Source organism: Rosistilla carotiformis (assembly GCF_007753095.1).
Classification (GTDB): domain Bacteria; phylum Planctomycetota; class Planctomycetia; order Pirellulales; family Pirellulaceae; genus Rosistilla; species Rosistilla carotiformis.
Genome location: NZ_CP036348.1, coordinates 6,184,538 through 6,242,208, shown reverse-complemented (window position 1 = coordinate 6,242,208; position 57,671 = coordinate 6,184,538). Strand labels below are relative to the sequence as shown.

Here is a 57,671-nt window from a genome sequence, read left to right as displayed (position 1 = left end):
AAGCCGAACTTGCCAACGGAGAGAGTATCGATGTCACGCGGATTGCCGATCTGACGTTGTCCGATCCCGTGGCGACGGTTTCCCCAGGCGGCCTGCTGCGTGGCAGCACAGCGGGCGAAGCCGAATTGATCGTGCGGTTGCAGGATCAAGAGCTGAAAATTCCAGTGATGGTTGCCGATTTGGACTCCACCGCGCCGATCGATTTCATTCGCGATGTCGGCCCCGTGATGTCGCGACTGGGCTGCAATCAGGGAACGTGTCACGGAGCCCAAGACGGCAAGAACGGCTTTAAGCTGTCATTGCGTGGTTACGACCCGCTGTTCGATATCCGTGCGTTGACCGACGACCTGGCCGCGCGGCGAGTTAACATCGCTTCGCCCGAGAGCAGTTTGATGCTGTTGAAGACGCTTGGTCTGGCGCCGCACGAAGGAGGCGTCTTGGTCAACGAAGGGGAACCGTATCACGAGATCATGCGGCGCTGGATCGCCGAAGGGGCGCGGTTGAATCTCGAATCGCCGCGCGTCGCGAAGATCGACATCCTGCCGCAAAACCCCGTCGTGCAACAGATTGGTTCGCGACAACAGATTCGCGTCGTGGCAACCTACACCGACGGTGCGACTCGCGATGTCACGCAAGAAGCATTTATCGAAAGCAGCAATACGGAAGTTGCCACCCGCGACATCACCGGCTTGATGACATCGGTTCGTCGCGGCGAAGCGGCGATCCTGGCTCGCTTCGAAGGAGCGTATGCCGCGACGACGTTGACCGTGATGGGCAACCGCGACGCCTTCGTTTGGGAACAGCCTGAAACCTGGGGCCGCATCGATGAACTTGTCGCTGAGAAATGGCAGCGAATGAAGATCGAGCCCTCCGGTCTTTGCAGCGACGAAGAATTTGTCCGCCGCATCCATCTCGATCTGACCGGGCTGCCACCGACCGCCGATCAGGTGTTGGCCTTCATCGGGGCGGAGTTGCCATCGCGCGAGAAGCGTCAACAACTTGTCGATCGATTGATCGGCAACGATGACTTTGTCGAGTATTGGTCGAACAAATGGGCCGATCTGTTGCAGGTCAATCGGAAGTTCCTGGGAGCCGAGGGAGCGAAGTTGTTCCGCGATTGGATCCAGCAACGCGTTCGCGACAACATGCCATACGATCAATTTGTCCGCGAGATCGTCGCCTCCAGCGGTTCGAATAAAGAAAATCCTGCTGCATCGTATTACAAGATTCTGCGGACTCCCGAAGACACGATGGAGAATACGACGCACCTCTTCTTGGGAGTTCGGTTCAACTGCAACAAGTGTCACGACCATCCGTTTGAACGCTGGACGCAGGACCAGTACTACCAAACGAGTGCCTACTTCGCACGCTTCGCGCTCAAAGCCGATCCGACGGCGGGAGACAAGAAAATCGGCGGCACCGCGGTCGAAGGGGCCAAGCCGTTATACGAGGTGGTCTATGAGAAGGAGGATGGCGAGATCAAGCACGAGCGAACCGGAGCGATCGCGCCACCGGTCTTCCCGTATGCCTGTGAGCATCCGATGCCCGAACAGGCGAACCGCCGCGAACAATTGGCCGCCTGGATCACCGCTCCCGACAACCAATACTTCGCCCGCAGTTATGTGAATCGGATCTGGGGCTATCTGACCGGCGTCGGAATCATCGAACCGATCGACGACATCCGAGCTGGCAATCCGCCGAGCAATCCCGAACTGCTCGACTTCTTGACCGAGGAGTTTGTTGTCAGCGGTTTTGATACTCGGCATCTGATGCGGTTGATCGCCAACAGTCGGACCTATCAATTGAGCGTGGAAACGAACAACTGGAACGAAGACGATTCGTTGAACTACTCTCACGCAACGGCGAAACGTTTGCCTGCGGAAGTGTTGTACGACGCGGTTCATCGCGTGACGGGCGCTGAATCGCATATTCCGGGCGTTCCGGCAGGCACCCGCGCCGCGGCAATTCCCGACTCGGGGATCAAGTTGACCGACGGCTTCTTGGCAAACTTTGGCCGTCCGTCGCGGGAAAGTTCTTGCGAGTGCGAACGTTCCAGCGACCTGCAGCTAGGGCCGGTGATGGCTTTGGTTAGCGGGCCGACCGTCGGCGCCGCGATCTCCGACCCTAAAAACGCGTTGGCGGAGATCGCCAAACAAAACGAAACGCCCCAAGCTTTGGTCGACGCGATCTTCCTCCGCGTTCTCAACCGCCACGCCAAGCCTGGCGAAGTTGAAGCGTTTGAAACGATCCTGGGCGAGATCGGTGCCGACCACGAAGCGTTAACCAACGCGTTGGCCGACCGCGAAGCCTGGTGGCAAGAACAGCGTGCCGAGTTGGAGCAAAAGCGGATGGAGCAACTCGCCTCGGTCGAAAAAGAACGCACCGACCGGATCGCTGCGATGAAAGAAGAACGTGATCAATTGGAGGCGGAGAGAAACGAACGGATCGCCGCCGCGACAGCGACACAAAAAGCATACGCCGACAAATTGGAAGAGCACGCGACGGCCTGGGCTCAACAACACGCGGATGCCACGCCGGAATGGTTCCTGCTGGAACCCAACGGCCTGTCGGCCTCCAACGGAGCGACGTTGGCTCGCCAAGAAGATCGTTCGATCGTTGCCAGCGGCAAAGCGGAAAAAGGCAAGTACGTGATCACGGTGAAGACCAATTTGCAGGGGATCACCGGATTCCGGCTCGAAGCGTTGCCGCAGGCGGGCGTCGCCGGTGGCGGGCCTGGCCTGCCCGCGAACGGCAACTTTGTCGTCACTGAATTCACTGTCCAAGCGGCTGCCGCGGACAAACCGAAAGAGATGGCGAAGCTGAAGTTGAAGGATGCCAAAGCCGACTTCACGCAATCCGGCTTCGATCCCGCTCAAGCGATCGACGGTAACCCGGGAGATCAAAAAGGCTGGGCGATTTCGCCCGCTGGTGGCACCGTTCACTGGGCGACTTTCGCAACCGAAGCTCCCGTCGGACATCCACAAGGGACGATCCTCACGTTCACGTTGGATCAAGTTCACAATGCGGCGGATCATCGCTTGGCCAGGTTCCGTTTGAGTGCGACGACCGATACCGACGTGCAACTGGGCTTGCCCGAACCGCTGTTGGCGATCCAGTCGGTCGCGTCGGAGCAGCGCTCCGACGAACAAAAGAAACGGTTGCGCGACTACTTTGCCAAGGTCGACGCGAAACTGGGTGAACTGAACAAGGCGATCGCGGCGGCCAAGGCTCCTGTTCCCGCCGATCCGGTCGTCGTGTCATTGGACAAACGGATCGCTGCTTTGAAACAGCCGACGCCGGACGATCCCAAGATGCTGCAGCTGCGGCTCGATCTGCAACAGAGTCAAGAACAGTTGGCGAACGAGCGTTTGACGGCGACCGAAGATCTGACCTGGGCGCTGATCAACAGTCCGGCGTTTTTGTTTAATCGGTAAGCGGCGACCGACGTTATAATGTCGGCTTCGCATCGTCACCAACGCCGTTCAACGCTCGAGGGCTTCCGGCCATGTTCCACATCTCACGTTTGCTGATCATCGCCTTGTTCACTCAGATCGCGGTTGCCGCGACCTGGGGGCAAAACCAATTGATTAGTGTCGAAGGGCAATTCGTCGGCGTGCGCGGCCAATTGGTGCAGGTCAAAGGAAGCGACGCTCAAATGTACTTGGTCCTGCTGCCGAAGGAGCCGAACAAGATCCAGTACAGCGGGACGGCGGCAGCCGGTTGGCTCCGGCCAGGCGTCTTCGTTCGATTCAGCGGGATGTTTGATGACCGAGGCATTGGGCAGGAACCGATCTTGGCAATGGAAGCCTTCACTCCCGATCCGCGACGTCCACCGCGACCCGATCAACTAGCCGACGTCACGCCGGGAATCTATCCAACCGAAGCCGGTGGCGGAGGTGCTGCGTTGTTCGGCGGCGAAGCGGGCGTGCAACCCAAGCAGGTTGGCCCCCGTGAATATCGAATCATCGGCCGCGTCGCTGGTCTCGGCCGAAAAGGCGAACTCGGCGTGATGACCGGTCCGCGGCAGATCGTTCAGGTGCAATTGACCGAAGAGACGCGGATCAAGCTGGAAATGGAGGGCGCTCAATTTGCGATGCCCGGCGATCGCGTCGTCGTCGAAGGCTATGCCAATCCGCCGACGCTAACCAACGTGACGGCCAACTCGGTGCAGATCGAAGCCGCCGAACTGCTGGGCCAAGTCGCAGCCAAACCGGTTCGCAAAACGGCCAAACAGCGACGCGAAGAAGCGGCCGCGAAAAAGGCCGAAGCGGACAAGCCGGCCGCTGAAATGGAAGCTGGCGAAAACGAAGCGGCTCCCGCGGAAGCGCCCGCCGAAGCGGACGACGCAGAATAACGTTCCCTGTTCGGCCGCGCGAGCGACTTACTGCGGCGTTGGAAACAGCTGCTTGTGCAACTGATACACTCGCCGCAGCTCCGTGATCGGATCGGCGTGGTCGTCGACGCGGATGTCGCGGTAGCGATCGTTCAGACCGGCGTATCCCCAACCTTCGCGAGCGATGTATAACGCCGCCGATTGCATTCCCCGCTTCTCGCCGCCAGCTGCTTGGCCGGCTTGGAGTGCGTCGATCAATCGCGTCGCCAATTCGCCTTGCGATTGTTCAAAGCCCGCTGCGATCGCATCGACCACTTCTTCGGAAACCAAGATGTTTCCTTGGACTGCATAGTGTCGGCCCGTTTTGCCGCCGGCCCACGCCATGCAACCTTCGCCAGTAAACGTGGCGGCGTTGCCAGTGGCATCGACGATTCCAATCTGGCGTCGCCCGCGACCGGAATCGCCGTTCGTCAAGATCTCGATCGCCTCGGCAGCCGTCTTCCCCTCGGCCAACAGCGACAAACCGTCGGGGCCGTACTGAGTGTTCGAAAACGATTGCGTCGCGATCGCGCCAACGCCCGCTCTAACCCACGGCACGATCGCGCCGACCGCAGGAATTTTCGACTGCACCGCCACCCCCAACTCCTGCGTCTGTGGGTCGAAGGCGACGATCGAATAAGTCGCCACCGGCGGCACGTTTTCCAACGGCGACTGGGCCGCGACGCTTGTAACCGTCGGCGAGCAGAGAGCGATCAGACAGCAACACAGCAGGAGACAGTTTCTCACAGACAGACCTCACTCAATGACCGATATTCCAACAGCGGCTACCAGCCTACCTCAACAAAGAGAAGCCCGCAGCCCGATGCCAAAACTTCGATCGCGGGCAGAATAGCTTTCTACTGATTCACTGGATGGACTGCAGAAATCTTCCAACGGCAATGGGAGACGCCGCTTCAGCTTCCATTACGTGGCTTCGCTTTCGATCGCAAAGACTTCGACGCGTCCAAAATCAGGAAAGCCATCGCCTTTGGGTTTGGAGGGCTGCCCCTGCGTCCCTACGATCACCAAGTGCTTGCCATCGGGAGTGAAAGTCGCTTCGGTGGCGCGGAACCCTAGTTTCAGAATCGCCATGCGATCGCCGGTCTGCATGTCGAACAGGGCGACGTTCCAATCGCCGCCACGCAAGCGGCCTCCCATCGCAAACATGTCGCCCGATGGATGAACCGCCAAGGTTTCCATCAGTCCTTCGCCGGCGTCTCCCTCGTGCGTTTGATCGATCATCTTCGGCTCGGCCGCCTGCCAGTCCCACTTCTGCCACAATTGTTTGCCATTGCCCGCCATCGGATCCCGCATCGGCCCCATTCCCGCCAGCAGCAGATGCTTGCCGTCGCGGCTGAATTGCATCGCAAAGATCCCGCCCAGATAACAATGACTCTTGATGATGCCCCAGCTGGTGAAATCGGATGTCGTCCACTGGGAGACCAATTCGCCATCCGCGATGCGATAGATTCGGACCTCGCCCATCAAATTTCCGGCAGCGACGAATTGATTGTCGGGACTGATCGCAACCGATTGGACCGATGGCACATGAGGCAGGCTGTGGATGATCTGCTTCGATGCGACATCGACCACGCGAATCGAAGGCTCCGATTCTTCCTGCGGTTCGTATTTGTAGCCGCCAGCAAGATACTGACCGGTGACCGAGGCGAGGTGCTTACCATCGGGCGAGGCGGTCATGTCCCAGGACCAGAAGTCGTGCAGCTTGACCGAATCGGTGACCTTCTGTTCCGCAAGATCGAACCAGCGTGCGGTCCCATCGTATCCGGCGGAGACGATCGTATCGCCACCGATCGAAACGACGCTGCTGACGTAATTGTCGTGAGAGTAGAGCAGTTTGGGTTCGCGGGATTTATCGATCGAGGTCAGGTAGACACCATCCATGCACCCCGCCACAAGTCCCACGCCGTCGGGCAATAACGCCATCGACAAGATGCCCATCGGCAGTTTGTGGCGATGCTTTTCTTTGAGTGTGATTGATTTCATGATTGATTCCGTGAGCTAATTCAAGGTCGCCGCGCAATATTGTAAATCGCAAATCGCCTTGCCGATGGTGTATGCTAAACCAACAGTTGTTGAATCGGGGCGACCCCGTCTTCGACACGTAAAAATGTCGGCAGGTCGGGAAGGTCGTACTCCTCGTGCGGATCGATACCCAAGGCTGCGAAGATCGTGGCAAACAGTTGCCGGTTGTCGACTGCATCTTCGGCCACCTCATGTCCCAGCGGATCGGTTGCACCATGCACGACCCCGCCACGAATTCCGCCCCCTGCCATCGCCATGCTCCACGCTTTGGGATAGTGATCGCGCCCGCGGGCTTCGTTCAACCAAGGCGACCGACCAAACTCTCCCATCGCGATCACCAGCGTATCTTCCAACATTCCTCGATCCTCCAGATCGGTCACCAATTGGTACAGGACGTTATCCAGTTCGGGGACCAGCATCTGATGCATCTCGTGCTGGAAGACATGGTTGTCCCAAGGCATTCCGTTGGCGACCATCACAAACGTCGATCCGTTTTCGATCAAGTGCCGCGCCTGCAACGCGTGCTGTGCAAACGCCCCGGCGCCGTAACGCTGGCGATCCGTTTCCGGCAAAGAATTTAGATCGAACAACGGCGCACAACTCATCAACCCTTTGACCCGATCGAAGGCCGCGTTCAGCGAACCCGCGGCTTGGCTGCGGCGATCGTTTTCGTATTTCTTGCTGAAGAAACTTCGCAGCGCCTCGCGATCCTGGTGGTCGATGTCGGAGATCGTGTCAAGCTTGTTCAAATTGGGAATCGAATATTCGCCGCCAGCTCGCACCGGACCATATTGTGCTCCCAACCAACCGGCCCAGTTCCCCGCCTTGAAGCCTTTGAATTCGTTCCCCTCCGGACATGGGTCCAACAGAATGAACTGCGGAACTGGACTGTCCAGATGCCCCAACTGCTCCGCCACCACCGAACCTAGGATCGGACGAATAAACGGCTGCCGCGGCTTGTCGCCTCGTGTCAGCACATCGATCCCTTGAAAGTGTTCGCCCGGTTCGGTGCTCATGCTGCGGATCACCGCCAACTTGTCCATGATCCCCGCGCACTTCGGCATCAACGAACTGATCTGCACTCCGGGCAGATTAGTCGGGATCGCGCCGAAGGGACCACTGAACGGAGTCCCTGGTTTGGGATCCCAGGTCTCGAACTGGCTGGGGGCACCGCACAGCCACAGAAGAATACACTTCTTGCCCTGGCGTTTCGTTTCATCGGCAAGCGCGGGGACCGAGAACAGGCCGTTGAAGCTGGCGACCGACGCTGCGCTGGCCGCCATCGTCCCCTGCAGGAACAAACGACGATGCAACAAGTGCTCGGGACTGCCGCAGGTTTTGTGTGTATGTTTCATCGGAAGCTGCCTCAATGATTGAATTGAAATTCGGCGCTATTGATCATCGACCACAACACCTGTTGTAGAGCGGCGGGAAGGTCATCGTTCCTCGCATTCAGATAGTCGACGACGGCCTCGGTTTCGTCGACGTCGGGAGCCCGCAGGAAAACACTCTGAAACAAACGCTCGGCCCGTTGGCGGTGCGATTCAATGCCGTTCAGTTCCGCCAGCAACCCCGCCTTGTCGCGACTGCTTCGCAGATAGTGATCCAGTCCGGGACCATTGGTCAGAAACAACGTGTCGTCGACGCCAACAACGGTTTCGTCCGGCAGGACGTCGGAGATCTGTTGGCGGAACTGTTTGATCAACTCCGCGTCGTTGGTGAACTTTCCCTCGGCGATCAACTGGATCGAACGGGCGAGCTGTTCTCCGGTGAGTCGCCGCTCGAGGTACCAAGCGAAACTTGCCGGATCGTCGACTCCCACCGGTTGCCGCGAATCGAGTTGATAGGCATCGCTGAGCGCAAGGCTGCGGACCAGGCTGCGAATGTCGTAGTTGCTTTCGGCAAATTCGGCCGCCAACCAGTCGAGCAATTCGGGATGACTGGGAGGATGGACGCTGTCCATCTCGTCAAACGGATGGACGATGCCACGCCCCAACATGATCGCCCACAATCGATTGACCATCGACCTCGCCAACAGTGGGTGATCGCGCAACACGTCTTCGACAAATCGCTGGCGCCGCGAAAACTTGGGGATCCGATTGGCGGGTTCCGCGCTTGTCGCAACGTACAAATCGTCGCTGTCTTCCTGCTTGGCGTCTCCCGCCGGGCGTGGCTCGTCGACCGTCGAAGCTCCGAGAAAGGTCAACAGGTTGGGAGTGCTGTCCCCTTCGAGGTTGGCGAAGTCGGAGAAACCACCGATGGCCGATTCGGCAACGCGCAGCCCCTCCTTGGTCTTGGCATTTTTGCTGCGATTAAAAAATGCGACCAATCCCCAGTAGTGCGCCTGCTCGATTTCGTTGACGACCATGTGATCGTGACACTGGGCGCATTCGATCCGAATTCCGAAGAAGGCGGGAGCGACCGCTTCGGCAATCGCTTGATGCTGGTCGTTGCGTTCATACAGAAACCACACAGATCCCCGCTTCGCTTTGTCTTCGGGGCGGGCCAACAGCACTTCCGCAGCGACTTCGTCCCAGGGACGGTTGTTACGAAAGACATCTTCCAGATACTTCCGCCAGCCCGAGTTAGCCCGCTGTTTGTATTTGCCTTCGTTGGTTCGCCCCATCAACAGCGCATCGAACAGATCGGCGAAGTGCTGCGGATAATCTTCGCTCGCCAACAACCGATCGACCAACGCAGCCCGCTTGTCCGTCTGGGGGTCGTTCGCAAACGCATCGGCTTCTTCGATCGTGGGAACGCGACCAGCCAAGTCCAAATAGACGCGGCGGACGAACTGGCGATCATCACAACGCGCGGCAGGTTGCACGCCACGCTCCTCCCAAGCTTGGGAAACGAAGTCGTTGATTTTCGCGACGGGGAACAGGTCGCCCGAACCCTCGGAGGGTTCCGCGGCACGACTTGCGTGCATCATCAGCACGCTGGCCGTAAGAAACGTACCTATGAAATAGCGGCAAGGTAGGAACATGCGGGAAGCTATTGGTGGGGATGGGTATGGGAGACGACGGGCAGAACCTCATTCTAATCAAATCAGCCCGCTACGGTCCATTCCGGTGCCTTTGTGCCGTCGGTTTGCGTAGGTATCTTCCACTATCCGCGCGTCCGGTTCGGGGGCAAAGAGTTTCGACGGGCCTTCCGTCGACTGTCGCATGGCAGTTGGGGGATGGTTTGCCGCAGAGTCGCGGAGTCGCAGAGTTTGCTCCAATATGAAGGCAACATCGCAGAGGTTTACTCCATGCCCGGTCTGATGTTCTCGCGAGCGATGATCCTTTAGGCTGGTTGAACGTACTTGCGTCACACCTATCTACACGCCCCGAGGAGCTATCGATGCACCGGATGCCTTTTCACATGCGACTCATGTCGATTGCGTTGCTCGCGCTGGCGGGCTGTTCTTCCAAAAAGGTGCCAGTCGAAGAGATCTCCGGTCGCGTCGATCAAGACGATACCGCCGCCGCGCCGATCGTCGTATCGGAAGCGGATTGGAACAGCTGGCGCGGCCCCAGTGGCAATGGGATCGCCGCCGATCAAGAGGTGCCGATGCGGTGGAGCGAAACCGAAAACGTGATCTGGAAGGCAAAGGTTCCCGGCCGCGGCCATGCGTCCCCCACGGTCGTTGGCGATCAGGTCTTCTTGGCTTCCGCCGACGAACGGGCCGAGACTCAGTTTGTCGTCGCGTTGGATCGATCCAGCGGTCAGCAACGCTGGCAGACGCAAGTCAATCAGGGTGGTTTCACGCGAGAGGTTCATGCCAAGGGGACGCAAGCCAACAGCACGCTAGCGTGTGATGGCGAACACGTTTTTGCAGCCTTCTTGCACCACGATGCGATTCACGTGACCGCACTTTCCATCGACGGCGAAATCGCGTGGCAAACGACGGTCGGCGCCTTCAACTCAAAATTCGGATACGCACCGTCGCCATTGATCTACAAGGCCTCGGTGATCATCGCCGCCGATAATCGCGGCGGAGGCTACATCGCGGCGTTGGATCGATCGACGGGCGAACCGATCTGGCGGAAACGCCGCGGCGCCGTCTCGACCTACTCTTCGCCGATCGTTGGTCATGTCGATGGCAAGGATCAATTGCTGATCACCGGCGGCGATGCCGTGACCAGCTACGACCCGGCCACCGGCGAAGAAAACTGGTCGGTCCCCGGAACCAGCGAAGCGACTTGCGGCACGGTGGTCTGGGACGCAAATCATGTCTACGCCAGCGGCGGCTATCCCGATTCGCACACGCTGTGCATCCGCGTCGATGGAGATGCGACCGAAGTCTGGAGCAACCGAACCAAGCTTTACGAACCTTCGATGCTGGTCAGCGATGGCTTCTTGTATGCCGTCAGCGATCAAGGGATCGGGTTTCGCTGGGACGCTGAAACGGGAGCTCAGATGTGGAAGAAGCGACTGGGAGGCAATTTCAGCAGCGCCCTTGTGCTCGCTGGTGACAAATTATTTGCCACCGCCGACGACGGCACCTGTACCGTTTTTGCAGCCGACAGTTCGGACTATATCGAACTCGCCAAGAATCGACTGGGCACCGACGCCTACGCAACACCCACGATCTGCGGCGGTCGGATCTACTTCCGCGTCGGCCAAGGCGACGGCCCCCAGCGACAAGAAATGCTCTACTGCATCGGCGAGCCCCACGAAAATTGAACGTGTCCGCCGCGCTGGAGTCGAGGCTTCAGCCGCAACGGACAGGGACTCACACGGTTTCGGCTGAAGCCTCGACTCCAGCCGGTGTTGAATGGGAGGCAGTTTAAAGATCCCGCCTTTCTCCTTTCGGAGCCCGTCTGATGAAATTCAACTCGTTTTGGAATCTTGCCGCCAGCAGCGCCTTGCTCTTGTTCCCTTGCCACTGGGCTGCTGCACAACAATCAAACACGGACACTCCGAAGTTGAGCGCATCAAAGGTGTCGGGACGGAATGACACCTTTTTACGCGTCAACCGCTTCCGTCGAAGCCGATTCTACGGAAGTTCGTCAAACGTGTAGAACCTTAGTCCCAGTTCATTGGCTTTGCGGAAGATGCGGGTTAGTGCTTCGGGAGTTACAAAATGGCCTCTGCCCGATTCGCTGATCCGGTGTGCGTATAACACGATGATTTCTCGGTTCTCCGCAGCCCGCTGAAACGCTCCGTCAAGCTGTTCGTACGTGCGGTCCGGTCGCAGCGGAGCATAGTCGATTCCCTGGCCGTACAGGCAACCGTGTTCAGCGATCTTCGCCGCCGGCACAAAAAAGGCGTCGTCTTCACGGAGTGCTGTGCCAGCCGCAATGCCTTTGCCCGTCCGCAGGTGCCGAAACGCTTCCAGCAGCTTCTCGTTGGTTGCGGCGTTGTTGCGGCTCATGGGGTACGCAAACGACACCGGCGCAACGCCCGCCGCCTTGAACGCTTTCATCTGTGGATCGATTTCGCGTTGCATAAATGCTTCCGGCGATTTCGTCTCAAAGTACTCAACCGCTTTCAAGTGATTGACACTGTGAGATCCAATGGCATGTCCATGTTCGGTGAGTTGTTGGATGGCCCGCCGCGCGGGGCCGTCAATCTCTCCACTGATGAAAAACGTCGCTTTGACGCCAAATTCATCGAACAATGGTAACGCCTTCACCCAGTCGTTGAAATTGCGGTCGTCGAAGGTCATCACAATACCGCCTTCGGTTAACGGCGTGGGTGTGCGGACCTGAGGCGTCGTGTCGAGCACGGTTTTGAGTCTCGGGGTATCCAAGGTGCGGGTGAGCCGAAAAACGCCGGCCGGGCCGTTGGGGTGGCCGGCATAGACGAACACGTGTTGCACGCCGCGTTTGACATCGATCACAGCTCCGGCCGGATGAAAGCCGTCAGCGGTTGAATAAAACGTTCCCTCTCTGGCCAGCAGGCGACATTCGCGTCGCCAATTCCCGCTGCCCCAATCGCCTGGCGCCATGCTCCATAGCCATAGTTCCATCCGATGCCGTTCGGATCGAACCATTTCGAATCGCTTCGTGACCGGATTGAAACTGAAGTCGACAGTATCTACCAATCGTGGATCTTTCAGATTGGTATCCAGGATCGTGGGAGGACTGTTCAGTGCCCAGTCCATCTGCTTGTGGGATCGGACCTTTGTTTGGTCGCGAGTAACCGACAGGAAGCGGTTTTCGTGCATCAGGACCGACGGTTCGTACTGGGGAAACCCAACGTCGTGTTCTTCAACCGACCAGTTGGCTCCTCCATCCGCGGACGTCAGCGTCACCAATTTGTTGCTGAGCTTGTGGTAGGTATCTGCTTCTCCGAACCAGTTGCCAAATGCCATCAGCCCACGCTCGGGATGATCCAGAATCCGGGGCCCAAGGTTCACGATCTGATGTGGGAAATTGTCGTCGCGTAACGCTTTTGGAAAGTGTTTCCACGTGCGGCCCCGATCGTCGGACCGGAACACACCATGGTTATTGATCGCCACGACCGCTCCGTCGCGGGTTGTACCGATTGCATGCAGATGAACCTTGTACCCGAGCGTTGACTTGTTGCTCTTGTCAAATTTGGCTCGGTGCGACAACGGCACAACTCCACCCCGCAAACGATCTTCCGAAGTCATGCAATCGCGGAGGTCATACGGAGGCGACCATGACTTTCCACCATCATCACTTCGCAGCACAATGCCATAAGACATTTTCGGATCCGGGCTGCCCGCCCCCTTGGCCTTGTGACCCGGAATTCGGCGATGCATGACCACAATGGTATCGCCGGTCATCGTTGCAATTGGCCAGCCCAGGTGATTGCAGTCACCCGCAGAATCTGTCGGCAGATGCACCGGCGCAATCTCGATCGCCCCCATCTCCTGAGCATGCTGCAATTGGACAGTGGCTTCCGCCGTGAGCGCAAGAAGTTCTTTCGGCGCCAGCGGGCCAACGTCGTCTGCATGGACGGACGACATTAGAACGGTCAGTACTAGAACGCAGGAAAAAACTCGGTGCACAACGCTGTCCTTCGGATTAAGCCGGATGTGGTTCATAAGTGAAATTGGCTGATAGAGCAGGGCGGCACCAAGACCACGCCGCTCTCGGACGATGCACAGCCTGCCATCCTAACGATGAATCGACAGTCCGGAAAATGAGTCTCCGCTCACCGCAAGGTCGGTGGAGGTTGGGAATCATACAGTACGCTTGGTAGCCGCTGTAACCATTTAGGTCTAACTTCTTTGATCGCATTGCCTTCATAAATCGTTTTAGGTTTATGCCCTCATGGACGTCCGCGCAAGCTGCCATCGGAGCGTGACTCCCTCGAAAAAAAGTCCCCCACCTTTTGCCCCAGGCCGAGACGGTCGACGATTGAACTCGCGGTATGGCCATCGAACAGCATCTGAACTGCAGCTTTCTTGAATTGATCGGGGAACGGACGTCGTGCTTTGTTGGTGCCCTGGAGTGGCTTCTTGCTCATTCCGACAATCTCCTTGAACGGCAATTCTAAGTCCTCAGCATGTCCGGGATCAGGGTCACTACCTAAACGCAATACCGTTCAACGAAGGAGCCTCGGACCGTCGCAAGAATTAGCGGCGTGATGTAGTGGACGAGGTTACGAGTCCCAGCGATTTGGTCTGATGCGTGCAAAAGGACTCGTAGCCTCGTCCACTACGCTTCGTTGAACGGTATTGTACCTAAACGAGTCCAGCTCTAGTGCTTTGCGATGCGCGAGCCGCAATGCGTCTACTTGCTTTAGTCGCATCGCGCGATGGGCTATGATTGAGCGCATCTCCGAAAGCCTTTGGAAAAAACGCGGCCAGTGCTGCTAGCTCACGGTTTTCAGTTTAATCCAAAGAGTCCCCCGGACGCCCTCTCGTTTTCGTGCAAGGTCCGTTATGCGAATAAACATTGTGTCGATCCTCGCTGTGTTGATTTCAGCTTGGTTTGCCCAAGCTGATCCCGGTTCAGCCGAACAGTCCGGTTCGGCCGAACAATCGATTGCAGAGACCTGGACGCCCGTTTCCCCACGCGCCGAGATCCGGCCGTTGTTTGCTTCCACCGACGATGGTGGGCGGAGCGGAAAGGGTGAGTTAACGATTACCGCGGATGATCGTCGCGGTTTGGTGGGGCACTGGGAAACGAAAATCAAGATCCAAGGTGGCCAGCACTACCAGTTCTCGGTATGGCGTCAAACCCGGGGAATCGACGTGGTTCGGCGCAGTGGAGTCGCCAGCGTGACGTGGTTGGACAAAGACGGTCGCCGCGCGATGCGAGACCGCGTTAGCATGGTTTCCTACCAACCTGGTTTGAAGCCGCGATCGGAACCTGAATATCCCGCCGAGGGCGAAACCGTTGACGACTGGACTCAGCTTGCGGGTACCTATCGAGCTCCTTCCTCCGCTACCGAGGCGGTCATTGGACTTCATTTTCGCTGGGGGCCAGCGCACTCACGTATCGCTTGGAGCGACGTTTGTTTCGAACCAACCGCCGCAGCGGAGCCGAGGGTCGTTCGCTTGGCGACCATTCACTACCGTCCCGCCGCAGGGAAGACTGCAAAAGAAAAACGAGAGCAATTCGAACCGCTGATTGCCGAAGCGGCCAAGCAGCATGCGGATCTGGTGGTCTTGCCCGAAACATTAACGGGATATCACTCCGGTTCAAGCTCTGCGGAGGTCGCCGAATCGATGCCGGGGCCGACTTCGAACTACTTTGCTGAACTGGCAAAAAAGTATGACCTGTACATCGCTGCGGGACTACACGAGCGAGAGGGGCATTTGGTTTACAACGTCGCAGTGCTGCTTGGGCCCGAAGGCGAGATGGTGGGAAAATACCGCAAAGTTTCTTTGACGCGAAGTGAAATTGCATCTGGAGTTATGCCCGGAGACGAGTACCCCGTTTTTGAAACCCGATTTGGCAAAGTCGGCATGATGGTTTGTTATGACGGATTCTTTCCCGAAGTGGCTCGCGAATTGAGCAACCGAGGGGCGGAGGTGATCGCGTGGCCGGTGTGGGGATGCAATCCGTTGCTCGGTGCCGCCCGCGCCTGTGAAAACCATACCTATGTAATCAGCAGCACGTACACAGACGTAACGTCCAATTGGATGATCTCAGCCATCTACGATCGCGATGGGCAACCGCTTGCTCAAGCGTCTCAGTGGGGCAGCGTCGCGGTAGCCGAAGTCGATTTGAACCAACCGCTGTATTGGTCCAGCCTAGGGGACTTCAAGGCCGAGATTGCTCGACATCGCCCCTGGTTGCCCCACGAGCGAGAGCAAGAAAAGCGAGCGGAGGTAGCGGCCTCCCCAACCGAAACCGAATGAAGCCGGGCTCCACATTCTCAACGCGACGCGTTCGCACCCTCACTCGAAATAGGCGTCCAACACATCGCACCGCTGTGCATCGTGGATGCCAAGCTGCATGGGGTGCGGTTGATAACGAAGCCGGTCTGCAACGGAACGTCGTCTTGGTCGATGACGAGGTCGGCCCGTTCGGTGCGCCGCGGCTGTTCGAACCATTGGACAGCCGGGGGCATCTTGAACCAAAACGACGGGAAGCGCCGCAGCGGTGGTGTTGAGCGCGGGCGGTTGGCGCGAGGAAGGGGACGCGTTTTGTCGGCTGAAGTTTTGACTCCGGCGGGCGTGTACAATGAGGGGCACTTCAAAACTTCCCGCCTCTCTCCTTTCGGAGCCCACCTGATGAATGCCTCTCGACTTTTCATGCGCCTGGCCGGCTGCGCTTTGCTCTCGCTCCCTTGTCACTGGACCGCAGCTCAAGCCCAGTCCGGATCGGCAGCTCGATCCCCAGCAACAGCGACCGCGACGGCTCAATCGCCGGCATCCGCAGCCCCGCCTGCGACGGAAGCGCCAACTCGCTTGCCACAGACCGAGATCTTGGCCTACCGCGCGGCCGATGGAACGATTCAAACCGCTCAGTCGCCCGCCGATTGGGAAGCTCGCCGACTCGAGGTGCTGGCCGGGATGGAAGCGATCATGGGGGCGATGCCCGGCGAAGAGAAGCGGGTGCCGTTGGACGTCCGCATCGATTCGGAAGAGGATTGCGGTAACTATGTTCGCCGTTTGATCACGTATCAATCCGAACCGGGCAGTCGTGTGCCGGCTTACCTTTCGATCCCCAAGACGCTGCTGGCCGACGACGCCAAGCCGGCCGCTGCGGTCCTGTGTTTGCATCCGACTGACAATTCGGTTGGCCACAAAGTTGTGGTGGGCCTTGGTGGCAGAGCGAATCGCCAATACGCCGCCGAATTGGCCGAGCGCGGCTTCGTCACGTTGGCTCCCAGCTATCCGTTGCTGGCCAATTATCAACCCGATCTCGAAGCGTTGGGTTGGACCAGCGGGACGCTGAAGGCGATTTGGGACAACATGCGTGGGATCGATCTGCTGCAGTCGTTGCCCTATGTTCGCAAGGAATCGATTGGTGCGATCGGCCATTCGCTGGGAGGTCACAACGCGGTCTATACCGCTGTTTTTGATCCTCGCATCCGGGCGATCGTCTCCAGCTGTGGACTCGATTCTTTTCTCGACTACTACGGCAGTGTGCCGTCCGTCTGGCAGTTGGGAAGCGGATGGACTTCGACGCGTTACATGCCGCGGCTGGCCGAATACCGTGGCCGACTGGAAGAGATCCCGTTCGATTTTCATGAGCTGATCGCCGCCTTGGCTCCACGCCCGATGCTGATCGTCGCTCCGCTGCACGACAGTAATTTCCAGCACGACAGCGTCGACCGAGTCGCCGACACGGCAAAGAAGGTTTATCAACTGCACGACGCCGCGGATCGCTTGCAGGTCGAACATCCCGATTGCGACCACGACTTCCCCGAAGCGATGCGACTGAAAGCGTACAAGCTGTTCACCGAGACGCTTTGAGCGTCGCCGATGTTACATCGGGACGATCGAACGCCCCGAGTGTTTTCCAGCCAGCATGCTGTCGACAGCGGCTGGCAGGTCGTCGAGCGAAATCTCGTTGGCGAGATCTTCCAGTTCGGTCGGCTTCCAATCGCTGGCCAACCGGTTCCAGATTTCCAATCGCTGAGGCATCGGACACATCGCCGAATCGATTCCCGCCAACGTGATCCCTCGCAACAGGAAGGGATAAACGGTGGTCTGCAGTTCGTGTCCGCCAGCCAATCCGCAGGCGGCGATGCAGCCACGGTAGGCGGTTGTTCGCAACAACGTGTCGAGGGTCGTTCCGCCGACGGTATCGACGGCGCCGGCATAGCGAGCACTCAACAGCGGACGTTTGGATTCGTCGATGAAGTCGTTGCGATCGATCACTTCCGCAGCGCCCCATCGTTTCAGTCGAGAGTGCTGGTCGGGTTTGCCGGAGACCGCGACAACGTCGTAGCCCAACCGCCACAAGATCTGGATTGCGATACTGGCAACGCCTCCGCTGGCTCCGGTCACGACAACCTTTCCCGAATCGGGTTCCACACCGTGGTGCTGCAGCGCTTGCACGCATTGGGCTGCGGTAAAGCCGGCGGTCCCCAAGATGATCGCTTCGCGCGGCGTGAGGCCTTGCGGCAGCGGGACGATCCACGATGCAGGTACACGAATCTGTTGTGACCAGCCGCCGTGGTGGCTTGTCCCCAATTCATGCCCTGTGACGATCACGGTTTGACCGGTGGAAAATTGCGGATCGTCGCTGTCGATCACTTCGCCAATGACATCGATCCCGGGAACGTGCGGGAAATGGCGGACGATGCCAGGATGGCCCGTCGCCGCCAACGCGTCTTTGTAGTTGAGCGATGTCCAACGGACGGCGACGCGAACGCTCGGCGATTCCACGCTTGGCAAGTCGGCGACCGAGCGGTCGATGATCGATTGCTGGACGTCTCCCGCAGCGTCTTTTTCAACCCAGAAGCAACGGTAGGTGTCGGCCACGGGAATTCCTCCGAGAGTCGAGACGGTTTGAGAGGTGGTACCAAAATAAAAGGCGAGCCAGCAGAGTGGCTCGCCTTGTTGGATTTTAGCATTTTAGATTGAGCCAGCGGAGTGGCTCCACCTAGTGACACGCTAGCTCAAGTATTCTTGTTTCTTGACGATTCCTGGCAGCGGGATGGGGTAGCGGCCATCGTCGCCCGCTTGCAATGGCGCCGGCGAATCGAGCGTTAGCTTGTCGATGCCCGGGGCGAATTCATGCTTGTGAGCCATCATCTGGTCAAGCGTGATCTCCTGACCGGTGTGCGCCGCCATGCGTCCCATCGAAGTCACGATGCTCGCCATCGCTCCACGATCGACTTCGTTGTATTCGCTGTCTTCGCGAATCGCGGCGATCAGATCGTCCCATTCCAATTGATAAGGATTCGGTTCGGGCTGACCAAATTCCCAAGCCAAGTTCGCTTTGTCGGCGACCTGGCCACGATAGATCCGCGACTTGGCCGGCGTGTGCGAGGCTGTCGAGATCACCGCCATGCCTTTGGAACCATGGGCGTAACTGGCGAACTCGCTGCGGCAGCCGGGCATCGTCCGTCCACCGATATACATCTTCGTTCCGTCGGCGAAGGTGTATTCCATCGCGTAGCTGTCGAAGTTCTGATCGACATCGTCGCCGCGATAGTGGCGGCCGCCCGAAGCGTGAACCTTGACGGGCCAATCGTTCTTCATCCAACAGGTTTCATCGATGTTGTGGATCAGGAAATCGCTGACCGCACCGCCAGAGAGCCACAGGAAGCCGTGGAAGTTGGCGATCTGATACATCAGTTCGCTGGTCCCTTCAGGCTTCGGTCCACACGCCGCGGTACCCGTGGGGCCCGCCATGCGGTACGCCCGCAACATGTTGATCTCACCGATTTCGCCACCCTGAATCCGTTCGAACAGTTCCTGCCGCGCCTTGCAGTGACGGCACATCAATCCGACGGCGACCTTCAGATTCTTTTCCTTCGCCTTCTTGTTCAGCTCCATGATCCGCACCGTCGTCGGGCCATCGACGGTGACCGGTTTTTCCATGAAGACGTTCAGCCCCTTTTCGATGGCATAGCTGAAGTGAACCCAACGGAATGCTGGCGGCGTTGCCAGGATCACGACGTCGCCCGGACGCAGCACATCCATCGCTTTTTTGTAAGCATCGAAGTCGACGAACTGCCGTTCTTCCGGCACGTCGACTTTGCCTTCTTGATCCTTGAACGCGTTGGAGATGTTCTTCTGGCTGCGTTCCAGATTCTTGGGGAAGACATCGGCCATCGCCACCAATTTGATCGGCCCGTTGTCGACCGACAACGCGTTGACGGCAGCTCCCGTTCCCCGGCCGCCACAACCTACGAGGGCCACTTGAATCGTGTTGTCTTCAGCCGCGTGGACCTGCGGCGCTGCGGTAGCGGCAAACGTGGCCGCTGCAGCAACGGTTCCAGTTGCCTTGATGAAATCGCGGCGGGTATCTTGGCTCTCGGGCGTCTTGGACTGGTTCGACATCGTGGGACTCATTTAGGGTTGGGGGGGAGAGGCCGGAATGAAAACGGTTATTCGCCTTCGGGGGGATCAAGCTGTTCGGGTTGCGTGTTCTCCCAAAACTCAGCCCGCTCCTTTTCGGAGGGAACGGTCAAAGGGCGAACGATGCGGAAGCCGACGCTCAACGCATCGGTATGATACCAGATACTTTGGGGCAATTGGGGATCCTGCTCCTTCCACTCCTCGCTACTGGCAATTCTCGCCCCGCTACGGAGAAGTTCGGGATCGTTGTCCCAGCCGCCGCCACGGACGACGCGTGGGAACAAGACCTTGGGAATCGCCAGCGGATTGAGCTTGGCGGATGTCTTGTAAAAGTCGGGCAGGTATTGATCCAAGACCCATTCGGAGACATTGCCGTGCATGTCGTAGAGTCCCCACGGATTCGGCTTCTTCTGGCCCACCGGTTCGTATTGGTCGTTGGTGTTTTCGCCATACCAAGCGTAGTCGTCGAGCATTTCAGGGTCGTCGCCAAACGAGTAGGCGGTCTTGGTTCCCGCGCGGCAAGCGTATTCCCATTCCGCTTCGGTCGGCAAACGGTAATAGCGTCCGGTCTTTGCCGACAGCCATTGGCAATAGGTCCGCGCTGCGTGCTGTGTCATGCAGATCGCCGGATGGCGCCCGCTGCCCATCCCAAAGGTCATGTCGGTGTAGGGTTCGGTCGGACGCGTGAAGCCGTCGACGACCGCGTCGCGCGGCGTTTCCTTCGACTTCAAAAGGCGGCGACGGATCGTATCGAGTTCGTCACCCCAGATCTCGTACTGCTCCCACGTGATCTCATACTTGCCCATCCAAAAGGGAGAGACTTCCACTTGATGCAGCGGACCTTCCGAGTCCTCGCGGCCCTCTTCGGTGTCGGGAGTTCCCATCGTGAAGACGCCGCCAGGAATCGGCAGCATTTCGATCGTCGCATCGGTGTGTTCGATCACCTCTTCGTACGGCTTCATCTCCGCCGCCGAAGTCGCTTGGCTTTCGGGAAGGTCTAGCGGAGGAACCGGATCGGCAGCGGTGGCTCCTGCAGCGAGGAACGAACAGCAGATCAAAGAACCGAGCAGGCGTTGCATTTTCATAACAGGAAGGAGTACGGGATTGGGAGATTGAGTTTGTCGCGGTTGGTCGCCTTTCGCGGAGCGACAGCGAACATCAGACAGGAGCGAATGGTTTGTTAAGCCAACGCTTTGCGAACTGCAGCTTTCATCTTGCGAAGACCGGTCGTGGCGACTTCCGACGCGGGTTGTTTCCAGTAGTCGCGATTGAACAGCTCCAGCGAGAAATAGCCTCGGAAGCCGTTGCGATGCAGCAGCGAGATGATATCGTCCAACGGAGCAATCCCGTCGCCGGGATAGACGCGGTCGGCATCGCCGATCGTTTCCCAAGGTGGATTGGCCGGGTAGTCGTTCATGTGGAACGCGGGCATCCGCGAGGCTTCGATCATCGCCAGGCCAGCGAAGTCGGAGCCACCTTTGTAAATATGGTAGACGTCGGGCAGGACGCAGGCATCGGGATGGCCGGCTTCGGTGGCGACGTACGCCAGTTCGCCCAGGCGGCTGAGCGTCTTGGAGAAGCCCCACAATTCCAACTCGGGCGTCACGCCGACTTCCGCGCCAACATTCAACAGATCCGCGTAACGCTTGGCAATCACAGGCAGCGCCGGACCGGCCTCTTTGGTTGCACCGACCGGCGGTGCAGCGATCCGTTTTCCGCCGATCGACTTCAGCAGTTCCATATCGGACCGTGCTTGTTCCAATCCCTTTCGGCGTTGGTCGTCGTCGTCGACGATCCACTGAGCAAAACCGATCGCACTCTCGACAGTGATCCCGGAGTCTTCGATTCGCTTCCGCAGATCGGGCAGACTGCCGCCAGCTTCTTTATAGGCAACCAGATCGCGAACCCAAGGTTCGATCGCGTCGTAACCGCTCGATGCCGCCAGGTCGACTTGTTCGGTGATCGTCAGTTCTTGGCCGCGAACGGTGCTAGTGTTCAAGCAGAACCGGATCCCGCCAAATTCATCCGATGTCGCGGTGTCGGCAGCTTTGGCAGGGGCTGTCGGCAAGCCCGAACCAACCAATGTGGTGGCTGCCGCAATCGAGAGAATGCTGCGGCGATTCATGGAAGCGTCTGTCATCTAGAAGGCTCGAGTCTCGGGAGGTAGAGAGGCGGGATCTGGGAGTTTGGATTATAAACCGGTCTCCCGCAAAGTGCGTCGATGTTGCACAATTTTCCCGAAACCTAACCCAGCAGGCGGATCGCTGTCCATTGCCGCAACAACGGATCCGTTGGTCGATTCGCCGCGATGGAGCCGATTCGCCTACTTCGCCTCGACCGCCGCGTGCTGCTGGATGAACGCGACGACCTGATCGACCGCGGGGTGCGGGAAGTGGTGACCGTTCGATTTTTCCGTTCCCATTGGGACCGAGATGACTTCCATATCATGCCCCGCCGCTTGCAGACGTTCACGCAAAAGATAGGTGTTCTCCTTGGGCGGAACGACGCGATCGTTCTCCGAGACGATGTGCAGCAGTGGGATTTTGGCGGCTGCAATTTTCTTTGCATGATCGATTGGATTGCCTTTGAATGCGGCAGCCTGTTTCTCGTCGAATCCATATTGCGCCAGGCAACTCTGCCAAGTCGCGGCCGAACCGACGCCCTCCCCCATCCCGCCGGGCCAACTTTTGAAATCGCAGACCGGCGTGTCGCAGTAGATACAAGCGACGCGATCGAGATTGACGACGGCCCAGTTGTAGGCGAACAACCCGCCACGGCTGACCGCTTCGAGAGCGACTCGCTTCGCCAAGCCGCGTTTCTCGGTCATTTGACGATAGAACTGATTCCCGATCTCGATCGCCTTGGGGCTGCCAAACATTCCCGCCACGTCGACGTAGCCGATGTGGAATCCGTTGGCCACCAATTGGATGTCGGCTTCCGCGTGATAGCCGGGGAACCGTGCCCGCCAAACCCAAGGGTTGCCCGGGGCAGCCTGCTTGGGAACGACGACATAAGCATCGCGCTCGGCGACTTGGAAATGGAGTTGGTCGTATCCATTCCACTGCGTCTTGCGTTCCGCAGGTGGAGCGGTCGTCGATTGAGCGAATCCGGCAGGCGCGGCAAGTATCGCCAGCGAAAAGAAAGCAACCGCAGCGGCAAGAGATGTTCGATTCATGGTGTTGTTCATCAAGTGGGGTGAGCTGGAGAGGGATCAGTCGATCACGCGGCGCATCAGCCCTTGGTAGGCGTCGATTCGACGATCGCGCAGGAACGGCCAATGGGTGCGGACGACATCGATCATATTCAAATCACAGTCGGCCGTGATAATTTCTGGTTCTTCGTGGCTTCCCTGCGTGATGACTTTGCCATTGGGGTTGGCGATAAACGAACCGCCCCAGAACTGCAGACGGCCCTCGACGCCGACGCGGTTGGGAGCTCCTAGCCACAAACCGTTGGCGATCGCGTGGGATCGCATCATCGTTTGCCACGATTCGTATTGCGTCGTGCCGTACTCTTCTTTTTCCTCGTCGATCCATCCGATCGCGGTCGGGTAAAGCAGGATCTCCGCACCGGCAAGGGCCATCAACCGCGCGGCCTCGGGGAACCATTGGTCCCAACAAACGGCGACGCCCAGCTTCGCAAAGCGGGTCTCGATCACCTTGAATCCCAGATCGCCGGGGGTGAAATAGAACTTCTCGTAATACAAAGGATCGTCGGGGATGTGCATCTTGCGATAAACTCCCGCTGTCGAACCGTCGGCATCGAGAACGACGGCGGTGTTGTGGTAGACGCCGGCGGTTCGTTTTTCGAACAACGAGACGACGATCACGACGCCCAGCTCGGCGGCCAACTCGCTCATCCGTTCAGTCGTCGGCCCGGGAATCGTTTCCGCCCAATCGAATTGGCAATGGTCTTCGGTCTGGCAGGGGTAAGGACCGTTGAACAGTTCCTGCAGGCAAATCACTTGTCCGCCATCGGCCGCGGCTTGGCGGATCTGCGAGACGGCCCGCTCGACATTCTCGGCTTTGGAGTCGGTGCAGGACATTTGCACCAACGAAAGCTTCACTACTGAATTTGCCACGTAACATTTCCTTTTCAAATCCCGCCGCGAACACGCGGGGTTTCACTAGAACTTAACAGAACACAGGCCGAATCCTCGGACGGTGAATTTTACAATCATTTAGTCTTATGGCTACGCTCGGCATGCCGATATCGGAGGCGTGACTTGCCGCGTTCAAGCTCCCTCACATTTTTAAGCTGCGAGGGACCCACCGCAGACTGGGGTCGTATCCAATCACCAATCCATCCCATGCAAGCTGAACTGATCGTTGCCAGCGGATCGCACCAAGGCCAGGGGCTCCGGATCACTCAAAATCCCTTTGTGATCGGCCGCAACGAATCGTCGGGACTTCGCATCAAGAGTTCATCGGTCAGCCGCCAACACTGCGCGATCATCGCTCGCGAGGGGAAGTTCTATGTTAAGGATCTTGGCAGTCGCAATGGGACGTTCGTCAACGACCAGAAATTGACCGACCGACAGTCGTGCCGAATTCGTTCGGGGGACACTTTGCAAGTTGGCAAAATGAAGCTGACGATGCGGATCGGCATGGCGGTCGACGTGCAAGAAGGAGAGACGACGGAGACGGCACCATCGAGCGAAACGCGGCGCGACGATCTTGCCAGCGGCGACGCATCGGCAACCAAGCGGCGATCTGAATCGCGTCGCGATGCAAACGGCGCCGACGTCGATCCGCCAAAGAAATCGTTGTCGCTCGACGGCGTCGATCTTTCCGCGTGGGGCAGCATGCCTGGAGACAAGCAATCGGACGAATTGCAGAACTACGCAGCGCAGCGGGCGACATCTCAAGCGGAAGCAGACAAGTCCAACAAAGCGAGCGGCAGCATCGAGTGGGACACCAACGAAACCAACAATTCGTTGGGTTTGAGCGAAGAGGAGGAGCGTCGACGCGTGCTCGAAGGGATCCGCAATCAGAAGTCCGCCTCGTCGCAAATCGCTGCCAGCGAAGCGATCCGCAAAATGTTAGGTGGTGGGAATCGCTAGCCGATCCGCCGTCGAGGTGCTCCGATTCGGAGCGTTCTCGCCGGCGCGGATCGTTGCTGCCGAAGACGTTTACGCCAGCCCCACGCCCTGCTCGGTCGCCCAGTAGCCGCCGCGCTGGTGATCGAACAGCGGCAGCGTTCCGCGAATCGAGTCATCGAAGCGGCCGCGATCGAAGACGCGCCGTCCGCCAACCCAAGTCGTCACGGGCCATCCGGTTAAGGTCTCGCCATCCCAAGGGGACCAACGACACTTCGTTTGCTGTTCTTCATTGCGGATCGTCTTCTGTTGTTCCAGATCGACCAACACCAGATCGGCATCATAGCCATCGGCGATCCGCCCCTTGCCGACGATTCCCCAAACGCGCGCCGGGGCATCACACATCCAATGGACCACCTGCTGCAGATCGCACTTCCCTTGCGCGACTTGGTTCAGCAGAAGGGGTAGGCTGTTTTCGACCGCTGGAAGACCGGAGGGACTCTTCGGATAAGGCTGTTGCTTTTCGGCGAGCGTATGGGGCGCGTGGTCGGTCGCGATGACTTGGATCGCACCGTCCAAAAGCGCCTGCCACAGTTGGCGATTGTCGTCGGCCGATTTGATCGACGGGTTCATTTGGATCAACGATCTGAGCCGGGCGTAATCGTCGACGTTGAAGAACAGGTGATGCGGGCAAACCTCTGCCGTAACATAAGGTCGTGCCGGAGTGATCAGTTCCAGTTCCGCAGCGGTCGAAACATGCAGGACATGGAAGCGGTGCTGATGCCGGACCGACAGATCGACAGCGCGCCGCGTGGCGATGTAAGCCGCTTCGGGGGACCGGATCCGCGAGTGATTGGTGATGTCGTCGCTGCCGGCGTATCGCTCGGCATTCGCGCGGACCGTCGTCTCGTCTTCGCAGTGGGCGCAGATCGGCATCTCGGTTTCGGCAAAGATCTGTTCCAACACCGCCTGTTCGTCGACAAGCATATTGCCTGTGCTGCTGCCGATGAAGATCTTGATCCCCGGCGTATCGCCGCTTGGTTTCAATTCGTCGAGATTGCTGGTGGTGGCTCCCATGTAGAAGCCATAGTTGACGGCGGAGTGGGTGGCGCCGAGGGCGTTCTTTTCGCGTAGCCGCTGCCGCGTCGTGGTCGTTGGATTCGTGTTGGGCATCTCGAGGAACGTCGTCACGCCGCCGGCGGCGCAGGCACGGCTGGCGTGGGCGAGGTCTTCTTTATGTTCCAGGCCGGGCTGGCGAAAGTGAACCTGATCGTCGATCGCGCCGGGCAACAGATGCAGCCCGCTGGCGTCGATCGTTTCATCGGCGACCGTCGCGGGGCTGGGATCGACCACGATTCGACCATCGTCGATCAGCACCGATGCCTTGCCGATTTGATCGGGGAATACGACCGTTGCGTTTTTGATGAGAGTTTTCATCCGTTGTGGCTGCACTTTCGTTTCGTGGGGGTGGGCCTGTTGCTATCACAACTTTGTGGATCAATCCAACGATCAATGCAAGCCCCAAGGAGGCGTGCGGAACTTGAACCAATTTTTCAATTCGATCGAGCTTTCCCCAAAATAGTTTTCCTGCCACAATCCGCCTCGCCCATTGGATCCCGCAACTGCTTTTCTGTCGGACAAGGAATGTGTCGACAATCGGTTGCGGGGCTTGTCTTGCGGAAAGGAATCCTGATGACAACTCTATTGGCCGCTGCGTTTGGCATTCACGCCTTTGCGATCCCCGTGTTTGGGATCGCGGTTTTGATCGCTAGCAAGCTTTCGATCGCCGACAAGAAGTTTGCGGAAAGCCTGTTCATGGCGGCGCTGACACTGGTCACGCTGGTCACACTGCGAACGGTCGCCAACAACGATCCCGCCTGGCTAACTCACACTCTGACCCTGGCGGTAATGATTCTCGGCGCGGTTTGGTTGCCGTCGATGCACGACGTTCAAGCTGCAAACCGAAGCTAGTGCTCGAGCGGACGTGGATGCCGCGAACGCTAAGTGAATAGAAATCGCGTTTCTTCGCGATGGGCGGGGGAGTTGTCGCATCGGACGACATTTGCCGAAGAACGAACGTCTGTCTTCATTCGAACGCTGGTTGGTCGTGGGGCGAATCCTTTCGCTTAGGCAGCGTTCGATATCTCTATTAGACGTAATATGGGTCGGTCTCACGCAAAGGTCGCATGGCTGCGTTGATCGAAAATCCGCTGATGGTTAGACCGAGAACGATTAAAAGTATTCCTGACATCGAAAGCTCCTTACAAGTGGCGGGTTACACTGAAAGGTAAATGCATTCGTCGTGCCCAAGATCGACAGGGGGCGGCTGCGTTCGATGTAAGTTATTGCAGGGGAACACTTTGCAGCGTGGGACGTTTCCGTCAATCGCGATCTTCGCCAGCATTCCCGCGCCATCAATCCGACAACACCGTCTCATTTTCGACGGGCCAGACTGCTTCTCCCTATCAACACAAACGTTTTGACAGCGGGTGCTTTGGCCTGCTGCGGGGGGCGGCAATCGTCCGGAGGGCGGGGGGCGTATACCTAGGAATATGTGGCATTTTAGGTTGTGAACCACCATTTTGGAGCGTAGTATTCCTACACTACAAGTGTACACATTCTGGTGTTCGGTAACCGTGCAGCGTGAGATTCAAGCCTGTGCCCACCATCCGATTTTCCAACACAGCGATTTCTTGCGACGCGGGGGACAACCTTCGCAAAGTCCTGCTGCGCTCCAAGGCGCCGGTTTACAACGGTATCGCGCGCGTTGTAAATTGTCGCGGCATGGGCGTTTGCGGGATGTGTGCGGTGAGATTGCGTGGGAGCGTATCGTGGCCGTCGCGTTATGAAAACGCACTTCTGAATTTGGTTCCGGGAGCCGGCACTTTAGGTCTGCGGCTTGCCTGCCTCTGTACCGTTCATGGCGATGTCTCGGTCGAAAAGTTTGGCGGCGTGTGGGGAACCGATACCGCAGCGCGTCGCCATTTTGGCCGAAAACCGACCTCCGCTGAACTCCCGACTCAGCAGCATTGAAGATCAACCGCCGCGATGACATCTCCCGCCTCGTATGACTACATCATTATTGGAGCGGGAAGTGCCGGCTGCGTGCTGGCCGCTCGATTGGCGAACGATTCGACGGCGCGGATTCTGTTGTTGGAAGCTGGCCGTGAGCACCGCAAGCAAAGTGCGGTCGAACGCCCCGCGGAATATCTGAACCTGCAAGGAACGTCGGTCGATTGGAGCTATTCGACGACGAAGTCTGCAGGGCTTGCCGGGCGCACGGTGATCTGCCCACGCGGTCGCATGCTGGGGGGCTCCAGCGGCATCAACGCGATGATCTATAGCGAGGGGATGTCGGAAGATTTGGGAGCTTGGCAGCAAATTGCGGGAGCCGATTGGAGCCTCGAATCGATCGAGGCTTCGATGAGTCAAGTGCGCCGCGATTTGGAATCGAAAGGTTCTATCGAGTTCCCTGCCGAGATCGCTCCCGCGTGCCAAGCGTTCCTCTCGGCGGCGAACTCTGCGTGCGCTCGCGGGGAAATCATCGGCAGGCCTGAAATTTATCGTCGGACAACTCGCCGGGGCGTTCGTCAAACGGCAATGCAGGCGTTCCTTGGCGATAATCCGCCGCCGAACGTGACGATCCGCAGCGACACGGTGGTGCAACGCATCGAAATCCGCAATCAGCGTGCGACGGGAGTGGTCGTTGGGGAGGGGGCGAATGCGGAGACGATCGGGGCGAAACGGGCCGTGGTTTTATCGGCAGGTGCGATCGCGTCCCCCCAGTTGTTGATGCTTTCGGGAGTCGGGCCAAGGTCGCAACTGGCTGAGCATGGAATCACAACCTTGGTTGATTTGCCCGCGGTGGGACAACGGTTGGTCGATCATCTCGCTTTCCCGGTGATCTTTGCGACCAAAGCCACCGCCGGGTTTCCGAGCCGCTGGTCGATGCGCGACCTGGCGCGATGGGACTACTTGCGGCGCGGTCCGGTCGGATCGAATCTGGCGGAGGTGGGCGGCTTCTTTGATTTGCCAGCCGACAGCGCGTTGCCGGCAGATCGGTGGATGCGGGCGATTCAGTTCCATGTCACGCCAACGCACTACTTGCGCTATCCTGCTGCCGATGCGCCGCCGGCGTTCACGCTAGCCGTGACGGGATCACAACCCTTGAGCCGCGGTACGATTTCGCTTCGGTCCTCAAGTGTCAACGATCCCCCGAACATCGATCCCGGTTATTTAAGCGCGCCCGAGGATCTGACGGTTTTGGCCGAAGGGGTTGCGATGGCGCGACAGATCGCCAGCCAATCCCCGCTGGCCGATTGGGTCGATCAAGAAATTTTGCCTGGTGAGAAACGGAGCAGCACCGATCAGGTGGAGCGTGCTATTCGACGGTTTTCGATGACGATGTACCACCCCGCGGGCAGTTGTTCGATGGGAGCTGACGCACACGATAGCGTTGTCGATCCGCAGTTTGGTGTTTTCGGAATCGATGGCCTCTACGTTGCCGACGCTTCTATTTTTCCAACCCTTCCGCGGGCAAATCCCCAAGCCACCGTGATGATGGTCGGCTATCGCGCGGCCGATGTGATTGCAAGTCGTCACGCGTGAAGGGCGATTCTGCGCGACGGGCTTTCCGGTAGGGCGACCGCACGATTTTATCTGCCCATAGGCTGCGATCTTCCGTGGGGCGTGCTATAACCGCAGAAGAGTCGAACCCCCAACGCCGGGGCGGTTTGCGGTCGCAAACGTCGACCGGTCGACCTGCGAACCGGCCCCGAGGACTACGTGCAGAGGTCCCGCTCCGATGCCGATCCCTACCAAAGTTTCCGTTTCCCCCGTCAAGCTGTCGAGTTCAAGCGCTGATTGGCGTGGGTATGCGACCAGTGCGACGGTACATGCGATCGTGTTGCTGACGCTCGCGCTGGTGATCGCGGGAAAGCGTGGGGTTGCAACCTTCATCGTGACGGCAAGTGAAGCCACGGCGGAGGGCGAATTGTTGGTGACGCTGCCGCTGGAAAACAGCCCCCCTCCGCGGGCACTTGCCGAACCGGTCGTGGTGGATGAGGTGTTGGTTCCTCCGCCGCCGACCACCATCGCCACCACTCCGATTCGCGTCGACGTACCGTCACGTCTGCCAGCTCACCGAAGCGGCGCTCTCGATGGGTTGGGGGGAGCTGTGGTTCCCGTTGCCCATGCGGTTCCTGTGTCGAGTCCATCCGATGCAACGGGGGATTCGCAAACCGAACCTGGCGAAAACGATGCGCCACACGCCACGTTCTTTGGAAGCCACGCCTATGGCAACAACTTCGTCTTTATCCTGGATGCCTCGCCCAGCATGATCGGTGCGCGCTACCAGCGGGCCTGCGACGAGCTTGTGTCATCGCTGACGAAGCTGACGGATCAGCAATCGTTTTACGTTTTCTTGTTCAGTTGGCGAACGCAGTTAATGTTTGATGGGCCACTCGCGTCGATGCAATTTATCCCGGCGACGGACGAGAATGTCGACCGGTTTCGGCAGTGGTTGTACATGCAAGATGTACGCAAAAACAACGGAACCGACCCACGCGTGCCGTTGGATCTGGCAGAGCGTTTGCGCCCCGACGCTGTTTTCCTACTCTCCGATGGTGAATTCAATAAACCGCCGCGGTGGAATCCGGGCATCCCGACGCGAGCGCTGCCGCAGCACAGCGTCGTGCGTTTGGTGGAGATGATTTACGAAACGATTCCGCTGCACTGCATCGCGTTTGAAATTGCCGCCTGCGAACCGGGGTTGCGAGCGTTAGCGGAGCTGACTGGCGGAAGTTGTCGGTTTGTGCCCAAGCAGCGTCCCGATGCAGACCAGGTGCTGATGGCCAAGATCGAGCACCAATTGAGACTTGCCGACCCGCAGGGAACCGGTGATGGATTCCACGCTCAACAGGCGCGGATCACGATCGCCAGTTCGTTGGTCGCCAAGGGGTTCCTCGACGAGGCGCGAGAAATGATCGCGGTCTTGGACGACAAGAAGTTGCCTCCACGGCTGCAGCGCAAGCTCGATTCGGTGCATCGGGATTTGCTTAAATAGCCCGCGCGGTTTCTCTGCCATCGCTTATTTGCGGGTGGAAGCCACCTGTTTTGTGGTTCTAACGTGGTGTTTTGCCGGTTCGGCACAGTGAGGTCTTTGCCCAGGTCTGGTTAACAAACCAAGGTCAGTCAGTATAGTAATCGCGACAGGATTACCGAATTCGCCGACAACCGAGTCAAGCAACCCAGGAGAGTGAGACGATGCAGCGACGTCCTTTAGGCCGCAGTGGTTTGGTCGTGTCCGAGATTTGCATGGGAACCATGACGTTTGGTTCGCAGTGCGACGAGCCGACATCGTTTGCGATTATGGATCGCGCCTTCGAAGCGGGAATCGACTTCTTCGATGCCGCCGAGCTTTATCCCGTGCCGCCCAATGCGGAGACCGTCGGCGTGACCGAAGAAATCGTCGGGCGTTGGATGAAGACGAAGCCTCGCGACCAAGTCCTGATCGCATCAAAAATTACGGGTCCCGGCCACGGTTGGTTTCGCCCGCCGGTTCGGGGTGGCGTCACGGCGATCGATCGGCATCAAATCATCCGCTGTTGCGATCAAAGCTTGCGGCGTTTGGGGACCGACTACATCGATCTTTATCAAACGCATTGGCCCGACCATTTCATGCGTTACGAAGATACCTTGGGCGCGCTGACCGAGCTTAAGCAAGCGGGCAAAGTCCGCGCGATCGGTTGCAGCAATGAAACGTCGTGGGGGGTGATGAAAAGCCTGTGGCAGGCCGAAAAACATGGCACGATGCGATACGACACCGTGCAGAATAACTTCAGTTTGATTAACCGTCGCTGCGAAAATGAACTCGCGCAGGTCTGCCGTCAGGAGGATGTTGCCCTGCTGCCCTATTCACCGCTGGGAGGGGGCGTCTTGACGGGAAAATACAACGACCAGAATCCACCTGGCGGTCGCTTCACCGGCTACCTTGAAAAGGGCGAACCGCGACAGCAAAGGATGGCGCAGCGGTTTGTTAATCCGCGGACGATTGAGACGACGCGTCGGCTGAAAGCGATCGCTGACGATATCGGTGTGTCGTTAACCGCTCTTGCTGTCGCTTGGAGCAAGCAGCACGATTTCGTTGCGTCGACGATCATTGGCGCAACGACGATTGGTCAGTTGAACGAATCGTTACCCGCGGCCGATCTGGTGCTGGATCAAGAGACGTTGGACCGGATCGACGCGATCGATGTCGAAATTCCCAATCCGATGACCGAGGACGGGCTGCGTCGTCTGTAGATTGCTAGCGGTGAAATTCATGTAGTTTTGCTGAGCTTTTTCGGCATATTTTGGAACGCCTTGGAATTCCATCAAGCTTCGCTTGCGGAGGGTCGATGACCGATCAAATCCGATGGAAATTATCCCCGCAGGCGTGCTGGAAGCTCCTATGAAATTTCGACAAACGTTGCAATCGTTTTTGGTGGTCTGGACCTGTCTCGGACTCTCGGTTCCGGGAGTCTCGTTTGCCCATGGCAAGCCGGAAAGTGGTCAAACGGAGGGGGCGATACCCGTCGCGCCCCGTGTCCAAGATGTCGCCTTGCATCGCGATGGCACGCTCCAAGGAGCGGTCGTTGAGAGTAATGGAAAGCCGATCGAAGACGCGCCGGTCGTGATCGGTCGGTTCGGGAAACCGATCGCCGAATTGCGGACCGATTCCCAAGGGCGGTTTGTGGTCGGCGGTCTGGAGGCTGGGATCTATCAGGTCGTCACTCACGGCCGAGCCGAGCATTGCCGCGTTTGGACGCCCGGAACGGCCCCCGAGTCCGCAAAGCTGGGCGTCATCCATGTCGCCGATCCCGAGGTGGCCCGCGGTGCAGGGAACGGACGACTGCACGCGGTCTTTTGTCACCCGTTATTTGCATTTGCCGTCGCTGCGGCGTCCGTTGCGATTCCGATCGCTATCGACAGCAATGACGCCAGCTGAGCTTTCTGCGCCGCGAACCGCTCGGCCAAATCCCGCCAATGTGTGGTATATCCAGCCCTGCGCGGTTGATACATTGATATTGTAGGCAAGCGAAACATCACAACCGTGCCAGGAGATCTGAAGCGTGAATCAGTTAGAACAGCTGAAGCAATACACAACCGTGGTTGCCGACACCGGTGACTTCGAGACGATGAAGCAGTACCAACCTCAGGACGCGACGACCAATCCGTCGTTGATCCTGCAAGCGGCCGGTAAACCCGAATACGCCCACCTGATCGAACAAGCGGCTCGCGAAGCGGGAAGCAAGGGGACCGAGGCGGTCATCGATCGCGTGCTGATTCTGTTTGGACTGGAGATCCTGAAGATCGTACCTGGCCGCGTTTCGACCGAAGTCGATGCACGGTTGTCGTTTGACACGAAGGGAACGATCGACAAAGCGCATCAGCTGATCGCAGCTTACGAAGCCGAAGGGATCTCGCGGGACCGCGTGCTGATCAAGATCGCGTCGACCTGGGAAGGAATCCGCGCGGCTGAACAGCTGGAGCGCGAAGGGATCCACTGCAACCTGACGCTCCTTTTCTCGTTCGCTCAAGCGGTCGCATGCGCCGAAGCGGGCGTGCAGCTGATCTCACCGTTTGTCGGACGGATCTACGATTGGCACAAAGCGAAAGAGGGACGTGATTTTGCGGGTGCCGAAGACCCGGGAGTGATCTCGGTCACGTCGATCTACAACTACTACAAAAAGTTTGGCTATAAGACCGAGGTGATGGGGGCGTCGTTCCGCAACATTGGTCAGATCACCTCTTTGGCCGGCTGCGATCTGCTGACCATCAGCCCTAATCTGCTTCAAGAACTGGCCGATTCGGAGTCCGCGATCCAACCGACGTTGTCGGTCGAAGCAGCTCAGCAATCAGACCAGGAACGCATCTCCTTGGACGAGAAATCGTTCCGATTTGAGTTCAATGAAGATGCAATGGCCACCGAAAAAACGGCCGAGGGGATTCGCAAGTTCGCTGCCGATGTGGTGAAGCTTGAAAAGATCGACGCGATCGCCGGAGCGGCTTGTTAGTCCACCGTCCCGCGATGGTTTCGGCCTGTGAAAACACGGGCCGAAACCCAGTCGGTCGCTTGGACTGGCGGCTACTGGAAGTCGACAATTTCTCCACCCGCCATCGTCGCCATTGCGGCGATGGTCTTGGGGGCCACGTCTGCAGGTTGCAGGAGAACCGCTCCGTCTGCCAGCATGATGTAAAAGCCATTCGGCCGTGCCCCTCCCAGTCCATTGAGAGGCTGCTGCGGGTCGTAGGTAAGATCGTCCGGCTTGGTCCAGATGACCGATCGGTCAGGGTTCGCTTCGACCGCCATGATCGTATTGGACGTCCCATCGGTGATCTCGCCGAACCGCGTGGCGCGATCGTTTTGCATCAGCGTCCCAGGACCGTCGAAGGTCAAAAAGATCGTCTCGCCCGCTGGCAATTCGATTCCGGGCGAGGCAAACACGCTTGGCATCTTTTCGATCAGCGCCTTGTTGTGCTCACTGTCCCAGGGCTCATCGAGATGGAACTGTTTGTACAGATCCCCCTGTTCCAGGAACGGTAGCACGTGAACCCGCCAGCTGAGCCCGGTCGCTTTTTCGCTCGCGTTCACTCGCCGTGCTGGTAACTGGCCATAGGTGTCATGGTAGTTGTGCATCGCCAAAGCAATCTGCTTTAGGTTGTTGGAACTTCCCATTCCCTGTGCCGATGCTCTGGCCCCCTGGACTGCGGGCAGCAGCAGTCCGACGTGAAACGCAGCTTCCAGATCCAGGATATTCTCCAGCTGCAATACCAATTGGTCTGCTTCGGCCCGCGGCGTTAGCTCTTTGTACTTCGCGAGAATCATCCGCTTCAGATAAGCCTGCACCGGTTCCGCGATCGGGCTGTTCGTTGCTTGTATCGAATCGGTGATCGTCTGCAGCAACTGATTCGCACCGAATTCCAGCGCTTGCCGCGAGATCGCGTCGAGATTGCCCACCGAGGAATCGCCACGCGGCGACATTTGCAGCGACACGTACGGCGACTCTTTGAACGAGATCGTCAGGCCGGCAGAATCGAGATGGTCGGGCAATGACTTCAGGTTGGCAAGCTGTGGCGGCAGCGGGGGCATCTCCGAGGCCATGGCTTGGGCAAACAGTTGGATCTTCGCCATGTCAAACGCGACCAACAACCTGCCGCTGCCATGCATCTGCCGCATGCGGCGCCCCAATTTGCTGTTTTCGGTGACCTCGGGTTTGGCTTCCTGCATCGCCAAAACCTGCTTGAGTGCATTCTCCGTCCCTACGAACACCGTGCCATCGGGAAGCGTGCCGTAACCGCCGGCAAATCCAGTCTTGGCCGCTGTCTTTTGGTAGCTAAAATCGCCGACGCTTGCGTCGACCGTCTTAAAGGGCAACCGCACCGCCAGTTCAGCACCAACGATCGGTTTCAGCAGTACGCCCCAGCAGACAGCCTGTTCGATGGGCGCAACGCTCAGAAAACCAACGGCCGACTGGATCGTGGCGGGATCGACGCCCAGCATCTGATTGGCCAGGTTCGCGAACAGTTCGTGTGGCAAGAATTTCAGCGAGGGGTCTTCAACGAGCGAGGCCGGATCGAAACTTCCGACAAGATACGCATTCAGCGGCACGTGGCGTTGTAACGCAACGAGTCCCAGGTGCGAATTTCGCTCCAGGTGACGGTATTCACCCACGATGCGATCGAACTTCTCCGATTCCTCGGTCTTGCGATAGAGACCCGCAATTTCATTGAGTGTCATCAGTTGCGATGGGACATCGACGCCCAAGCGATTTTCGATCCTCCGCGTCTCCAACAGTGCCGCCTCGGCCTCGGCCAAGCGGCCCAGGTCGCGATAAAAGATTGCTTTGTTGTACAAGAGTGTTGCGTAGCGGACGGTCTCCTTGCCTATCGTCTGCTCATACATTTCAAGCGACGTATCGAAAGCGGCTTCCGCCTGCTCGGTCTGGCCGGTTTGGGTCAAGGCGGTGGCTAGGGTGCCGTATTCGCTGGCTAGTTTTGGGGTGATGCCCGCGATCTCTTTTCGCGTGGCCAGCGCCTCGGGGCTTAACGCAGCGACACGATCGAACTGCTTTGCCGCCAGCAACGCTTCCACTTCTTTGGAAGTCTTTATCGCTGCATTGTAGCGATCGATCGCTTCGGGCGTCGCTTGGGCGAGTTGTTGGGCGCGGCGGTTCAAACAAACCAGGTCATTGTAAGCTTCCAGTTTCAGGTCGGTCCGACGGCGTGCGATGTTAATCGTCTGACTGTAGAGCTCCGCAGAGCGTTTGTATTCACCGAGTTCGTAGAGCGAGAAGGCCAGCAGGCCGCCATCCCCTTGGGGTGTCGCGCGGTAAGCATTCGTGAGGTCGACGTTGTCAGCACCGAGTTGCTCCTCCGCCATTTCCAGCAACTTCACTTCGGTAACAAACAGTTCGTTCAGCTTTTTGAGCGCTAAATCGGTCTGTTGCTTCTGGTCAGCATCGCGATACTCGTTAATGAGTTGCGACTTCCGCTGGACCAGTGAATCGTAGTCTTCGGGGATCGCCGAATCGACCTCGGTGGCGGGTTCTGCCGGTTCGGCGGGTACCGCGGGACTTGCTTCGCTGGGGGTTGCTGGGGCGGGCGCAGTTGCATCGGCGGCAGGCTGCGCCCATGCCAGAGAGGGTGTCCACATGACGAACAGTAGGAAGGCAGTTTGGGTCTTCATTTCAGCGGTTCCGTAATGTGTTTCACTCGGCGGCGAGCATCGGATGGATCGGCAGAGCGGGAACGTCTCGCTCGTTTTGCCTGCGTTCAGAAGGCGGTGGGGGCTTCGCCGACGCTCCCCCCCGTCCTTCATTTCTAAGTCATTTTAGCGAATCGATATCGGCAGGAGTGGGGGCTGCTAGCTCCAGTCGCGCGCTGGGCGTGATCGCAACCGATTTGCCTCGTCATCGCCGACAAACGTTTCGGTTTTCGGGTCCAGTGTCAGCTTGCGTTGCAACATCCAGGCAAGCGCTGCTGCGTGGCATGCGACGTGCGATCGACGCATGACTTCAGCGTTGGCGATCGGTGCTTTGCGAGACTTCACGCAATCGAAGAAGTCGCGTGCGTGTGCGGTCACGTCCAGACCGACCACGCGTTTGTAGTCTCCGACGCGCGATTGAAGGTCTGCAGGCTTGACCACAATCTCGCCGCTGTCGCCTGTTTCAACAGAGCCTTCGCTGCCGACAAATCGAACCGGACAGGTTCCCAGTCGAGTGATCCAGTTTGGGCCGCGATCGCCAAATGGTTCTTTCAGGAAGTCGATAACCAGCTTGACGCCGTTGGCATACATGCAAGTGATATTTGTTTCCGAGGGGCTGTATTCCACAGGCAGTGTGTCGTCGGAGTTGTTTGCCATTTGGCACAGGTCGACCGTGTGCGCGCCCCAGTCCAGCAGTCGGGCGCCGGAATCGAAATCGTAGAGCCCTCGCCATCCTCCGTTCACGTACTTGCTGTTGTAAGGACGCCAGGGGGCGGGTCCCAGCCACATGTTCCAGTCGCAGGTTTCGCGATCGGGAGTCGGTTCGCCAGGGAGCCAGTTATTGCTGAGCGTAGGGATGTAGACCGACGCATAGAGCGTGTGCAGTTTGCCCAACGCGCCGGTTTGCGCCAGTCGCACGGCTTGTTGGAAATTAGGGACACTGCGGCGTTGTGTTCCCGCTTGGAACACGCGATCGGTCCGCTTCATCGTTTCCGCAAGTTGTTGGCAGAGATCGATTGTGATGCCGCATGGCTTCTCGCTGTAAACATCTTTGCCCGCTTCTGCGGCAAGCATTGATGCCGATGCGTGCCAGCGGTCGCCGGTTGCCACGATCACGGTGTCGATGTCATCACGCGATAGGAGTTCGCGGAAGTCGCGATAGACGACGCAGTCATCGTTCTTGTAGTGGCCGTCGATAAGCTTTTTGCCTGCGACGCGGCGCGACTCCTGTACGTCGGCAACGGCGACGACCTGGACGTCGTCCAGGGTCAGCATCGACTTCAGGTCATAGGTGCAGCGTGGGCCAATACCGATCACGCCCAATGAGATCTTGTCGCTTGGGGCGACCCGCGTTTTGCCCAAAGCCTGTGGGGAAACCACCCAAGGGGCTGCGGCGACCATGGCGGACGTGGCAGCGGAACGTTTAAGGAATTGACGGCGAGCATTTTCGGGGTTGTTTTGCATTGGGAAACTCGAGGAAACTGATTGGGGGGAGGTGTTGGGTTCCCCAAACTATACCGACTGCCTAACCCGACTCAACTCAATTCCCAGGGCTCCGTCAGGCTTTACCCAGTTAAAACAAAACCCCTCGGCTGCCCCCTGCGCAGGGCCGCAGCGAGATCGTCAGAAAAATTCCAATCAAAAGATCTTCTTTGGCGTTGACGATGGCCGAAGCTAACCTTATCTTCATCGCTCCCACGTTGTGGGCGGGCTCAGCGTGCCGAATCGGAACGCCGAGCTTTCTGTTGAATTTGCCTTAATCGTTTACTGGACTGACTTGCCGTGGCGTCTCCTCACGAAATCATCCGAATCCGCATGGAAGCCTACGATCATTCGATCTTGGACCAGAGTGCGGCTGACATTGTTGATACCGTGAAGCGGACTCACAGTGAAGTTCACGGGCCGATCCCGTTGCCGACTCGCATCGAGCGATACACGGTGATCTCTGGGCCGTTTGTGAATAAGAAAGCACGTCAGCAGTTCGAAATTCGGACGCATAAGCGATTGATCGACATTGTTCAAGCGACCGCAAAGACGATCGAAGCTCTCAATAAGTTGAGCTTGCCAGCGGGCGTTGACATTAAGATCAAGGCAACTGCTAGCTAGTCAGCAGCTCACGCGGAGCGTGGTCGACTGTGCTGCAACATTAAAATGCTGGCGGACGTTTCGTCTGTTTGCATCGAATAAGATATCGCATCGTGCGGGCTTTGTCTCGTGTTGGTGCATTACCCGTTTGTTTAACCACTTCGCTGGAACCGCCGTATTGTACGGAAGCTTCAGGGTAACCGCCAGAGATTTTCTTTTGGTAGGACCTTGTTAAGCAACACGCTCCACGAATTTACTGTTGAGGCGAGGCTGACATGTCACGAGGAATCCTCGGACGCAAAGTCGGTATGACGCAGTTGTACTCCGACGACGGCACGGTAATGACCGTGACTGTGCTCGAAGCTGGTCCATGCAATGTCTTGCAGGTTCGTACCCAGGAGCGTGATGGTTATCAGGCGGTGCAGTTAGGCTTCTCTGATAAGCCTCGCCGGTTGGCGAGTCGCAGCGAGCGTGGCCATGTTGCCAAGCTGGACAGCAAGCGTCAGCGTGACCGCAATAAGTCAGGTGCTGCTGTTGTTGCCAAGGCGGATTGCGAGCCGCAACGTTTTGTTCGCGAAATTCGCGGTGAAACCGATCTTGAAGTCGGTGCGCAGGTTGGCGTTGACGCCTTTGCAGAAGTGAAGGCTGTTGATGTTACCGGTACCAGCAAGGGTCGTGGTTTCGCTGGTGTTATGAAGCGACATAACTTCTCTGGTCAACGTGCAACGCACGGTGTCAAGAAAGTGCACCGTCATGCTGGTGGTACTGGTTGCAGTGCCTCGCCAAGCCGGACCTTCAAGGGTCGTCGCATGGCTGGTCAGTATGGAAATGTGAAGCACACGAAACGAAACCTTCAGGTTGTGCGTGTCGATGCCGAAAACAATTTGATCATGGTGCGCGGTGGCGTTCCGGGTCCGGCTGGTGGATACGTTGTCATCCGCGAAACGAACATGGTCAGGTAGAAAAGATGGCAAGCCTAACAATTTACAATGCAAGTGGCAGCGAAGTCGGCAAGTACGACATCGATCCTGCTGAGATTGCGCCCCGAATCAGCAAGCAATTGTTGCACGACGCATGTGTGATGTACCAAGCGAATGCTCGCATGGGAACGCATCGTACCAAGTCGCGTGCAGAAGTTGCTGGTCACAAGAAGAAGATGTTCCGCCAGAAGGGAACCGGCAACGCACGCATGGGTCACAAGCATACCAATGTGCGCACCGGTGGTGGTCACGGGCATGCAATTCGCCCACGTGACTACAGCTATAAGATGCCCAAGAAGGCCATGCAGACTGCGACGCGTATGGCGATCGCTAGCAAGATTATCGACGACGAAATGGTTGTTATCGATAAGCTGGATTTCGATAAGCCCGCTACCAAGGCGATGGCAGGGATCCTGAAGGCGTTGGGGATTGATGGCAAGACGGCGTTGGTTGCAACCGCTGGACGTTGCGTTAACACCTACAAGAGCGGCCGGAACATTGCTGGTGTGAGCGTCTCGCCCGTTGCTGACTTGAACGCATTGACGGTCATTAAGCCTCACCGGATTTTGATCACCAAGGACGCGTTGGACCGCATTCGCGACGGCGTGTTCAAGAAGCAGGCGACTGAGAATACCGAGAGTGGATCAGAAGCGGAGGCCTCGTAAGCACTATGTCGACAACCACAGAACAACAAGTCCGACTCGACGCACACCGCGAAAAAGGTGTGCAGTTGGAATCGTATCAGGTTTTGCTGCGTCCATTGGTTACTGAAAAGGGTGTCCATCGCGCTAGCCGCAATAACCAATATGCTTTCGAAATCCACAAGTTAGCGAACAAAGACGACGTCCGGTCGGCTGTCGAAGATTTGTTCAACGTTAAGGTTGAGAAGGTTCGTATTCAGAATCGCAAGGGAAAGCCTCGTCGATTCAAGTTTCGAACGGGTCGTTCGGCGGATTGGAAGAAAGCGTTGGTAACGCTGGATGCTGAGCACCGTATCGATTTCTTCTAGGACTGCCATTGCAGTTCGGGAAGCGAGCAACATGCTAGTGGCGATGACGTCCGGCATGCATGAAAAATCAAAGTTCAGATTTGTTTAGGTAACGCCACTATGGGCATTCGAGTATATAAGCCAACGTCCGCCGGTCGCCGCAACGCGTCGGTAAGTGACTTTAAAGAGCTGACCAAGGGTGCGACCCCTGAGAAGCGTTTGTTGCGTCCTAAGCGTAAGACCGCTGGGCGAAACAATCAGGGCAAGATTACCGCGCGTCACCGTGGTGGCGGACACAAGCAGATGTACCGGATCATCGACTTTCGTCGTGTGAAGGATGATATGCCTGCGACGGTTGATTCGATCCAATACGATCCGAACCGCTCTGCTCGTATCGCGTTATTGAAATACGCCGACGGTGAGAAGCACTATGTTGTTGCTCCCGATGGCTTGAAGGCTGGCGACCCTGTTGAAAACGGGCCTAGCGCGCCGCCAAAACTTGGTAATTGTTTGCCGTTGAAGAACATTCCTTTGGGTACGACGGTCTGCTGCGTTGAATTGCGACCTGGTGCTGGTGCTTCTTTCTGCCGTTCGGCAGGAACCGAAGCAACGTTGATGGCACGCGAGGCCGATTGGGCTCAGTTGTCGTTGCCAAGTGGTGAAATTCGTCGCGTGCCTAGCAAGTGCCGAGCAACCATTGGCAAGGTTAGCAACACCGATCATATGAAGGTTGTGTTGGGCAAGGCTGGTCGTGCACGTTGGATGGGGCGTCGTCCTCACGTTCGTGGTACGGCGATGAACCCGATCGATCACCCGCACGGTGGTGGTGAAGGTCGTACCAAGGGCGGCCGTCATCCGGTTAGCCCGCAGGGCAAGAATGCCAAGGGTGGAGCAACGCGTCAACGTCGCAAGCCGAGCAACAGCTCGATCGTGCGTCGACGTCGGTCGCGTCGCTATGGCCAGTTGAAATTGATTAAGTAGCATTTGGGGTGTGTTTAGGGTCTCGTTGGCAGCTTGCTAAGCGACGACCTGGGCCACCAACACGTTAACACAATACAGATACGCGAAGAACTATGAGTCGTTCGAGCAAAAAAGGCCCGTTTGTTGATCCTAAAGTTTTCTCCAAGGTGCTGAAGCAACTTGAAGGGGGCAAGAAGGAGCCAATCAAAACGTGGGCACGCGCCTGCACGATTGTGCCTGAATTTGTCAATTTGACATTCATGGTCCATGACGGTCGCAAGCACATGAAAGTGCTCGTAAGCGAAGACATGGTTGGTCACAAGTTGGGTGAATTTGCACCGACGCGAACGTTCCGTGGTCACGGCGGCAAGAAGAAGTAGGAATTCGATTCATGTCATTCAATGCCTCCCATCGTTATTGTCGCATGAGCGCTCAAAAGGTTCGCCTGGTTGCGGATTTAATCCGCGGCAAGTACGCCGATGAAGCGCTGGACATTTTAAAGTATCAACCACAGCGTGGTGCTCGCATGTTGGAGAAGGTTCTCCGCAGTGCGATCGGTAACGCCCAAGACCCCGACCAGAACGGTGGTCGCAACATTGGGGTGGATGAATTGGTTGTCAACGACGTTCGCGTCGATGGTGGCCCAATGTTCAAGCGGATCCGGCCGCGTGCTCGTGGAACCGCGTTCATGATCAAGAAGCGAATGAGCCACATCCACGTCGGCGTAGTGCCGTTGGATGAGATTTAACAACGAAAGATCAGAGGCGTTCCGAGGGCTTCACCCCCAGGGCTACTCCGATACAAATACGACACAAGAATGCCAGCTCGCAATCGTCCTGGCCAACCCTAGAGATAGAATCTAATGGGACAAAAAGTCAATCCTGTTGCGTTTCGAACCGGTGTTACCATCGGCTGGAAAAGCCGTTGGTATGCGTCGAAGAAGCAGTTCGGTGAACTGTTGCTCGAAGACAAGAAGGTTCGTGACCACATCAAGAACCACCCCAAGCGGACTCAATATCGCAATGCGGGTATCGACCGGATTGAGATTGAACGAACGACAGACGAAGTTCGCGTGATCATGTTTGTCGCGCGGCCGGGTCTGATTATTGGGAAGAAGGGTCAGGAAGTCGAGCTTCTTCAAGAAGAGCTTCAAAACCTGACCGGCCGTCGGATCAATTTGAAAATCGAAGAGATCAGTCGACCAGAAATTATGGCTCAGTTGGTGGCAGAAGATATCTGTCAGCAACTGGCAAAACGATCAAGTTTCCGTCGAACCATGAAACGTTCGATGGAGCAAACCATGGATGCGGGTGCAAAGGGCATCAAGATCCAACTGGCAGGCCGGTTGGGTGGCGCGGAAATGGCTCGGCGTGAGAAACAAAGTTTAGGTTCGGTTCCCCTGAGCACTTTGACTGCCAAGATCGACTACGGATTCGCTGAGGCGATGACGGCTCAAGGTCATATTGGCGTTCAAGTTTGGGTTAACCAAGGTACACACGGAGAAGAGACCGATGGCGCTGATGCCCAAGAGGGTCAAGCATCGAAAAAGCCAAAGAGGACGTATAAAAGGTAACGCGACTCGCGGCAACACGGTTGTCTTTGGTGATTTTGGTCTGCAATCCCTGGAACCAGGGTGGATCCGAGCACAAACAATCGAAGCTGGCCGTATCGCAGCCCAACAATACGTTCGTGGTGAAGGTACGCTTTACATTCGCTTGTTCCCGCACCGTTCGATTACCAGCACTCCGCTGGAAACTCGGATGGGTAAAGGTAAGGGTGAACCCGAAGCGTGGGTGGCAGTCGTTAAGCCTGGCACCATCCTGTACGAGCTTGGCGGTGTAACAGAACAACAAGCGAAGGTGTGTTTTGCGCGTTTGGCGTCGAAGATGCCTGTCAAGGTGAGGTTCGTTTCGCGGCGTGCGATGTAAGCCGGTTGCGACCGTACCAAAACGGTTTTAACGGCTGCAAGCCCGAAACAACAACACAATGGTGAGTGGTGATGAAAATTACTGAACTACGAGAAATGAGCGACGAACAGCTGCAGCTGACGCTCAAGGAAACTGCAGAAAAGTTGTTCCATTTGAAGTTTCAAGCTCAAACAGAACGATTAGACGCGCCAAGTGAGATTCGCAAGAGTCGACGGTTGATCGCGCGGATTAAGACAATTCAAACCCAGCGTGCTCCCGAAGCTGTCGCCGAAGGCGAAGCTGCGGCGACTTAGCAAAAACGTGTGGTGGTCAAGCACTGCAACAGTTGAACACAGGTAATTACGAATGCCAAAGCGTGTACTAACCGGCGTCGTCACTGGCGACAAGATGGCAAAGACTCGCCGCGTTGAAATTAAGCGGTTGGTTAAGCATCCAAAGTATAAGAAATACGTACGTCGTCGTACGGTTTGTTATGCACACGACGAACAAAATGAATCCGCGGTTGGCGATTTGGTAGAGATCGTAGAGTCGCGTCCTTTAAGCAAGCTCAAGCGATGGGAACTCGTTCGCGTCGTTGAGAAGAGCACCGCTGTGGACGTTGCCGCTCTGCGAGCTGCTCGCAAGCACGCTGCCAGCGAAGCGGAAAGCGAAGCGATCGAAGCGGCTCACGGCGTCGAAGCGGATAGCCAATAGGCTTGTCTGCTGAATGGATCGTCCTGGGGTTAAACCAGGCGATCGATTGAGTTCGGTTAATATACTGCAAATATGCCAAACGCTCATTCTGTGGTTCGCAGCGAATGCTTCGCTTCGGGCCGGGGAACGCAGACGGCAACTTATGAGATAACAGATCATCAGCCATGATCCAACAAGAAACAAGACTAGCTGTTGCCGACAACACCGGCGCTCGCGAAGTGATGTGCATCAAAGTGCTCGGTGGTTCGCGTAGGCGTACCGCGGGACTCGGCGATGTCATCGTGTGCAGCGTGAAAAGCACGATTCCTGGCAGTGATGTCAAGAAGAAGGCTGTCGTCAAGGCGGTAATCGTCCGTACCAAGTCGCCAACGCGTCGTGCCGACGGAAGTTACATTCGTTTTGACAGCAACGCCGTGGTAATTGTTGATAACGACAAGAACCCACGTGGTACCCGTATCTTCGGTGCTGTAGCTCGCGAATTGCGTGAGAAGAGCTTTATGAAGATTGTCAGTTTGGCCAGCGAAGTCGTTTGAGCGGAGATATTTAAGATGCTGATCAAAGTTAATGACAACGTTCAAGTGATCGCGGGCGCCGACAAGGGCACCACCGGCAAGGTGTTGAAGGTCGATCACAAGAATAACAAGGTTCTTGTCGAAGGCGTCGCTCGCGTGTGGAAGCACGTTCGCAAGAGCCAGAAGAACCCACAGGGTGGACGATTGAACAAGGAGATGCCAATTGCAATCTCCAACGTGATGATCGTTTGTCCACAGACCGGCAAGCCATCGCGAATTGGCGTCCGTTATTTGAAAGACGGCACCAAGGAACGTTATGCGAAGGCTTCGGGTGCTTCGCTCGGCACGATGAGCCCGCCGCGGCCGGCATACGCGTCGTAGGTATTTGACAAAGCGGTTCGCGTCAGAACGCAGACTGCAGCGATACGAAGTCATTTCAAAGAAACAAACTGATAGTACGATGGCAGACTACGTTCCACGATTACAGACGATGTACCAAAACGAGATTCGCGCCGCGCTTCAAGAGAAGCACGGTTTGAAGAATCCGATGACCGTGCCTCGTCTCGAGAAGATCACGCTGAACATGGGTGTGGGCTCGGCGACCCAGGACAAAAAGAACCTGGAAACCGCTTACGCAGCGATGACCGAAATCGCTGGCCAAAAGCCCGTCTTCACCAAGGCTCGCAAGTCGATCGCTAACTTCCGGTTGCGAGAAGGGATGTCGATCGGTTGCATGGTCACCTTGCGTGGTGCTCGCATGTACGAATTTTTGGATCGCTTGGTGGCTGTTGTTTTGCCACGTGTTCGCGACTTTCGCGGTATCAGCCGCAAAGCGTTCGATGGACGCGGCAACTACAGCATGGGTCTATCCGAAATCATGGTGTTCCCCGAGTTGAACCCTGACAAATTCACCAAGCCGCAAGGTTTGAATATCACAATCAATACAACAGCACACAATAACGACCAAGGTCGCGATCTGTTGGAGATGTTCGGAATGCCATTCCGGGAAGATCCTAAGAAAGCAGCGGAAGCAGCCGAGGCAGCTGCCGCAGTCTAAGTCGTAGTTCAACCGCTTGTCAGCGATGAATTGTGAACGCTAGAATGCCGCCTCGCCAAAGGCGGTTATCCATACAAACGTTGTGCAACGTAATGCACGACACAATATTTCACCCAGTTTTTCCACAGGTATCCACCAAGTGGCCAGCAAATCGAAGATCGCAAAGGCGGAAAGGGAACCTAAGTTCTCAACCCGTCGCGAAAACCGTTGTCAGCTGTGTGGGCGGCCTCGAGCCGTGTATCGCAAGTTTGGCTTATGCCGCATCTGTTTCCGCAAATACGCTGATCAAGGCTTGATTCCGGGTGTCCGGAAAGCCAGCTGGTAAAGGGGACTCCAAGACCATGATGACTGACCCAATCGCCGATATGCTCACCCGCATCCGCAATGCTGTGCGCGTCGAACGGCCTTATGTCGATATCCCGCTCAGCCGCGTGAAACGTGGTATCGCCGATGTGCTTAAACGCGAAGGCTTTATTTGGGATTGGGAGGAAGTCGACTCCGAAGACTTGCCTATCAAATTGATTCGTTTGGAACTGAAATACGGTCCCAATGGCGAACAATTGATCCAATCCATCACACGGATCAGTAAGCCTGGCCGACGCACCTACGTGCGAAGCCGTGAGCTGCGACCGATCCTTGGTGGAATGGGCATTACGATCATTAGCACCAGCAAAGGCGTGGTTAGTGACCGCGAAGCGCGTCGCCAAGGTATTGGCGGCGAAGTGCTTTGCGAAGTCGCCTAGCCCTTACGTATTGTTTCGATTGAACTGTGACAGTCCAATCTGTCAAGCAAACCAACAAGCAGAACCATGTCCCGAGTTGGAAAAAAACCAGTATCTATCGTCAGCGGCGTAAAAGTTTCGCTCGACGGCAAGCTGATCACTGTTGAAGGCCCGAAAGGCAAGTTGACGTTCGAGCATCGCTCGGAGGTTGAAGTGAAGGTCGACGACGGACAGGTTACCGTCAGTCGCTTTAATGATGACCGCGAGAGTCGCTCGTTTCACGGGCTGACGCGTGCGGTGATTCAGAACATGATCGTCGGCGTGACTCAGGGCTACGAAAAGAAGCTCGATATCGTCGGTGTCGGTTACGTCGCATCGGTTCAGAATGGTGAGATTCAGATGCGAGTCGGTTTCGCAAACGAATTGGTGCGTAAGATCCCTGAAGGATTGACCGTCGTTTGTCCTGACACGACGCACGTGACGATTACCGGTTGCGATAAGCAACAGGTAAGTCAATTTGCTGCGGAATTGCGATCCCTGCGAAAGCCAGAGCCTTACAAGGGCAAGGGAATTCGTTATTCTGGTGAGCAAGTCAAGCTGAAGGCTGGTAAGGCGTCGGCTAAGTAGCGGCAAAGCGTGCCCCGAGCAAGGCGAACCAAACACATATTCCCCTGGCAAAATCCAGGGGCAACGATATCATCACCCCGGACCGATTGCTGGGGCTTTGGCAGGAAATGAGTTGTGGATAAGAACAAGAAGCAAGACAAAAATCGCCAACGACGTCGGTTTCACGTCCGTAACAAGTTGCGTGGTTCGGCGGATCACCCGCGTTTGTGCGTGAATCGTTCGCTGAGCCATTTCAGCTGCCAGTTGGTCGATGATATCAACGGCAAAACGCTGGCGAGTGCAAGCACGAAGGACAAGTCCCTGCGAGACGCCGTAAAGTTTGGCGGTAATTGTGACGCGGCCGCAGCGATCGGCAAAGCCGTCGCCGAACGCGCCGTTGCTGCAGGAATCAAGCGGGTCAAGTTGGATCGCGGTCACTGCAAGTATCATGGTCGCGTTAAAGCATTCGCTGATGCGGCACGCGAAGCAGGACTTGAATTTTAATTTCGCTTTGGATTGCATCTCGTGGCAGTTGCCATCAGAGCGAACAAAGCACCATCGCAATCAATCACCGAAGAGAACGAACTGGTGTCTGACAATTCTGGACAAGGCGATCTGTTAGATCGCGTGGTAAAGATCAAACGATGTGCGGCCGTTGTAAAAGGTGGTCGTCGTTTTAGCTTCGCTGCGATGGTTGTCGTCGGCGACGGCAAGGGCAAGGTTGGCTGGGGCTACGGAAAAGCTAACGAAGTTCCACCAAGCGTGCAGAAGGCCACGAAGCAAGCCACACGCGACATGGTTGCAGTCCCGTTGATCGCTGGAAGTATCCCGCATCAGGTTTGGGGTAAGTTCGGCGCTGCGAAGGTGCTGTTGATGCCCGCGGGTGCTGGTACCGGTATCATCGCGGGACAAGCAGTCCGCGCTGTCTGCGAATCGGCAGGTATTCACGATATTTTGACCAAGAGCTACGGAACGAACAATCCTGTAACTCTTGTGAAAGCAACCATCGACGCACTCGGCAAATTGCGAACGCGAGAAACGATCGCGGCATTGCGTGGCGTTGAGCTAGACAATTAGATCGACTGAACAATTGGTTCAATTGTTCTCCAAATCAGAGCACACGATATGAAACTTCACGACGTCAACACCGGCATTACCAAGAATCGCAAACGGAAGCGCATCGGCCGCGGTCCCGGTTCGGGGCATGGCAAGACCGCTGGACGAGGGCATAAAGGCCATAAGAGCCGCAGCGGTTACAGCCGCAAGCCAAGCTTCCAGGGCGGTACGATGCCGTTGTTCCGCCGTATTCCAAAGCGTGGCTTCAACAATGCATTCGCGCCGGTTGTTAAGGTGATGAACGTGCAGGATTTGGAAGCGCTGTGTGATGACGGCATGGAGATCACTCCAGAAGTGCTGACCTCGACTCGCGTTCTTACAGGTATCTTCGACGAGCTGAAGATCCTCGGAAACGGCGAACTGACGAAGAAGCTGAAGGTTTCCGCACATCGCTTCAGTAAGAGCGCTGTGGAAAAGATTCAAGCTGCCGGTGGTGAAGTCACCATCCTGTCGCCGAAGCGTCTTCCTAAGGAACGCGCTGAATTGTTGAAGTCGGGTGAAGTTCCACGAGCTCACAAGTAGTGCGATTCTTCGGGATAATTCTCGAAGCGGCATTTCATAAAATGGGCGATGCCCCGACTGTTTTTTGTCCATTGACGATAGGACAAACGTCTTTCAGCAGTCTCATACATGTCAGACGCTTGTCGCAAACGAATCTTAAAATTACGAAGCTCAAGCATCTGACAGAGTTCCTCTAGCGAGGAACACCGGTGGCGTGGGCCAAGGAACGGATTAGACCATGCTGGAAAAATTACGCGTCGTTTTTACGATCCCTGAGCTTCGTAATAAAATTCTTCTGACGCTGGGACTGCTTGCGATCTATCGTATCGGGTTCCACATCTCGTTGCCGATGATGAACCAGAATCTGGCGCCTTCGGCCGGTGAGGACACCGCGTCGCAGTTCTTTGAGAAGGTCAGCTTGTTTGCTGCGAGCGATCTCCGCCAGGCGACGATTTTCGGTTTGGGGATTATGCCCTACATTTCCGCATCGATCATCTTTCAGTTGCTCGGTAGCGTTTGGGCTCCCATCGAAGAGCTGAAGAAAGAGGGCGAAGCCGGCCGCAAGAAGATCAACGAATACACCCGTTACCTGACGGTCGTGTTGTGCCTGATCCAAAGCTACATGTATCTGAAGTTTTGGTTGATGGCCGGCGGCGAAGGCGAGGCGAGTAAAGTTAACCCGAACTTCTTTGGCGCCGATAGCAACACGCTGTTTTGGGGCTGGCAGATCACTGCGGTTTTGATCATGACCTGCGGTACGATCTTCTTGATGTGGTTGGGTGAGCAGATCGACGAATACGGTATCGGTAATGGTATCAGTTTGTTGATTATGGCTGGTATTTTGGCTCAAATGCCAGGTGCTTTGTTCGACCTGATTCAGAACATGAAGACCGAATTGGTTGGGCTTTCCAAGGGAACGGTCGGCATTGAGACGTTAATCATATTGATTGTGCTCTTTGTCGCGGTGGTGTTTGGCGTGGTGTTTATCACGCTGGGCCAGCGACGGATTCCGACTCAAAGTGCGAAGTTCACACGGGGTCGTCGTGTTTACGGTGGCAACCGTCAGTTCCTTCCCCTGCGGATCAATCAAGCGGGTGTGATGCCGATCATTTTCGCCAGCAGCTTGTTGATGATCCCAGGTGTTATGTTGCAGTTTCTTTCGAAGTCGTTCACTCCCGGGACGTTCATGTTCTCGGCCCTGAACGGTTTTGGATCGATCATGAGCAGCGGGACCTCGTTTGTTTACAACATGATGTATGTGGCGCTGATTTTCTTCTTCTGCTACTTCTGGACGGCCATCACTTTCAATCCGAAGGAGATGTCCGATCAGTTGAAGGACCACGGAACGTTCATTCCAGGCTATCGGCCCGGTAAACGGACTGCGGATTATCTGGAGAAGGTCATGGTCCGGATCACGTATGTCGGTGCTGCGTTTTTGGCGATCGTCGCGATTGTTCCAACGATCGTTTACGGATCGCTGGGCGTCTCCTATTCAATCGCGGGTTTCTACGGCGGTACCGGTTTGTTGATTGCGGTTAGCGTCGCGTTCGACCTGATTCAAAAGATCGATAGCCATCTGGTGATGCGTAACTACCGCGGCCTTTTGGAAGGCTAATCGTTACCGTCCAAGTATCGACAACCAAAACCGTTTGCTTGCTTTCAACGGAGCTGTCCAATGCGAATCATTTTCATTGGGCCTCCGGGTGCTGGTAAAGGGACTCAGTGTAAGCAATTGGTCGATCATCTCTCTGTCCCTCATCTTTCTACGGGGGATATGCTGCGAGAGATTCGCTCCGAACGATCATCGCTCGGTCGATTGGTGGCATCGTATATCGATATGGGGCGTTTGGCTCCTGATTTTTTGGTTGTTCGCATTGTCGAAGAGTTCCTGCGACGTGAACAATGCAATTCCGGTTGTATGTTCGACGGCTTTCCACGGACATTGCTGCAGGCACAACTGCTTGGCGAGCAATTGGCTAGCAGAGACGATCGGATTTCGATGGTGTTGAATCTGGATGTCGACGAGGACGCGTTGGTCCAGCGTCTGCTGAAACGTGCGGAGATCGAGAAGCGTGCGGATGACAACGCGGAAACGATTCAGCAGCGGTTGCGGGTATACCATCGACAAACTTCGCCGTTATTAGATTTCTACGCGCAGCGCGGATTGGTCGAAAGAATCGACGGTTGTCAGCATCCCACGGCTGTGTTCGATCAGATTCTTGATCGTGTTCGTGCGCGGATGGGGTGATCCTTTCGCGGAAGGTCGACGGCGTGCGCAGATCGGCTGGTTTGGAAGAGAGATGAAGCGATATGTCGATTTGGTATCGTTGCGGTGAATGGTTCGACGGCGAAATCGTCCTGCCCCTCGATGACCTTGGTTTGTTCCAGGGGGTTTGTGCGGTCGAACGTTTGCGAACCTACGGGCAGCGTGTCTTTCTGCTCGATGAATATCTGCAACGGTTGCAGCGCTCGGCTGCGACGCTTTCCATCGATGTTTCGGAAGCCATTGTTCGGTTGCCGGATGTGATCGGTGAATTGCTGCAGCGGAATGCGCTATCCGTCGATACAGGCATCACCTTGCTGGTCACGCCGGGGGATTTGCAGCGACGTGCGCCTACGGTGCTCGCGCACTTAGTGCCGTTGGACTTCGCTCGGATTTCGCGATTGCAACGCGAGGGGGAGCGTTTGGTGCTCACGTCGGTCGTTCAGCCCGCTGCTGAAACGGTTCCGCGACAAGTGAAGCATCGCAGTCGGATTCATTATTATCTTGCCGCCCAGCAGGCCCGGCGGATCGATCCCGCAGGGACGGCGGTGCTCTTGGACGCCGATGGTTCGCTGACGGAGACGGCATCGGCAAACCTTCTATTGGTTCAAGAGGGTTGCATTTATGGGGCGCCGTCGGAACGTGTGCTGCCGGGAGTCACGTTATCGGTCGTTCGGCAGCTGGCCAAGGCTGCGGGGATTCCTTGGCGAGAGCAGCCGCTTTCCGCATCGATGTTCGAGGACGCTGATGAGATTCTCTTGACGGGGACGGGGCCGGGGATCTGGTTCGGCAATCATCGCCGCGGTCCGATCTACCAGCAGCTTCTCGAAGCGTTTTCAGCGTTTACCGCGGCGCCGGCCTGATGGTCGTGCGCGTCTCGCGAAGCACGTCGCGCAGGCCAGCTCGGTAATCGGGAAATGCCAGCTGGGGGCAGAGGTCGCGTCGCATGCGCGCGTTCCAGATCCGTTTGCTTGTCGTTGCCCGGCGACTTGCCATCGCTGTGGGGGGGGCCGACTCGAAGCTTGGCGCGGGGCGACCCAGCACGCGGGCGATCTCCTCGTAATACGTTTGTCGAATGACGGGATGGCCGTCGGAGATCACGTAGGTTTTTCTCTCGGAACAGTTCGTTTCCCATGCGGCGATCACGGCGTTTGCGGCGTCCTCGACATGGATCAGATTGAGATAGCCCGCTGTCGGGGCCGCGAGCGGGAGACCCGACAGGATATCTTTCCCACGGGGGACGCGGTCGGGGCCGTAGATTCCCGCCATACGCAGCACCGTCCATGGTGAAGCGGGGCGTTGTTGCCTCAGCGTCTCTTCGGCTTGCAAATGAGCCCACCCCCCCGATCCGATGCTCGGTCGGCAGGGTGAGGATTCGTCGACCCAGATGCCCCCGGTTTGGTGATACACGCCCGTGGAACTGACGTAAACGAGATTTGCTTCGGGGTTTGTTGCCTTCAGTGCATTTCGCAACCCACCGACGTAGACGTCGTATTGGGATTGGCCGCTGCTGCGGTCCCAGCCAACGGCAACGAGGATACGGTCGCAAACCGGTAAATCGGTTAGTGTGCTGGGTCGGGTCCAATCGGCAACAATGGGGGTGATTCCGGCCGACTTCAATACCGTCGCCGATTCTTGGCGGCGCGTCATCGCAAACACATGCCAACCCTGCTGTAACAACCGGCGGGCGACTGGTTTACCCAAGTATCCACAACCAAATATAAGGGCCGATTTTTTTGAATTTTCCAAAGATTCCATGCTCCCCTGCGGTATCGATCGGCAGAAATGCGGGTTAGAAGGGTGTTAGGTTCAGTTTTATTAGGCGAACATTTGTGGTGCAACGCTGGGGCGAATTGGCCCACAACGCATCGGAGAGTCTACAATGGACGAAACCAGAACGGGGTGGCGCATTCGAATCTTTTCCTCATACGCTTTGGACAATAGATGATTTCTCGATCTCTTGTTCGCATTCAGTGCGGCTTGCTGGCATTCGCCGTGAGCATTTCGGCATATCCGGCTTCGGCTCAGCAAAAGCCATCAGGGCTTACTTTTGTTTCGGCACCTTCGGCGTTGGTCGGCGTGTTGCGAGGGGAGGCCCCGCATTCGTTAGCGGAACTGAGGGCGTTGGAGCATCAGCAGCAGATCGTTTCTCAGCGCGTTGCCAAATGCACCGTCAGCGTCCAGATCGGTTACGCTCAAGGCAGTGGCGTGGTGATTACATCCGATGGCTACGTGTTGACCGCAGCCCACGTGGCGATGCGTCCGGGGCAACAAGCTTTGATGACGCTCAGTGATGGTCGACAAGTCCATGGGACCACGTTGGGGATGAACCGCCATGTCGATGCGGGGCTGATCAAGATCGACGATCCGGTTCCCGACGAGGGCTGGCCTTTCGCCACGCTGGGGTCGTCCAGCGGCGTGACTCCCGGTACCTGGTGCATCGCAGTGGGGCATCCTGGTGGATACGAACCCGATCGTGGTGCCGTGATCCGAATTGGTCGGGTGTTGGTCAAACGCGAGACGTCATTGGTCACCGACTGCGCGTTGATTGGCGGAGATAGCGGGGGGCCATTATTCGATTTAAATGGCAAATTGATCGGTGTTCACAGTCGAATCGGCAATGATGTGACTGACAATTTGCACGTGCCGATCGATCACTACGACGAACATTGGACGCGTTTGGCGCGGGGGGAGCTGTGGGGGCATCTCCCCGGTTTTCGTCCTCGGATTGGCGTGCAAGGTCGGAAACTGGATGAACGGGCGGTGATCGAGGTCGTTGGCCAAGGTTCTCCCGCGGCCGAAGCGGGTATTCTTCCCGGGGACGTCATTATGACTTTTGGCGAAGTCACGATCGCTGACTTCGAATCGTTAAAATCGGCGGTTGCCGGAACGATGCCTGGGGAACATGTCCAGATCGTGTTGGAGCGTGATGGGGTTCGTAAGCGGATGATCTTGGTGGTCGGTCGCGATCCGAATTCTTGACCTCTGCGGACCTTTTCGTTCGGAAGTTTTCAACACACGTTGGTGAAGGTGCACGGCTGGCCATGACGCGATCAAATTTAGTTGGCGGTTTCTTACTGGTTTTCGCTGCCAGCGTCGCATATCCACCCCAGTCTGCCACGGCACAGCCAGCGGTGCGCGAGCAGTTTCCATCCGAAACACTGCTGCCTGGCTATCTACGCGACAGGATGCAGCGTCGCGTTGCGGCGCGTCGCGACAACGCGGCGATGACCCTGTTGATGCAACCGCTGGCCGCCGAGGCGGGTTCCAGCACGGTCGAGGTTCTTCTGGAAAACGAACGAGTTGCGTTGGGGACGGTTGTCTCTGCCGATGGATACCTGATCAGTAAGGCGAGTGAGCTCAAGGCGTCTGGGGAACTGCGGGTGCGGTTGGCCGACGACCGGATCGTCTCTGCGAAGCGCGTCGCGCAGCGGCGTTCGGTGGACCTGGTGTTACTGAAAGTCGATGTCGCCGGGTTGCTCCCCATCGCGTGGAGCGAACAGGAACCAGCGGTAGGTAGTTTTCTTTTCAGCGTAGGCCGCCAAGGGGATCCGGTGGGGATCGGTGTGGTTAGCGTTGCGTCGCGTGAGGTTCTGGATCGTGGCTTGTTGGGAGTCATGTTGCAGACCGATACCGAAGGGGCTCGGGTGGTCAACATCGTCCCGGGGAGCGGTGCCGATGACGCGGGGATCGAGATCGGCGACTTGATCACCAAGGTGGATGGAGCCGCGATGGCGACGCAAAAGCAGGTCACCGATGAATTGCGGGCCCTGTATCCAGGCGATTCGGTGGCGCTGACGGTTCGTCGCGAAGGCGTCGACGACGAGTTTGAACTGAGTGCTGAGATTCGCGAACTGGCGTCGTTTTCCGAATCGCAGGACGACACGCGGGTCAACGGACCTCGCAATAGTCGCTTAACCGGTTTTGAGTTGGCTTTGCAGCACGATACCGTTTTAGGTCCAGATCAGTGCGGTGGGCCCGTCATCGATACCAGCGGACGGGTGATCGGGATCAATATCGCCCGGGCCGGTCGGGTCTGCAGCTACGCAGTACCGAGCGCCGCGATCAAACCGATTGTTGCCGAAATGCTTTCGTCGCAACGAGCGTCCTCTGAGTAGACGTGCCGTTTAGTCGGCAATGCGGCCTGTTTCTGGGAATCTTTTGCGTTCAAAGTATCGCAAGCCTTCGAAACGCTCCGTGGCCGCACCCTCGCTTACGTATTCGCAGTGCCATCGCGGCATGCTTGGTAAGCGAGGGGCTTGGGGATGCAGTCATAGGATGATTGCCGAGGCTCCGTCGTGAAGAGAGTCTCTGCGGTTAACGCACCGTGCCTCAAATGGACCGTCGCCCCGGCAAGTGCATCGAGATCGCGATCAGCGGCGACGGATGCGTTGTTTCCAATAGGAAACACCCATTTCGTTGACGGTTTCGCCATTGAGGGTGACCTCAATCTTATCCGTCTCGTCGACGACCTGCTTGAGCTGTTTGGCGGCCGCTTCGCTGCTGACCGCTTCGACCTGTTTTTCAGACAACACGGTCTTGTGAGAATCGATTTGGCGGATGGTGTAGACGTTGGTGGTTGCAAATTCCGAAGTCAATTTAGCTCCTTGTGGTTGTGAAACGAACATCAATGGATCTTCTTACAACAAAGAGCATTCTGATGCAAAAGTCAACCGCAAATCTTTTGACGTCGAAGTAAACGCTTGCCGCCTCGCTGCCATCGCGGGGGCTTTGAAGTCGGATTATCTCAGCCTCAGTCGCTTCGATGGGGGCGTTCTCGCCCACTAAACGAAACGCTCTCTTTTTGCGCAACGGGTCCCGGCGATGTCGACGCCGTTGCGATCGCCGAATGTGACCATCTCGGGATGTGTCTGCTTAAAAATTTGGGAGGGCGGAGGTCTGATTCTCACGGGGATGTACAGGGTGAATCGGGGGCAAGTGGCGTCGATTCAAGTGTTTTAAGGGGCTGGCTTTAAAAAGAAACTTGACGGTCTGAAAGTAGAGACGATACACTTGTGATGCCACCTTTGGTTGTTTGAGTCGATCTAAGGGGACTGTGTTGGTGGTTTAAATCGCCATTGTTTTCTGGATGTAATTTTTGGAGAGATCCGGATGAAAAGCAGCGTATCGAAGTCTCGTGGCTTCACCTTGGTCGAGCTGTTGGTCGTGATAGCGATTATCGGGGTTTTGGTGGGCCTGTTGCTGCCCGCTGTCCAGGCGGCGCGAGAGGCCGCGCGACGGATGCAGTGCGGAAACAATTTGAAGCAGCTCGGCATCGCATTGCACAACTACCACGACGTTTACACATCGTTTCCTGCAGGTCGCAATGGACGAAACGACGTGGACTCGACCCGCGTCAATGACCATGAATGTGGGCTGAGCCCCCATGTTCAACTTCTGCCGTTCTATGAGCAGCAGGCGCTTTACGATCAGATTTGGGGGTACAGCAATACGGCCCGAAACCATCCCGATGACAATTACGATTGGTGGAACCAAGACATTGGCACGTTGTTGTGTCCGTCGGATGTCTTCCAGGACAGAGACCGTGGAAAAACGAACTACTGCTACAATTATGGCGACCGTGGTCGCGATCTTGCAGGGGCATGGTCGAACGAATGGCGTGGTTTGTTTGGGGGCAACAACACATCGAACGCTCCTACATCCAACGGTGCCTACATCGGGATCCGAGACATTCTTGACGGCACGTCCAATACCATTGCGGTCTCTGAGTTGGTGCGATCGGAATCGTATGGATCGGACGATCTCGAAGTCGCCGGTCAAGTGGTTAAAAACGCCCCGATTGGTGAGGGAGTGGACGCCGCCGATTCGTTGACCACCAACCCACAAGCCTGTTTGGACATGCTCGACCCAAGCAACAAGGCCCAGTTTAAAAGCGGTTCCGATGGCGATCGTATTCGTGGGGACCGATGGGGGCACCATAACCCAGCCATCACGGGCTTTAACACGATCCTGCCTCCCAATTCACCGTCATGTAGTCGCGATGGCAGTACTGGGCAGACAAACGGAGCGATTTTCTCGGTAGCGAGCCAGCATCCTGGCGGCGTCCAGGCGGTGATGGCCGATGCTGCGGTCCGCTTTGTGGCTGACACGATCGACGCTGGAAGTGCATCGTCACCTTGGTTGTGGCGAGTCAAAAAACCGAGCCCCTACGGCGTCTGGGGCGCTATGGGCACTCGTAATGGTCGCGAAGCGGTCCAGCTGCCTTAACCCAAGCCGGTGAGGAAGCGGATAAAGCGTTCCCGCACTGCGTTCTGCAATCGTCAGGAGGCAGTGTGGTTTGATTGATTTAGGCATCCAGTCGGGACTCCACGCCCCTTCATTCCCCTCGGTGGATTTCGATGGCTTGCACAGGCCACGCCGACGTCTCGCGAAAGATTGCTCGCGGTGCACATGATGGATGAGGCGGGGGGGCGTGAAGATGTTAAAAGGATGGGGAGTGTAACGGCCCTAAGGTTGAGATCCGGAACCAGGTTGTGGAGGGTGGGTGCGTCGCTATGCCCCTTACCAGCGGGCTGGAAGTCATGTTAACTTTTGCTTTTAAGTTCGGTTAACACCATGCCACACGCTGGGCTCAGACCTGTGCAATTGGACACATTTCTGCGGTCGGATGGTGGCTCGACTTCTGACCACGAACCTGGGCTGTGATG

General features: G+C 57.0%; 56 protein-coding genes (2 of these 56 running past the window's edge). 39 read left to right on the top strand and 17 right to left on the bottom strand.

The window, feature by feature from the left end; genetic code table 11:
- Together Poly24_RS22725 and Poly24_RS22720 are read left to right on the top strand one after the other, a co-directional pair.
- Positions 1-3,434: the 3' portion of a DUF1549 domain-containing protein gene (locus Poly24_RS22725; protein ID WP_145101138.1), read on the top strand. It extends 1,696 nt beyond the left edge of the window; 3,434 of the gene's 5,130 nt are visible here — the last part of the coding sequence; its start codon lies beyond the left edge, outside the window; the stop codon is at positions 3,432-3,434.
- A 71-nt stretch (positions 3,435-3,505) separates the two neighbouring features.
- Positions 3,506-4,354 carry a hypothetical protein gene (locus tag Poly24_RS22720; RefSeq protein WP_145101136.1) on the top strand — a complete coding sequence of 283 codons (849 nt, stop codon included), beginning with the start codon at positions 3,506-3,508 and terminating at the stop codon, positions 4,352-4,354.
- A gap of 27 nt (positions 4,355-4,381) precedes the next feature.
- Here the strand turns inward: Poly24_RS22720 and Poly24_RS22715 are convergent, their stop codons facing one another.
- The 4 genes from Poly24_RS22715 to Poly24_RS22700 form a co-directional block, all read right to left on the bottom strand.
- The gene (locus Poly24_RS22715; RefSeq protein WP_197452107.1) at positions 4,382-5,119 is read right to left on the bottom strand and encodes a DUF1028 domain-containing protein; all 738 of its coding nucleotides are present in this window, start codon (positions 5,117-5,119) and stop codon (positions 4,382-4,384) included.
- Between the two features lie 177 nt (positions 5,120-5,296).
- A complete protein-coding gene (locus Poly24_RS22710; RefSeq protein WP_145101133.1) occupies positions 5,297-6,376 on the bottom strand; it encodes a WD40 repeat domain-containing protein in 1,080 nt (359 codons plus the stop codon).
- 74 nt (positions 6,377-6,450) lie between these two features.
- Entirely contained in the window at positions 6,451-7,770 is a 1,320-nt protein-coding gene (locus Poly24_RS22705) for a DUF1501 domain-containing protein (RefSeq protein WP_145101130.1), read from the bottom strand.
- 11 nt (positions 7,771-7,781) lie between these two features.
- Positions 7,782-9,401, bottom strand: coding sequence for a DUF1549 domain-containing protein (locus tag Poly24_RS22700; RefSeq protein ID WP_145101127.1), 1,620 nt, complete (start codon positions 9,399-9,401; stop codon positions 7,782-7,784).
- Between the two features lie 389 nt (positions 9,402-9,790).
- Here Poly24_RS22700 and Poly24_RS22695 point away from each other — a divergent pair, with 389 nt between their 5' ends.
- Positions 9,791-11,086, top strand: a complete 1,296-nt coding sequence (locus Poly24_RS22695) for an outer membrane protein assembly factor BamB family protein (protein ID WP_231753299.1) — start codon at positions 9,791-9,793, stop codon at positions 11,084-11,086.
- 313 nt (positions 11,087-11,399) lie between these two features.
- Here Poly24_RS22695 and Poly24_RS27530 read toward each other — a convergent pair whose 3' ends face one another.
- A complete protein-coding gene (locus Poly24_RS27530) occupies positions 11,400-13,340 on the bottom strand; it encodes a polysaccharide deacetylase family protein (protein ID WP_231753298.1) in 1,941 nt (646 codons plus the stop codon).
- Between the two features lie 921 nt (positions 13,341-14,261).
- On the opposite strand from Poly24_RS27530, the gene Poly24_RS22685 reads away from it, so the two are divergent.
- Both Poly24_RS22685 and Poly24_RS22680 read left to right on the top strand, forming a co-directional pair.
- Positions 14,262-15,686 (top strand): carbon-nitrogen hydrolase family protein, encoded by a 1,425-nt coding sequence (locus Poly24_RS22685; RefSeq protein WP_145101121.1) that lies wholly within the window; start codon positions 14,262-14,264, stop codon positions 15,684-15,686.
- 375 nt (positions 15,687-16,061) lie between these two features.
- Positions 16,062-17,249 carry an alpha/beta hydrolase family protein gene (locus Poly24_RS22680; protein WP_231753297.1) on the top strand — a complete coding sequence of 396 codons (1,188 nt, stop codon included), beginning with the start codon at positions 16,062-16,064 and terminating at the stop codon, positions 17,247-17,249.
- A 12-nt stretch (positions 17,250-17,261) separates the two neighbouring features.
- Here Poly24_RS22680 and Poly24_RS22675 read toward each other — a convergent pair whose 3' ends face one another.
- From Poly24_RS22675 to Poly24_RS22650, 6 genes are all read right to left on the bottom strand, one after another.
- Entirely contained in the window at positions 17,262-18,263 is a 1,002-nt protein-coding gene (locus Poly24_RS22675) for a YhdH/YhfP family quinone oxidoreductase (RefSeq protein WP_197452106.1), read from the bottom strand.
- A 132-nt stretch (positions 18,264-18,395) separates the two neighbouring features.
- Positions 18,396-19,790 carry a Gfo/Idh/MocA family protein gene (locus Poly24_RS22670; RefSeq protein ID WP_145101115.1) on the bottom strand — a complete coding sequence of 465 codons (1,395 nt, stop codon included), beginning with the start codon at positions 19,788-19,790 and terminating at the stop codon, positions 18,396-18,398.
- A 47-nt stretch (positions 19,791-19,837) separates the two neighbouring features.
- Positions 19,838-20,893, bottom strand: coding sequence for a formylglycine-generating enzyme family protein (locus Poly24_RS22665; RefSeq protein ID WP_145101113.1), 1,056 nt, complete (start codon positions 20,891-20,893; stop codon positions 19,838-19,840).
- A gap of 95 nt (positions 20,894-20,988) precedes the next feature.
- Entirely contained in the window at positions 20,989-21,948 is a 960-nt protein-coding gene (locus tag Poly24_RS22660; RefSeq protein WP_145101110.1) for a sugar phosphate isomerase/epimerase family protein, read from the bottom strand.
- 183 nt (positions 21,949-22,131) lie between these two features.
- Positions 22,132-22,983: an alpha/beta hydrolase family protein gene (locus tag Poly24_RS22655; RefSeq protein WP_145101107.1), complete on the bottom strand. Its 852-nt coding sequence runs from the start codon at positions 22,981-22,983 to the stop codon at positions 22,132-22,134.
- A 36-nt stretch (positions 22,984-23,019) separates the two neighbouring features.
- A complete protein-coding gene (locus Poly24_RS22650) occupies positions 23,020-23,889 on the bottom strand; it encodes a carbon-nitrogen hydrolase (protein WP_231753296.1) in 870 nt (289 codons plus the stop codon).
- A 228-nt stretch (positions 23,890-24,117) separates the two neighbouring features.
- Between Poly24_RS22650 and Poly24_RS22645 the strand changes: the two genes are divergently transcribed.
- The gene (locus Poly24_RS22645) at positions 24,118-24,870 is read left to right on the top strand and encodes an FHA domain-containing protein (protein WP_145101104.1); all 753 of its coding nucleotides are present in this window, start codon (positions 24,118-24,120) and stop codon (positions 24,868-24,870) included.
- Positions 24,871-24,939: 69 nt separating this feature from the next.
- On the opposite strand, the gene Poly24_RS22640 is transcribed toward Poly24_RS22645, so the two are convergent.
- A complete protein-coding gene (locus Poly24_RS22640) occupies positions 24,940-26,283 on the bottom strand; it encodes a dihydroorotase (RefSeq protein WP_145101101.1) in 1,344 nt (447 codons plus the stop codon).
- 255 nt (positions 26,284-26,538) lie between these two features.
- Between Poly24_RS22640 and Poly24_RS22635 the strand changes: the two genes are divergently transcribed.
- The 7 genes from Poly24_RS22635 (at position 26,539) to tal (ending at position 33,902) form a co-directional block, all read left to right on the top strand.
- Positions 26,539-26,817 carry a hypothetical protein gene (locus Poly24_RS22635; RefSeq protein ID WP_145101081.1) on the top strand — a complete coding sequence of 93 codons (279 nt, stop codon included), beginning with the start codon at positions 26,539-26,541 and terminating at the stop codon, positions 26,815-26,817.
- Between the two features lie 672 nt (positions 26,818-27,489).
- Complete coding sequence (locus tag Poly24_RS27895; RefSeq protein WP_391556898.1) at positions 27,490-27,879, top strand: 2Fe-2S iron-sulfur cluster-binding protein; 390 nt, start codon at positions 27,490-27,492, stop codon at positions 27,877-27,879.
- A gap of 15 nt (positions 27,880-27,894) precedes the next feature.
- Complete coding sequence (locus Poly24_RS22625) at positions 27,895-29,454, top strand: GMC family oxidoreductase (protein WP_145101075.1); 1,560 nt, start codon at positions 27,895-27,897, stop codon at positions 29,452-29,454.
- Between the two features lie 196 nt (positions 29,455-29,650).
- Positions 29,651-30,910, top strand: coding sequence for a vWA domain-containing protein (locus tag Poly24_RS22620; protein WP_145101072.1), 1,260 nt, complete (start codon positions 29,651-29,653; stop codon positions 30,908-30,910).
- A 200-nt stretch (positions 30,911-31,110) separates the two neighbouring features.
- On the top strand, positions 31,111-32,148 hold the full coding sequence (locus tag Poly24_RS22615; protein WP_145101069.1) for an aldo/keto reductase: 1,038 nt from the start codon (positions 31,111-31,113) through the stop codon (positions 32,146-32,148).
- Positions 32,149-32,296: 148 nt separating this feature from the next.
- Entirely contained in the window at positions 32,297-32,833 is a 537-nt protein-coding gene (locus tag Poly24_RS22610; RefSeq protein WP_197452105.1) for a carboxypeptidase-like regulatory domain-containing protein, read from the top strand.
- A gap of 124 nt (positions 32,834-32,957) precedes the next feature.
- Positions 32,958-33,902: a transaldolase gene (tal, locus tag Poly24_RS22605; RefSeq protein WP_145101063.1), complete on the top strand. Its 945-nt coding sequence runs from the start codon at positions 32,958-32,960 to the stop codon at positions 33,900-33,902.
- Positions 33,903-33,973: 71 nt separating this feature from the next.
- On the opposite strand, the gene Poly24_RS22600 is transcribed toward tal, so the two are convergent.
- Entirely contained in the window at positions 33,974-36,574 is a 2,601-nt protein-coding gene (locus Poly24_RS22600; protein ID WP_197452104.1) for a DUF1559 family PulG-like putative transporter, read from the bottom strand.
- Between the two features lie 177 nt (positions 36,575-36,751).
- A complete protein-coding gene (locus Poly24_RS22595; protein WP_145101057.1) occupies positions 36,752-38,056 on the bottom strand; it encodes a Gfo/Idh/MocA family protein in 1,305 nt (434 codons plus the stop codon).
- A 318-nt stretch (positions 38,057-38,374) separates the two neighbouring features.
- Between Poly24_RS22595 and rpsJ the strand changes: the two genes are divergently transcribed.
- The 17 genes from rpsJ to rplF all read left to right on the top strand — a co-directional run bounded on the left by rpsJ (position 38,375) and on the right by rplF (position 47,144).
- Entirely contained in the window at positions 38,375-38,698 is a 324-nt protein-coding gene (rpsJ, locus tag Poly24_RS22590; protein WP_145101054.1) for a 30S ribosomal protein S10, read from the top strand.
- 287 nt (positions 38,699-38,985) lie between these two features.
- Entirely contained in the window at positions 38,986-39,639 is a 654-nt protein-coding gene (rplC, locus tag Poly24_RS22585; protein WP_145103349.1) for a 50S ribosomal protein L3, read from the top strand.
- Between the two features lie 5 nt (positions 39,640-39,644).
- On the top strand, positions 39,645-40,322 hold the full coding sequence (rplD, locus tag Poly24_RS22580; RefSeq protein WP_145101051.1) for a 50S ribosomal protein L4: 678 nt from the start codon (positions 39,645-39,647) through the stop codon (positions 40,320-40,322).
- Positions 40,323-40,327: 5 nt separating this feature from the next.
- On the top strand, positions 40,328-40,666 hold the full coding sequence (rplW, locus tag Poly24_RS22575) for a 50S ribosomal protein L23 (protein ID WP_145101047.1): 339 nt from the start codon (positions 40,328-40,330) through the stop codon (positions 40,664-40,666).
- Between the two features lie 99 nt (positions 40,667-40,765).
- Complete coding sequence (gene rplB, locus Poly24_RS22570) at positions 40,766-41,626, top strand: 50S ribosomal protein L2 (RefSeq protein ID WP_145101044.1); 861 nt, start codon at positions 40,766-40,768, stop codon at positions 41,624-41,626.
- 92 nt (positions 41,627-41,718) lie between these two features.
- Positions 41,719-41,985, top strand: coding sequence for a 30S ribosomal protein S19 (gene rpsS, locus Poly24_RS22565; RefSeq protein ID WP_145101041.1), 267 nt, complete (start codon positions 41,719-41,721; stop codon positions 41,983-41,985).
- A gap of 11 nt (positions 41,986-41,996) precedes the next feature.
- A complete protein-coding gene (rplV, locus tag Poly24_RS22560) occupies positions 41,997-42,353 on the top strand; it encodes a 50S ribosomal protein L22 (protein ID WP_145101039.1) in 357 nt (118 codons plus the stop codon).
- A gap of 114 nt (positions 42,354-42,467) precedes the next feature.
- Entirely contained in the window at positions 42,468-43,178 is a 711-nt protein-coding gene (rpsC, locus tag Poly24_RS22555; protein WP_145101035.1) for a 30S ribosomal protein S3, read from the top strand.
- Entirely contained in the window at positions 43,117-43,533 is a 417-nt protein-coding gene (gene rplP / locus Poly24_RS22550) for a 50S ribosomal protein L16 (protein ID WP_145101032.1), read from the top strand. The genes rpsC and rplP overlap by 62 nt, the downstream gene beginning before the upstream one ends.
- A 68-nt stretch (positions 43,534-43,601) precedes the next feature.
- Positions 43,602-43,826: a 50S ribosomal protein L29 gene (gene rpmC, locus Poly24_RS22545; protein WP_145101029.1), complete on the top strand. Its 225-nt coding sequence runs from the start codon at positions 43,602-43,604 to the stop codon at positions 43,824-43,826.
- A gap of 52 nt (positions 43,827-43,878) precedes the next feature.
- Positions 43,879-44,226 carry a 30S ribosomal protein S17 gene (gene rpsQ, locus Poly24_RS22540; RefSeq protein ID WP_145101026.1) on the top strand — a complete coding sequence of 116 codons (348 nt, stop codon included), beginning with the start codon at positions 43,879-43,881 and terminating at the stop codon, positions 44,224-44,226.
- A 164-nt stretch (positions 44,227-44,390) separates the two neighbouring features.
- Positions 44,391-44,759 (top strand): 50S ribosomal protein L14, encoded by a 369-nt coding sequence (gene rplN / locus Poly24_RS22535; RefSeq protein ID WP_145101023.1) that lies wholly within the window; start codon positions 44,391-44,393, stop codon positions 44,757-44,759.
- Positions 44,760-44,774: 15 nt separating this feature from the next.
- Positions 44,775-45,119 (top strand): 50S ribosomal protein L24, encoded by a 345-nt coding sequence (rplX, locus tag Poly24_RS22530; protein WP_145101021.1) that lies wholly within the window; start codon positions 44,775-44,777, stop codon positions 45,117-45,119.
- 79 nt (positions 45,120-45,198) lie between these two features.
- The gene (gene rplE / locus Poly24_RS22525; RefSeq protein WP_145101018.1) at positions 45,199-45,795 is read left to right on the top strand and encodes a 50S ribosomal protein L5; all 597 of its coding nucleotides are present in this window, start codon (positions 45,199-45,201) and stop codon (positions 45,793-45,795) included.
- Between the two features lie 139 nt (positions 45,796-45,934).
- On the top strand, positions 45,935-46,120 hold the full coding sequence (locus Poly24_RS22520) for a type Z 30S ribosomal protein S14 (protein ID WP_145103345.1): 186 nt from the start codon (positions 45,935-45,937) through the stop codon (positions 46,118-46,120).
- 16 nt (positions 46,121-46,136) lie between these two features.
- Entirely contained in the window at positions 46,137-46,538 is a 402-nt protein-coding gene (gene rpsH / locus Poly24_RS22515; protein WP_145101015.1) for a 30S ribosomal protein S8, read from the top strand.
- 66 nt (positions 46,539-46,604) lie between these two features.
- Complete coding sequence (gene rplF / locus Poly24_RS22510) at positions 46,605-47,144, top strand: 50S ribosomal protein L6 (protein ID WP_145101012.1); 540 nt, start codon at positions 46,605-46,607, stop codon at positions 47,142-47,144.
- Between the two features lie 72 nt (positions 47,145-47,216).
- Here rplF and Poly24_RS27955 read toward each other — a convergent pair whose 3' ends face one another.
- Positions 47,217-47,645, bottom strand: coding sequence for a hypothetical protein (locus Poly24_RS27955; protein WP_449314247.1), 429 nt, complete (start codon positions 47,643-47,645; stop codon positions 47,217-47,219).
- A 66-nt stretch (positions 47,646-47,711) separates the two neighbouring features.
- On the opposite strand from Poly24_RS27955, the gene rpsE reads away from it, so the two are divergent.
- From rpsE to Poly24_RS22480, 5 genes are all read left to right on the top strand, one after another.
- A complete protein-coding gene (gene rpsE / locus Poly24_RS22500) occupies positions 47,712-48,200 on the top strand; it encodes a 30S ribosomal protein S5 (protein WP_197452102.1) in 489 nt (162 codons plus the stop codon).
- A 48-nt stretch (positions 48,201-48,248) separates the two neighbouring features.
- Positions 48,249-48,761, top strand: a complete 513-nt coding sequence (gene rplO, locus Poly24_RS22495) for a 50S ribosomal protein L15 (RefSeq protein WP_145101006.1) — start codon at positions 48,249-48,251, stop codon at positions 48,759-48,761.
- Positions 48,762-48,978: 217 nt separating this feature from the next.
- A complete protein-coding gene (gene secY, locus Poly24_RS22490) occupies positions 48,979-50,355 on the top strand; it encodes a preprotein translocase subunit SecY (protein WP_145101003.1) in 1,377 nt (458 codons plus the stop codon).
- A 60-nt stretch (positions 50,356-50,415) separates the two neighbouring features.
- Positions 50,416-50,988, top strand: a complete 573-nt coding sequence (locus Poly24_RS22485; RefSeq protein ID WP_145101000.1) for an adenylate kinase — start codon at positions 50,416-50,418, stop codon at positions 50,986-50,988.
- Positions 50,989-51,050: 62 nt separating this feature from the next.
- Positions 51,051-51,866, top strand: coding sequence for an aminotransferase class IV (locus Poly24_RS22480; protein ID WP_145100996.1), 816 nt, complete (start codon positions 51,051-51,053; stop codon positions 51,864-51,866).
- Here the strand turns inward: Poly24_RS22480 and Poly24_RS22475 are convergent.
- Positions 51,847-52,761, bottom strand: coding sequence for an SDR family oxidoreductase (locus Poly24_RS22475; RefSeq protein ID WP_145100993.1), 915 nt, complete (start codon positions 52,759-52,761; stop codon positions 51,847-51,849). The two genes, Poly24_RS22480 and Poly24_RS22475, sit on opposite strands and share 20 nt — an antisense overlap.
- A 186-nt stretch (positions 52,762-52,947) precedes the next feature.
- On the opposite strand from Poly24_RS22475, the gene Poly24_RS22470 reads away from it, so the two are divergent.
- On the top strand, positions 52,948-53,985 hold the full coding sequence (locus tag Poly24_RS22470) for a S1C family serine protease (RefSeq protein ID WP_145100990.1): 1,038 nt from the start codon (positions 52,948-52,950) through the stop codon (positions 53,983-53,985).
- Between the two features lie 62 nt (positions 53,986-54,047).
- Complete coding sequence (locus Poly24_RS22465) at positions 54,048-55,121, top strand: PDZ domain-containing protein (protein WP_145100983.1); 1,074 nt, start codon at positions 54,048-54,050, stop codon at positions 55,119-55,121.
- 255 nt (positions 55,122-55,376) lie between these two features.
- Here the strand turns inward: Poly24_RS22465 and Poly24_RS22460 are convergent, their stop codons facing one another.
- Positions 55,377-55,631: a hypothetical protein gene (locus Poly24_RS22460; protein WP_145100980.1), complete on the bottom strand. Its 255-nt coding sequence runs from the start codon at positions 55,629-55,631 to the stop codon at positions 55,377-55,379.
- Between the two features lie 484 nt (positions 55,632-56,115).
- On the opposite strand from Poly24_RS22460, the gene Poly24_RS22455 reads away from it, so the two are divergent.
- Entirely contained in the window at positions 56,116-57,231 is a 1,116-nt protein-coding gene (locus Poly24_RS22455; protein ID WP_145100977.1) for a DUF1559 domain-containing protein, read from the top strand.
- Between the two features lie 437 nt (positions 57,232-57,668).
- Positions 57,669-57,671, top strand: the start of a protein-coding gene (locus Poly24_RS22450; RefSeq protein ID WP_231753295.1) for a polyprenyl synthetase family protein. Its footprint extends 1,017 nt past the window's final position; the window shows 3 of its 1,020 coding nt (coding positions 1-3); it begins with the start codon at positions 57,669-57,671; the stop codon falls past the right edge of the window.

Excerpts from the sequence above, each read along its gene's own strand:
- Poly24_RS22720 (WP_145101136.1), top strand. The coding sequence starts at position 3,506 with ATGTTCCACATCTCACGTTTGCTGATCATCGCCTTGTTCACTCAGATC.
- Poly24_RS22710 (WP_145101133.1), bottom strand. The coding sequence starts at position 6,376 with ATGAAATCAATCACACTCAAAGAAAAGCATCGCCACAAACTGCCGATG.
- Poly24_RS22705 (WP_145101130.1), bottom strand. The coding sequence starts at position 7,770 with ATGAAACATACACACAAAACCTGCGGCAGTCCCGAGCACTTGTTGCAT.
- Poly24_RS22700 (WP_145101127.1), bottom strand. The coding sequence starts at position 9,401 with ATGTTCCTACCTTGCCGCTATTTCATAGGTACGTTTCTTACGGCCAGC.
- Poly24_RS22695 (WP_231753299.1), top strand. The coding sequence starts at position 9,791 with ATGTCGATTGCGTTGCTCGCGCTGGCGGGCTGTTCTTCCAAAAAGGTG.
- Poly24_RS27530 (WP_231753298.1), bottom strand. The coding sequence starts at position 13,340 with ATGTCGTCCGTCCATGCAGACGACGTTGGCCCGCTGGCGCCGAAAGAA.
- Poly24_RS22685 (WP_145101121.1), top strand. The coding sequence starts at position 14,262 with ATGCGAATAAACATTGTGTCGATCCTCGCTGTGTTGATTTCAGCTTGG.
- Poly24_RS22680 (WP_231753297.1), top strand. The coding sequence starts at position 16,062 with ATGAATGCCTCTCGACTTTTCATGCGCCTGGCCGGCTGCGCTTTGCTC.
- Poly24_RS22670 (WP_145101115.1), bottom strand. The coding sequence starts at position 19,790 with ATGTCGAACCAGTCCAAGACGCCCGAGAGCCAAGATACCCGCCGCGAT.
- Poly24_RS22665 (WP_145101113.1), bottom strand. The coding sequence starts at position 20,893 with ATGAAAATGCAACGCCTGCTCGGTTCTTTGATCTGCTGTTCGTTCCTC.
- Poly24_RS22660 (WP_145101110.1), bottom strand. The coding sequence starts at position 21,948 with ATGACAGACGCTTCCATGAATCGCCGCAGCATTCTCTCGATTGCGGCA.
- Poly24_RS22655 (WP_145101107.1), bottom strand. The coding sequence starts at position 22,983 with ATGAATCGAACATCTCTTGCCGCTGCGGTTGCTTTCTTTTCGCTGGCG.
- Poly24_RS22645 (WP_145101104.1), top strand. The coding sequence starts at position 24,118 with ATGCAAGCTGAACTGATCGTTGCCAGCGGATCGCACCAAGGCCAGGGG.
- Poly24_RS22640 (WP_145101101.1), bottom strand. The coding sequence starts at position 26,283 with ATGAAAACTCTCATCAAAAACGCAACGGTCGTATTCCCCGATCAAATC.
- Poly24_RS22635 (WP_145101081.1), top strand. The coding sequence starts at position 26,539 with ATGACAACTCTATTGGCCGCTGCGTTTGGCATTCACGCCTTTGCGATC.
- Poly24_RS22625 (WP_145101075.1), top strand. The coding sequence starts at position 27,895 with ATGACATCTCCCGCCTCGTATGACTACATCATTATTGGAGCGGGAAGT.
- Poly24_RS22620 (WP_145101072.1), top strand. The coding sequence starts at position 29,651 with ATGCCGATCCCTACCAAAGTTTCCGTTTCCCCCGTCAAGCTGTCGAGT.
- Poly24_RS22615 (WP_145101069.1), top strand. The coding sequence starts at position 31,111 with ATGCAGCGACGTCCTTTAGGCCGCAGTGGTTTGGTCGTGTCCGAGATT.
- Poly24_RS22610 (WP_197452105.1), top strand. The coding sequence starts at position 32,297 with ATGAAATTTCGACAAACGTTGCAATCGTTTTTGGTGGTCTGGACCTGT.
- Poly24_RS22600 (WP_197452104.1), bottom strand. The coding sequence starts at position 36,574 with ATGAAGACCCAAACTGCCTTCCTACTGTTCGTCATGTGGACACCCTCT.
- Poly24_RS22595 (WP_145101057.1), bottom strand. The coding sequence starts at position 38,056 with ATGCAAAACAACCCCGAAAATGCTCGCCGTCAATTCCTTAAACGTTCC.
- rplC (WP_145103349.1), top strand. The coding sequence starts at position 38,986 with ATGACGCAGTTGTACTCCGACGACGGCACGGTAATGACCGTGACTGTG.
- rplD (WP_145101051.1), top strand. The coding sequence starts at position 39,645 with ATGGCAAGCCTAACAATTTACAATGCAAGTGGCAGCGAAGTCGGCAAG.
- rplW (WP_145101047.1), top strand. The coding sequence starts at position 40,328 with ATGTCGACAACCACAGAACAACAAGTCCGACTCGACGCACACCGCGAA.
- rplB (WP_145101044.1), top strand. The coding sequence starts at position 40,766 with ATGGGCATTCGAGTATATAAGCCAACGTCCGCCGGTCGCCGCAACGCG.
- rpsS (WP_145101041.1), top strand. The coding sequence starts at position 41,719 with ATGAGTCGTTCGAGCAAAAAAGGCCCGTTTGTTGATCCTAAAGTTTTC.
- rplV (WP_145101039.1), top strand. The coding sequence starts at position 41,997 with ATGTCATTCAATGCCTCCCATCGTTATTGTCGCATGAGCGCTCAAAAG.
- rpsC (WP_145101035.1), top strand. The coding sequence starts at position 42,468 with ATGGGACAAAAAGTCAATCCTGTTGCGTTTCGAACCGGTGTTACCATC.
- rplP (WP_145101032.1), top strand. The coding sequence starts at position 43,117 with ATGGCGCTGATGCCCAAGAGGGTCAAGCATCGAAAAAGCCAAAGAGGA.
- rpsQ (WP_145101026.1), top strand. The coding sequence starts at position 43,879 with ATGCCAAAGCGTGTACTAACCGGCGTCGTCACTGGCGACAAGATGGCA.
- rplN (WP_145101023.1), top strand. The coding sequence starts at position 44,391 with ATGATCCAACAAGAAACAAGACTAGCTGTTGCCGACAACACCGGCGCT.
- rplX (WP_145101021.1), top strand. The coding sequence starts at position 44,775 with ATGCTGATCAAAGTTAATGACAACGTTCAAGTGATCGCGGGCGCCGAC.
- rplE (WP_145101018.1), top strand. The coding sequence starts at position 45,199 with ATGGCAGACTACGTTCCACGATTACAGACGATGTACCAAAACGAGATT.
- rpsH (WP_145101015.1), top strand. The coding sequence starts at position 46,137 with ATGATGACTGACCCAATCGCCGATATGCTCACCCGCATCCGCAATGCT.
- rplF (WP_145101012.1), top strand. The coding sequence starts at position 46,605 with ATGTCCCGAGTTGGAAAAAAACCAGTATCTATCGTCAGCGGCGTAAAA.
- Poly24_RS27955 (WP_449314247.1), bottom strand. The coding sequence starts at position 47,645 with ATGCAATCCAAAGCGAAATTAAAATTCAAGTCCTGCTTCGCGTGCCGC.
- rplO (WP_145101006.1), top strand. The coding sequence starts at position 48,249 with ATGAAACTTCACGACGTCAACACCGGCATTACCAAGAATCGCAAACGG.
- secY (WP_145101003.1), top strand. The coding sequence starts at position 48,979 with ATGCTGGAAAAATTACGCGTCGTTTTTACGATCCCTGAGCTTCGTAAT.
- Poly24_RS22485 (WP_145101000.1), top strand. The coding sequence starts at position 50,416 with ATGCGAATCATTTTCATTGGGCCTCCGGGTGCTGGTAAAGGGACTCAG.
- Poly24_RS22480 (WP_145100996.1), top strand. The coding sequence starts at position 51,051 with ATGTCGATTTGGTATCGTTGCGGTGAATGGTTCGACGGCGAAATCGTC.
- Poly24_RS22475 (WP_145100993.1), bottom strand. The coding sequence starts at position 52,761 with ATGGAATCTTTGGAAAATTCAAAAAAATCGGCCCTTATATTTGGTTGT.
- Poly24_RS22470 (WP_145100990.1), top strand. The coding sequence starts at position 52,948 with ATGATTTCTCGATCTCTTGTTCGCATTCAGTGCGGCTTGCTGGCATTC.
- Poly24_RS22465 (WP_145100983.1), top strand. The coding sequence starts at position 54,048 with ATGACGCGATCAAATTTAGTTGGCGGTTTCTTACTGGTTTTCGCTGCC.
- Poly24_RS22460 (WP_145100980.1), bottom strand. The coding sequence starts at position 55,631 with ATGTTCGTTTCACAACCACAAGGAGCTAAATTGACTTCGGAATTTGCA.
- Poly24_RS22455 (WP_145100977.1), top strand. The coding sequence starts at position 56,116 with ATGAAAAGCAGCGTATCGAAGTCTCGTGGCTTCACCTTGGTCGAGCTG.